The organism is Pseudanabaenaceae cyanobacterium SKYG29 (genome assembly GCA_025055675.1).
Taxonomy (GTDB): domain Bacteria; phylum Cyanobacteriota; class Cyanobacteriia; order Pseudanabaenales; family Pseudanabaenaceae; genus M5B4.
This window is the reverse complement of sequence record JANWWT010000001.1, coordinates 286,965-344,635: the sequence shown is the minus strand read 5'-3', so window position 1 is coordinate 344,635 and position 57,671 is coordinate 286,965. Positions and strand designations below refer to the sequence as shown.

General features: G+C 48.6%; 53 protein-coding genes (2 of these 53 cut by a window edge). 18 read left to right on the top strand and 35 right to left on the bottom strand.

Translation table 11 applies throughout. From position 1 onward, the window contains the following. From NZM01_01630 to NZM01_01595, 8 genes are all read right to left on the bottom strand, one after another. Window positions 1–464 carry the beginning of an orange carotenoid-binding protein gene (locus NZM01_01630; protein ID MCS6958734.1) on the bottom strand. It extends 496 nt beyond the left edge of the window, so the window shows 464 of its 960 coding nt (coding positions 1–464); the start codon lies at window positions 462–464; the stop codon falls past the left edge of the window. Window positions 465–573: 109 nt separating this feature from the next. Beyond that, the gene (locus NZM01_01625; GenBank protein MCS6958733.1) at window positions 574–1,032 is read right to left on the bottom strand and encodes a hypothetical protein; all 459 of its coding nucleotides are present in this window, start codon (window positions 1,030–1,032) and stop codon (window positions 574–576) included. 102 nt (window positions 1,033–1,134) lie between these two features. Next, window positions 1,135–1,968: a glycosyltransferase family 2 protein gene (locus NZM01_01620; protein ID MCS6958732.1), complete on the bottom strand. Its 834-nt coding sequence runs from the start codon at window positions 1,966–1,968 to the stop codon at window positions 1,135–1,137. Beyond that, entirely contained in the window at window positions 1,965–2,807 is an 843-nt protein-coding gene (gene rsmI, locus NZM01_01615) for a 16S rRNA (cytidine(1402)-2'-O)-methyltransferase (protein MCS6958731.1), read from the bottom strand. The genes NZM01_01620 and rsmI overlap by 4 nt, the downstream gene beginning before the upstream one ends. Then, window positions 2,798–3,121 (bottom strand): phasin family protein, encoded by a 324-nt coding sequence (locus tag NZM01_01610; GenBank protein ID MCS6958730.1) that lies wholly within the window; start codon window positions 3,119–3,121, stop codon window positions 2,798–2,800. The genes rsmI and NZM01_01610 overlap by 10 nt, the downstream gene beginning before the upstream one ends. 28 nt (window positions 3,122–3,149) lie before the next feature. Beyond that, on the bottom strand, window positions 3,150–3,857 hold the full coding sequence (locus NZM01_01605; protein ID MCS6958729.1) for a gamma-glutamyl-gamma-aminobutyrate hydrolase family protein: 708 nt from the start codon (window positions 3,855–3,857) through the stop codon (window positions 3,150–3,152). A 42-nt stretch (window positions 3,858–3,899) separates the two neighbouring features. Continuing rightward, window positions 3,900–4,871: an FAD-binding oxidoreductase gene (locus NZM01_01600; protein MCS6958728.1), complete on the bottom strand. Its 972-nt coding sequence runs from the start codon at window positions 4,869–4,871 to the stop codon at window positions 3,900–3,902. Then, window positions 4,868–6,772 (bottom strand): Rne/Rng family ribonuclease, encoded by a 1,905-nt coding sequence (locus NZM01_01595; GenBank protein MCS6958727.1) that lies wholly within the window; start codon window positions 6,770–6,772, stop codon window positions 4,868–4,870. Before NZM01_01595 ends, NZM01_01600 begins: the two co-directional genes overlap by 4 nt. A 253-nt stretch (window positions 6,773–7,025) precedes the next feature. On the opposite strand from NZM01_01595, the gene NZM01_01590 reads away from it, so the two are divergent. Continuing rightward, window positions 7,026–7,967 (top strand): MoxR family ATPase, encoded by a 942-nt coding sequence (locus NZM01_01590; protein MCS6958726.1) that lies wholly within the window; start codon window positions 7,026–7,028, stop codon window positions 7,965–7,967. Window positions 7,968–7,970: 3 nt separating this feature from the next. Here the strand turns inward: NZM01_01590 and NZM01_01585 are convergent, their stop codons facing one another. Both NZM01_01585 and NZM01_01580 read right to left on the bottom strand, forming a co-directional pair. Next, window positions 7,971–8,531 carry a nicotinate-nucleotide adenylyltransferase gene (locus NZM01_01585; protein MCS6958725.1) on the bottom strand — a complete coding sequence of 187 codons (561 nt, stop codon included), beginning with the start codon at window positions 8,529–8,531 and terminating at the stop codon, window positions 7,971–7,973. Window position 8,532: 1 nt separating this feature from the next. Continuing rightward, window positions 8,533–9,171: a hypothetical protein gene (locus NZM01_01580; protein ID MCS6958724.1), complete on the bottom strand. Its 639-nt coding sequence runs from the start codon at window positions 9,169–9,171 to the stop codon at window positions 8,533–8,535. A 38-nt stretch (window positions 9,172–9,209) separates the two neighbouring features. On the opposite strand from NZM01_01580, the gene aroQ reads away from it, so the two are divergent. From aroQ to NZM01_01555, 5 genes are all read left to right on the top strand, one after another. After that, window positions 9,210–9,653, top strand: coding sequence for a type II 3-dehydroquinate dehydratase (gene aroQ / locus NZM01_01575; GenBank protein MCS6958723.1), 444 nt, complete (start codon window positions 9,210–9,212; stop codon window positions 9,651–9,653). A gap of 8 nt (window positions 9,654–9,661) precedes the next feature. Then, a complete protein-coding gene (locus NZM01_01570; GenBank protein ID MCS6958722.1) occupies window positions 9,662–14,347 on the top strand; it encodes a tetratricopeptide repeat protein in 4,686 nt (1,561 codons plus the stop codon). A 44-nt stretch (window positions 14,348–14,391) separates the two neighbouring features. Continuing rightward, the gene (gene ribBA / locus NZM01_01565) at window positions 14,392–15,600 is read left to right on the top strand and encodes a bifunctional 3,4-dihydroxy-2-butanone-4-phosphate synthase/GTP cyclohydrolase II (GenBank protein MCS6958721.1); all 1,209 of its coding nucleotides are present in this window, start codon (window positions 14,392–14,394) and stop codon (window positions 15,598–15,600) included. A gap of 4 nt (window positions 15,601–15,604) precedes the next feature. Next, window positions 15,605–16,501, top strand: coding sequence for an alpha/beta hydrolase (locus NZM01_01560; GenBank protein ID MCS6958720.1), 897 nt, complete (start codon window positions 15,605–15,607; stop codon window positions 16,499–16,501). Window positions 16,502–16,828: 327 nt separating this feature from the next. Then, complete coding sequence (locus tag NZM01_01555; GenBank protein ID MCS6958719.1) at window positions 16,829–18,247, top strand: MFS transporter; 1,419 nt, start codon at window positions 16,829–16,831, stop codon at window positions 18,245–18,247. Here the strand turns inward: NZM01_01555 and NZM01_01550 are convergent. After that, window positions 18,219–19,370, bottom strand: a complete 1,152-nt coding sequence (locus NZM01_01550) for a DegT/DnrJ/EryC1/StrS family aminotransferase (protein ID MCS6958718.1) — start codon at window positions 19,368–19,370, stop codon at window positions 18,219–18,221. The genes NZM01_01555 and NZM01_01550 overlap by 29 nt on opposite strands. Window positions 19,371–19,372: 2 nt before the next feature. Next, entirely contained in the window at window positions 19,373–21,436 is a 2,064-nt protein-coding gene (gene glgX / locus NZM01_01545; GenBank protein ID MCS6958717.1) for a glycogen debranching protein GlgX, read from the bottom strand. A gap of 96 nt (window positions 21,437–21,532) precedes the next feature. On the opposite strand from glgX, the gene NZM01_01540 reads away from it, so the two are divergent. Beyond that, the gene (locus NZM01_01540; GenBank protein MCS6958716.1) at window positions 21,533–21,724 is read left to right on the top strand and encodes a hypothetical protein; all 192 of its coding nucleotides are present in this window, start codon (window positions 21,533–21,535) and stop codon (window positions 21,722–21,724) included. On the opposite strand, the gene NZM01_01535 is transcribed toward NZM01_01540, so the two are convergent. After that, window positions 21,721–22,887 carry an FIST C-terminal domain-containing protein gene (locus tag NZM01_01535; protein ID MCS6958715.1) on the bottom strand — a complete coding sequence of 389 codons (1,167 nt, stop codon included), beginning with the start codon at window positions 22,885–22,887 and terminating at the stop codon, window positions 21,721–21,723. The genes NZM01_01540 and NZM01_01535 overlap by 4 nt on opposite strands. A 105-nt stretch (window positions 22,888–22,992) precedes the next feature. On the opposite strand from NZM01_01535, the gene apcB reads away from it, so the two are divergent. Further along, window positions 22,993–23,490, top strand: a complete 498-nt coding sequence (gene apcB, locus NZM01_01530; protein MCS6958714.1) for an allophycocyanin subunit beta — start codon at window positions 22,993–22,995, stop codon at window positions 23,488–23,490. A gap of 30 nt (window positions 23,491–23,520) precedes the next feature. On the opposite strand, the gene NZM01_01525 is transcribed toward apcB, so the two are convergent. Genes NZM01_01525 through NZM01_01510 form a run of 4 tightly spaced genes read right to left on the bottom strand, consistent with a single transcriptional unit; the run spans window position 23,521 to window position 27,887 of the window. Continuing rightward, the gene (locus tag NZM01_01525; GenBank protein ID MCS6958713.1) at window positions 23,521–24,888 is read right to left on the bottom strand and encodes an NAD-dependent malic enzyme; all 1,368 of its coding nucleotides are present in this window, start codon (window positions 24,886–24,888) and stop codon (window positions 23,521–23,523) included. Further along, window positions 24,885–25,826 carry a MoxR family ATPase gene (locus tag NZM01_01520; protein ID MCS6958712.1) on the bottom strand — a complete coding sequence of 314 codons (942 nt, stop codon included), beginning with the start codon at window positions 25,824–25,826 and terminating at the stop codon, window positions 24,885–24,887. The genes NZM01_01525 and NZM01_01520 overlap by 4 nt, the downstream gene beginning before the upstream one ends. 25 nt (window positions 25,827–25,851) lie before the next feature. Next, the gene (locus tag NZM01_01515) at window positions 25,852–26,916 is read right to left on the bottom strand and encodes a glycosyltransferase family 4 protein (GenBank protein ID MCS6958711.1); all 1,065 of its coding nucleotides are present in this window, start codon (window positions 26,914–26,916) and stop codon (window positions 25,852–25,854) included. Window positions 26,917–26,918: 2 nt separating this feature from the next. Further along, window positions 26,919–27,887, bottom strand: coding sequence for an LCP family protein (locus NZM01_01510; GenBank protein MCS6958710.1), 969 nt, complete (start codon window positions 27,885–27,887; stop codon window positions 26,919–26,921). Window positions 27,888–27,932: 45 nt separating this feature from the next. On the opposite strand from NZM01_01510, the gene NZM01_01505 reads away from it, so the two are divergent. Next, window positions 27,933–28,886 carry an NDP-sugar synthase gene (locus tag NZM01_01505; protein ID MCS6958709.1) on the top strand — a complete coding sequence of 318 codons (954 nt, stop codon included), beginning with the start codon at window positions 27,933–27,935 and terminating at the stop codon, window positions 28,884–28,886. Beyond that, complete coding sequence (locus NZM01_01500; GenBank protein MCS6958708.1) at window positions 28,883–29,929, top strand: S-layer homology domain-containing protein; 1,047 nt, start codon at window positions 28,883–28,885, stop codon at window positions 29,927–29,929. The genes NZM01_01505 and NZM01_01500 overlap by 4 nt, the downstream gene beginning before the upstream one ends. Here the strand turns inward: NZM01_01500 and NZM01_01495 are convergent. Continuing rightward, the gene (locus NZM01_01495) at window positions 29,912–31,210 is read right to left on the bottom strand and encodes a glycosyltransferase family 2 protein (protein MCS6958707.1); all 1,299 of its coding nucleotides are present in this window, start codon (window positions 31,208–31,210) and stop codon (window positions 29,912–29,914) included. The genes NZM01_01500 and NZM01_01495 overlap by 18 nt on opposite strands. Before the next feature lie 255 nt (window positions 31,211–31,465). Here NZM01_01495 and tyrS point away from each other — a divergent pair, with 255 nt between their 5' ends. Further along, the gene (gene tyrS, locus NZM01_01490) at window positions 31,466–32,671 is read left to right on the top strand and encodes a tyrosine--tRNA ligase (protein ID MCS6958706.1); all 1,206 of its coding nucleotides are present in this window, start codon (window positions 31,466–31,468) and stop codon (window positions 32,669–32,671) included. On the opposite strand, the gene cysS is transcribed toward tyrS, so the two are convergent. From cysS to NZM01_01475, 3 genes are read right to left on the bottom strand one after another with little or no spacing between them, the layout of a single operon-like run. Beyond that, entirely contained in the window at window positions 32,668–34,176 is a 1,509-nt protein-coding gene (cysS, locus tag NZM01_01485) for a cysteine--tRNA ligase (GenBank protein MCS6958705.1), read from the bottom strand. The genes tyrS and cysS overlap by 4 nt on opposite strands. An 11-nt stretch (window positions 34,177–34,187) precedes the next feature. Further along, window positions 34,188–34,700 (bottom strand): (2Fe-2S) ferredoxin domain-containing protein, encoded by a 513-nt coding sequence (locus NZM01_01480; protein ID MCS6958704.1) that lies wholly within the window; start codon window positions 34,698–34,700, stop codon window positions 34,188–34,190. A 2-nt stretch (window positions 34,701–34,702) separates the two neighbouring features. Continuing rightward, window positions 34,703–35,086 (bottom strand): DUF3450 domain-containing protein, encoded by a 384-nt coding sequence (locus NZM01_01475; protein MCS6958703.1) that lies wholly within the window; start codon window positions 35,084–35,086, stop codon window positions 34,703–34,705. 49 nt (window positions 35,087–35,135) lie between these two features. Between NZM01_01475 and NZM01_01470 the strand changes: the two genes are divergently transcribed. The 3 genes from NZM01_01470 to purB are packed head-to-tail and all read left to right on the top strand — an operon-like array spanning window position 35,136 to window position 40,950. Continuing rightward, window positions 35,136–36,761, top strand: coding sequence for an ABC transporter ATP-binding protein (locus tag NZM01_01470; protein ID MCS6958702.1), 1,626 nt, complete (start codon window positions 35,136–35,138; stop codon window positions 36,759–36,761). Window positions 36,762–36,820: 59 nt separating this feature from the next. Continuing rightward, entirely contained in the window at window positions 36,821–39,631 is a 2,811-nt protein-coding gene (ileS, locus tag NZM01_01465; GenBank protein ID MCS6958701.1) for an isoleucine--tRNA ligase, read from the top strand. Between the two features lie 23 nt (window positions 39,632–39,654). Further along, the gene (purB, locus tag NZM01_01460; protein ID MCS6958700.1) at window positions 39,655–40,950 is read left to right on the top strand and encodes an adenylosuccinate lyase; all 1,296 of its coding nucleotides are present in this window, start codon (window positions 39,655–39,657) and stop codon (window positions 40,948–40,950) included. Here the strand turns inward: purB and cimA are convergent. After that, complete coding sequence (gene cimA / locus NZM01_01455; GenBank protein MCS6958699.1) at window positions 40,918–42,519, bottom strand: citramalate synthase; 1,602 nt, start codon at window positions 42,517–42,519, stop codon at window positions 40,918–40,920. The two genes, purB and cimA, sit on opposite strands and share 33 nt — an antisense overlap. 180 nt (window positions 42,520–42,699) lie before the next feature. On the opposite strand from cimA, the gene NZM01_01450 reads away from it, so the two are divergent. Genes NZM01_01450 through NZM01_01440 form a run of 3 tightly spaced genes read left to right on the top strand, consistent with a single transcriptional unit; the run spans window position 42,700 to window position 43,645 of the window. Further along, entirely contained in the window at window positions 42,700–42,897 is a 198-nt protein-coding gene (locus NZM01_01450) for a DUF2997 domain-containing protein (protein MCS6958698.1), read from the top strand. Window positions 42,898–42,915: 18 nt separating this feature from the next. Next, window positions 42,916–43,299, top strand: a complete 384-nt coding sequence (locus NZM01_01445; protein MCS6958697.1) for a DUF1257 domain-containing protein — start codon at window positions 42,916–42,918, stop codon at window positions 43,297–43,299. Continuing rightward, a complete protein-coding gene (locus tag NZM01_01440) occupies window positions 43,292–43,645 on the top strand; it encodes a ferredoxin (GenBank protein ID MCS6958696.1) in 354 nt (117 codons plus the stop codon). The genes NZM01_01445 and NZM01_01440 overlap by 8 nt, the downstream gene beginning before the upstream one ends. Here NZM01_01440 and NZM01_01435 read toward each other — a convergent pair. From NZM01_01435 to NZM01_01375, 13 genes are all read right to left on the bottom strand, one after another. Further along, window positions 43,642–44,463, bottom strand: coding sequence for a hypothetical protein (locus NZM01_01435; GenBank protein MCS6958695.1), 822 nt, complete (start codon window positions 44,461–44,463; stop codon window positions 43,642–43,644). The two genes, NZM01_01440 and NZM01_01435, sit on opposite strands and share 4 nt — an antisense overlap. Before the next feature lie 42 nt (window positions 44,464–44,505). Further along, complete coding sequence (locus tag NZM01_01430; protein ID MCS6958694.1) at window positions 44,506–45,324, bottom strand: nitrate ABC transporter ATP-binding protein; 819 nt, start codon at window positions 45,322–45,324, stop codon at window positions 44,506–44,508. 39 nt (window positions 45,325–45,363) lie between these two features. Beyond that, entirely contained in the window at window positions 45,364–47,346 is a 1,983-nt protein-coding gene (locus NZM01_01425) for a nitrate ABC transporter ATP-binding protein (protein ID MCS6958693.1), read from the bottom strand. 10 nt (window positions 47,347–47,356) lie between these two features. Next, window positions 47,357–48,193 (bottom strand): nitrate ABC transporter permease, encoded by an 837-nt coding sequence (gene ntrB / locus NZM01_01420; protein MCS6958692.1) that lies wholly within the window; start codon window positions 48,191–48,193, stop codon window positions 47,357–47,359. A 17-nt stretch (window positions 48,194–48,210) separates the two neighbouring features. After that, window positions 48,211–48,411, bottom strand: coding sequence for a hypothetical protein (locus tag NZM01_01415; protein MCS6958691.1), 201 nt, complete (start codon window positions 48,409–48,411; stop codon window positions 48,211–48,213). A 2-nt stretch (window positions 48,412–48,413) separates the two neighbouring features. Next, the gene (locus NZM01_01410) at window positions 48,414–49,763 is read right to left on the bottom strand and encodes an ABC transporter substrate-binding protein (GenBank protein ID MCS6958690.1); all 1,350 of its coding nucleotides are present in this window, start codon (window positions 49,761–49,763) and stop codon (window positions 48,414–48,416) included. Window positions 49,764–49,908: 145 nt separating this feature from the next. Then, complete coding sequence (gene crcB, locus NZM01_01405) at window positions 49,909–50,295, bottom strand: fluoride efflux transporter CrcB (protein MCS6958689.1); 387 nt, start codon at window positions 50,293–50,295, stop codon at window positions 49,909–49,911. Further along, window positions 50,285–50,671 (bottom strand): CrcB family protein, encoded by a 387-nt coding sequence (locus NZM01_01400; protein MCS6958688.1) that lies wholly within the window; start codon window positions 50,669–50,671, stop codon window positions 50,285–50,287. The genes crcB and NZM01_01400 overlap by 11 nt, the downstream gene beginning before the upstream one ends. A 2-nt stretch (window positions 50,672–50,673) precedes the next feature. Then, the gene (locus NZM01_01395; protein MCS6958687.1) at window positions 50,674–50,907 is read right to left on the bottom strand and encodes an HNH endonuclease; all 234 of its coding nucleotides are present in this window, start codon (window positions 50,905–50,907) and stop codon (window positions 50,674–50,676) included. Then, window positions 50,904–51,230 (bottom strand): hypothetical protein, encoded by a 327-nt coding sequence (locus NZM01_01390; GenBank protein ID MCS6958686.1) that lies wholly within the window; start codon window positions 51,228–51,230, stop codon window positions 50,904–50,906. The genes NZM01_01395 and NZM01_01390 overlap by 4 nt, the downstream gene beginning before the upstream one ends. A 65-nt stretch (window positions 51,231–51,295) precedes the next feature. Further along, entirely contained in the window at window positions 51,296–51,490 is a 195-nt protein-coding gene (locus NZM01_01385) for a hypothetical protein (protein ID MCS6958685.1), read from the bottom strand. A 146-nt stretch (window positions 51,491–51,636) separates the two neighbouring features. Continuing rightward, the gene (locus NZM01_01380; GenBank protein ID MCS6958684.1) at window positions 51,637–54,051 is read right to left on the bottom strand and encodes a dynamin family protein; all 2,415 of its coding nucleotides are present in this window, start codon (window positions 54,049–54,051) and stop codon (window positions 51,637–51,639) included. A 60-nt stretch (window positions 54,052–54,111) separates the two neighbouring features. Next, a complete protein-coding gene (locus tag NZM01_01375) occupies window positions 54,112–55,278 on the bottom strand; it encodes an LL-diaminopimelate aminotransferase (protein MCS6958683.1) in 1,167 nt (388 codons plus the stop codon). Window positions 55,279–55,495: 217 nt separating this feature from the next. Between NZM01_01375 and NZM01_01370 the strand changes: the two genes are divergently transcribed. Continuing rightward, on the top strand, window positions 55,496–57,671 hold the 5' portion of the coding sequence (locus tag NZM01_01370) for an ATP-dependent Clp protease ATP-binding subunit (GenBank protein ID MCS6958682.1). The gene runs 311 nt beyond the window's last position; 2,176 of the gene's 2,487 nt are visible here — the first part of the coding sequence; the start codon lies at window positions 55,496–55,498; its stop codon lies off the right edge, out of view.

Below are 57,671 nucleotides of genomic sequence, written 5' to 3'. Positions count from 1 at the left end.
CGTAGTACCGTGATCTGTTGACCAGGGTCAAGGGTTTTGATTGTTTCTAGCACTGCTCTAGCATTAGCAGATAGGCGATACCCCTCCGGAATAGGAGCGACAATTCCTTCCTCCATCCACTTACCCAGTTGATACCAGAAGGCTAACTTCAGATTGGGAGACCATACAGCATAGGTACGGCAGATAGGAGTGTCGGCACGGTTAGCTAAGTCTGCCATCACTTGGGTTTGTTGGGGAAAAGGCATATTACGAATTTGATTTAATACCGGTTCTGCTAGCGCCATACTGGCTGCCCCCGGTGCAGCTACAGTCATTGTCTTCCCCAATTCCAAGTAGGCGAACCAAATCAGTGCTAGTTGGTCTTCGGCGGATAGTTGATTAAATCGGGCAATCGTAGCAGGCACCGCGTCTGCCACCAGGGTTTGGGGAAATATATTCCGCGCTGTCTCGATCGTAAACGGCATAAACTTTCCTCTTGCACTACGTTTACGACTTCAGTGTAAAAGAGAGAAAATGAACAGACAATGCGCATTAAGAGATATTCAAGTGGTGGCTGTTTCACTGGGGCATATATCACTCTTCTTTGTAGTAGCTAGGTTTGTTGCCCGATCGATTGGCTTTACGCCAACCAAAAATCTTGTGCCCCAGGGTCAAATCACGACGAAAGACACTAGCAGACTTATCATAACCAGCTCTCACTGCGTCGGCATGGGCTTCTTCCAGGGAAAAATATTGCCGATTGGTAGGCTCCTCTTCCTCAGTAGGGGGCAGGGGTATGTCCTTTGTTTTACGTCTTTGGCGGGGTTTGTTTTCTATTTCTAGGGGAAGGGGGGCAGGGCTGATCAGAGTTTGACTGAGGCGGCGTTCTTCCAGGGCGAGGAGGATTTCATAGGACTTGACCGCTTCGTAGAGAACTTCAATCAGTTCTTTTACCTCTGTCAGGTTAAAAGTAGGCTTGATTACTTGCTGTTGTAACCAGGCAATGATGCTGGCTTGTAGGTTAATGGCTTCACTCTGTTGCAGTTTGTTCATTTGCTGTATTTATGTCTTTTATCTTTATCTTACCCTTGGTCTGGTAATTTTGCAAGATAAAGGAACTTCATTTTCTTTCCTTAGCCACCAGGATTGTCTCTACTAGGGATGACCAATGCCTAGTTCTCTTATGCTCTGTCGTAGATGGCAGATTTCTGTTTGCAGTTGTTTGACTTTTGCTTGCAGCTCTACAAACTGACTAAACCAGAGGTATTCTTTGTCAGCTATTACTCGTCCTAGGTGTTGCCTGTAGAGGTCTTCATGTTTTGTTACAATGTATTCGACTAAACGACGGTGATTGGCGGGAATTTTACAGGCTTGTACCATAGAGTCAGGCCGTGTACGATAGTCAAACCCCACCAGGGGCAAATGATGGAACTGGGCACCTGTTTTTGCCACCCTTAGCCAAAATTCCCAGTCTTCATAACCTAACCGATCGGGCATCTGCTCATCATAGCCTCCTACTGCCTGCCAGATACTTTTACGCAGGACGGCACAGGCATCAATGTAATTCCGCACCAGCAGATGACATAGATCAAACTCGGGTAATGACCAAATTAAATCCTCCTCGCCGAAGTAATGGACATCACTGTAAACCACGGCCACCTGGGGATTTTGCTCCAGGATGGGAATACTCTCAGTTAAATAGCAGGGTCTAATTTTGTTGTCACAGTCGAGGGGCAGCACATAGGGAGTCTGGGCTAAGTGAATGCCGGTATTGCGGGCGTGGGCTAGCCCTTGATTGGGTTGGTGATGAACTAAGTACCCAGCCTGGGTCAAATTGTCTAAAATTGCTAGGGTAGTGGCATCCCTGGAGCCATCATTGACGATGATTACCTCGTACAGAGCAGGGTCGCACTGCTTAACACTGTCGATGGCTTCCAACAGGAATAATCCATCATTGTAACAAGGAATAACGATCGTGACTTTGCTCATGATTTGTCTTCAATCTGCAGCGACCACTGATAGATTTGCCGTTTGGAGATTTTAGTTAGTTCCGCCAGATGACGGCTAGCTGCCGATCGGGACATTCCTTGCGCAATCAACTGTTGCAATTCTGCCATGATTTGGCTGGTGGTCCAGACTGTCTGCGGTGCCACACCCCCCAGGACGAGGGTAAATTCCCCTTTGGGGGGGAACTGCTGAAAATGGGCAAGGGCTGAGCCAAGTGTACCCCGATAAAATTCCTCAAATTGCTTCGTCAGTTCACGCGCCACGACGAGGGGGCGAGTCTCCCCCAGGATACGGACTAAATCGGCAAGGGTAGTCACCAGACGGTGGGGGGCTTCGTAGAGAATGACGGTACGGGTTTCTGTACACAATGCTTCTATCCTCGCCTGGCGCAGATGTTGCTCCAGGGGTAAGAACCCTTCAAACACAAACCGATCGGTGTCCAAACCAGAACCTACGAGGGCAGTAACCCCTGCTGTGACGCCTGGGATCGGCACCACCCTAAATCCTGCCTGTACACAAGCCCGCACTAAGGTTAAACCAGGGTCAGAAATGGTAGGCATCCCTGCATCCGTGACAAGGGCAAGGGAGTGATGTTGTAATTTTGCTAGCAGTTCTGGTAAGCGGGCTTGGCTGTTGTAGCTGTGAAAACTAATCTGGGGAGTGGCAATCTGGAAGTGCTGCAACAAAATAGCGGTATGCCTAGTGTCTTCCGCCGCAATCAAATCAACTTTTTGTAAAACCTCGATCGCCCGCAGGGTCATATCAGCCAAATTGCCAATAGGCGTACCCACAATATAGAGGGTCTGGGGTCTTACCTCCAACTGCGATTCTCCAACTCCCGTACTTGCCGTTCTAAACGATCGATTCTGCCCCGTAGTTCATCGATTTCGCTTTGCCGCGGTACACCTAAATCCTGCATTACATTCCTGATTTGCCGCTGGATCAAAATTTCCACATTCACCTGTTCATCTTTGATGCGTTTGGAAATCTCGTTGATTAAATCTGTTGCTTGTTGCGGGTCAATCTTGCCCTGCTTTACCCATTCATCTGTCAGCTCCCGTAATCGATCTATCAGTAAAGCCGTAGTCCCCACCCCCAACAGCAGCAGCTGTTTCAAAATATTGGCGCTATCCATAGTAATTCTTAGCCCTGTTTAGGCTACATTATACTCCTCTCCCTAACTGCCTACTAGCTTCGACAAACTCAACAAACAAAGCCATCTGATTCATCATCTCTGGATGCCACTGCACTGCTACTGCCCAGGGGTGAGAAGTATGCTCGATCGCCTCAATCACACCATCTTCGGCGGTTGCCACCACGCGCCACTGGGGGGGAGCGCTAGCGATCGCTTGGTGATGCCAAGAAGTAATTTGGACGCTCGTAGTTTGCAGCGTGCGGGCTAGGCGACTGTCGGAGGCAATTGTCACGCCATGCTCGGTAGAGCGGGAGGGTTCTTCTAATCTGTGTAGGACAGTTTCCCCATAGACATCGGGGATATGCACCACCAATTCCGCTCCCCCTGCTACGCCAATTACCTGTAAACCACGACAGACCCCCAATACAGGAATTTGCCGCTGCATTACCCGCTCGACTAACGCCAACTCAAATATATCCCGCTCCAAGTCCACACCGTAAATTTTGGGATGCCAGGCAGTGGGGGAACTTAAAAATTGGGGGTCAATATCTCCCCCTCCCGCTAAAATCAGCCCATCGAGTTGGTCAAGGAGGGCATCGATCTGGGACTCCCCTGGGGGCAGTAACATGGGCAACCCCCCCGCCTTGCGTACAACATCCACATAAGCCCCTGGTAAGTAAAAATCCCCTTCCTGATTGCGTCCGTAAATACTAATGCCAATGACTGGATAACTCATATCCCTGCTATCAGTTTCCCCCTTATTTTAACTTTTCTTAACTTAACTCTTGGTAGTGGAGTTGACTAACATGTCCCCGACTAGCTGGGCGGTAACAGGAGCTAGCAGTAAGCCGTTGCGGTAGTGCCCACTAGCTACGAGCCAATTTGGTCGGCAGAACTCTATCACAGGTGCCCCCCGCCCGATCGGTCGCGGTCGATAACCTGCCCACGTCCCTAGCACCTCACTGTGGGCGAATTGGGGAAAATACCTTCCTACTCGCTCCAGGAGGTAAGTCACATTCTCTGACCTAGGCAAAACCGTCGGCTCAAACTCCACCGTTGCCCCTATCCAGTAACGACCCTGACCAAGGGGGACTAAATTTACATCCCCCACCTCATCGACTATGTGCAGGGCAGGCAACTGAGGGTCTGCCGCTACTGTTACCGCGATCGCTTGTCCTCCCACAGGTTGCAAGGGTAGGCTGGTCAACTCCCGGGAGCCCAAACCGGCACAGACTACCACCCAATCAGCCTGCGGCTCCTCTCCTGGTTCTAACTTACGCCCCCAATAAAATTTCGCCCCCCTCAGGGCAGCAGCCTCCACCAAGGCATAGACAAGCTCTAAGGGATGAACAACCCGATCCCTGGGACTGAGGAAGCCCTGCCATTGCCCCAGGAAAATAGGCTCTAGGATATATCCTTGCTGGGCGCGCACTTGGGCTAGCTCTTGCCAGAGGTGACGATCGGTAGGTAGACAGACAATGCCCTGGTGAAGCAACACCCGTCTGCCTGTCAACCTTTCCAGCTCTGGTAACCAGGAGTCATAGAGTTCCAGGCTGGCTAAGCGCAGGCGGACAATTCTGCCAGTCGTTTTGGCGCTGGCTACGCCCAATAAAAACCCCAGGGCTGCCCCCGTTGCCCCCAAACCCGGCTGGGGAGTTGCTTCCCATACCTCCACCGCCATACCCAAACCAGTCAGATAAAAGGCAATGGCACTGCCAATGATGCCACTACCAATAATCACAACCTTCATTCTGGGGGCTGGGTGGAACTGGAGCGGCGACGGCGAGAAGCAGGAGGGGAAACCGGCAGTAGATTTTCCTCCCCGCCTTCCTTGGTCTCCTCCTTAGGTTTAATAGCAACAATCTCAATCTTAGGCACACCGTTGTCCTCTGCCTTGGGTTTGCTCGGCACTGCTTCCACTTTGGCTTCTTTCTCCTCTAACTTAACCAAGCTAGGGGTTTGTTCCTCCCCAGGAAGGGCAATCCGCACAATCATATTTTTGTTCTCCTTTCCCTCCCGATTGACAAGTACTAAGGGAGAAATACCCATGAACGAGTAGACCTGCTGTTGCTGGGGAGTCATAGTCACTGTGACAACTTCAGCAGGTTCAGGGGGTTCTGGTTTCACCCTAGGTTTAGCTGCTGGCGCTTTTTCTACTACTGTGGGCACTTCTGGTTCCCCCTCTTCCGCTGCTACCACCTTGAGGGCAGGGATACGGCGTTCAGAGACCTCAGGCCGGGCTTCTTCCCGTTTGGCACGGCGACGGCGAGGTAAGCGCTCCTGGTAATCGGGGTGGAACATGATGTTGCGATCGGTGCCCCCCACTAACTGCCGTTCCCGCTCATCGGGGAAGGGGTCAGAACTCTCCAGACTACTGCGTTGCTGCAAGGGTACAAGAGGCACTTCCTCCTGTTCGCTACCAGGCAGATGGGCTAAAATACCTAGACCGCTGCAGTGGGGACAGGGTTGTCCAAACATTTCATACAAACTCTGCCCTTGCCGTTTGCGCGTTAGCTCCACTAAACCTAATTCCGTCAGCTGGGCAATCTGGGGACGGGCTTTATCCGCATAGAGACTGCGATGGAAGTGTTCCAACAATTTCAGTTGGTCTTCCCGCGATTCCATATCAATGAAGTCGACAATAATCACACCGGCGATATTGCGTAACCGTAACTGACGGGCAATTTCTGTGGAAGCCTCAAAATTAGTCCACAGTACCGTCTCCCGCGAAGTCTTAGACGTGGTAAAGGAGCCAGAGTTGACATCAATGACTGTGAGAGCTTCCGTCGGTTCAATGATGATATAGCCCCCCGAAGGCAAGTCCACCCTGGGACGCAACGCCTCCCGAATCGCCGCATTGATGCGGTAATACTCCATGATGGAGGAGGATTCCTGGTGTAAATCGATCGCTAAACTAGGAGGAATTTTGCCATCTCCCCAGGTTTGCAATTGTTGTTTGACCCGCCGCAGACCATCGGCTGTATCGACAACAATCCGATTGACATCAGCGGAATATAAATCCCGTAACACCCTAGTGACAAAGTCCTGTTCCCGATCGAGTAAGCGGGGTGTTTTGGCATTTTGGTAGTCCTGTTGGATACTCTCCCACTGGCGTTGCAGGTTGTCTAGGTCTTCGATGATTAAATCTTCTCCCACGCCTTCCGCTTCCGTACGGATGAGTAACCCCATGCCTGGTGGTTTAATCAGAATACCAAGGGCGCGCAGGCGATTGCGTTCATTTTCTTTCAAAATGCGGCGAGACAGATTGACCCCCATGCCGAAGGGCAACAACACCACGTAACGTCCTGGGAGAGAGATATTTCCCGTCAAGCGCGGTCCCTTATTCCCCGTCGGTTCCTTCATCACCTGCACTAATACCTTTTGTTGTGGCATCAGCAACTCCGTGATGTTCGTACTATTGCGCTTTGTGCGCAGGGGTCCAAGGTCGGAGATATGGATAAATCCATTCTTTTCTGTACTACCGAGGTTGACAAAGGCAGCGTCGATGCTGGGCAGCACGTTCTCGATCGTGCCCACGAAAATATCCCCCACTTGGTGGGTACCTTTAGCAACTACAATTTCTTCAACTCGGTCTTCCGCAAAAACAGCAGCAATACGATGTTGCTCAGCAATAATAATTTGCTTGGGCATTCAGTTTCCTCAAAAGCTTGCACAAGTTGATAACCAGTCCCAGGTGGTAGGAAGCACTGTAACTAATCATGGCTCACAAGTCTAGTGAGCTACAGCCAGACCGTGAGTTGCCGAACGCAGAATAGCCAGAAAACCCTACCTTAGAGTCTGCACGGAAGAATACTGAGGGGCAAGACCTAATTTATGCCCTGGGTGGGTTGAGTTCCACTATAGCACACTTGTCTCATATACTGAAGAAAAGCACAATTTTTTTATGGACAGCGGGCAGAAAATTCGCGAACTGGTCAAGGCGCTGCAGCAAATTATTGTAGGCAAGGACGAGGCAATTCTCTTGATGCTCACAGCCCTGGTGGCAGGGGGGCATGCCCTACTAGAGGACGTACCAGGTGTGGGCAAAACCCTACTGGCTAAATCTCTGGCGGCTTTAATTGCGGGGAAGTTCCAACGGGTGCAGTGTACGCCTGACCTCTTGCCTACGGACATCACAGGGACAAATATTTGGAATCCCCAAACGGGTGCGTTTCAGTTTATGCCCGGTCCTGTGTTTGCCCATGTGCTTTTGGCGGATGAAATTAACCGCGCTACCCCCCGCACCCAATCTGCTCTCCTGGAAGTGATGGAGGAAAATCAGGTCACTGTTGATGGTGTCTCCCGCCCTGTCCCTAGCCCTTTTTTTACTATCGCCACGCAAAACCCCGTGGAATACCAAGGTACTTTCCCTCTCCCGGAAGCCCAACTCGATCGCTTCACTCTGTCTTTCAGTCTTGGTTATCCCAGCGCCGAGGAGGAGTTACAGATGCTGCAAAGACAACGAGGGGGGACAATGCACCAGGAAATCCCTCCTTGTATCACTACGGAGGAAGTATTGCAATTAAGACAGCAATGTCGCGGGGTGGCAGTCAGTCAGGCGGTGGCGGAATATATTGTCAATTTGGTGCGGGCAACGCGAGAGGACAATGAAATCAGTCTAGGGGTCAGTCCCAGGGGTACGGTAGCTTTGCAACGCTCTGCCCAAGCCTATGCTCTGCTGCGTTCTGCTCTCGGTTCTGGTGCAACAGGTGGTGATGTTTATGTGCTGCCGGATGATGTGAAGTTTCTAGCTCCCTATGTCCTTGGTCACCGCATTATCCCTGCCGGCAGACGCTCGCGCCGTGCCATCATCGATCGTTTACTGGGCACTGTGCCTGTCCCCTGAAAATCACTCGTATAAACCCCACCGATCGATATAGTCCAACACAGCGGGTAGCATGCCCGATCGGTCTTTGTGGTCTCGGAAACTAGAAGAGGATACCCCAGGTACTGCTAGGTCAGCGATGGTGATCTGGGGCGTGTGGGCAGCGATCGTTTGTAGCTGTGTCTCGGTGAGGGTATAGCCGCGGCGGGGGATGACGACAAGGGCGACCTGGGCTAACAATTCTTGGGCGCGATACCAGGAGGGCAACTGGGGCACAATATCAGCTCCTACTACCAGGGTAAAGTGAGCAGCAGGCCAGATTTGTTGTGCCATGTGCAGCGTCAGGAGAGTACGGGGGTGGCTAATTTCGGGATGCAGCTCCACATTGGCGCGGGGGAAGTCCGTAGCCTGAATCAGAACTCTGACCATTTCAATCCGATGGGTTAAGGGAGCACGATGGGACTTAAAGGGATTGTCCGATACCCACACCACCACCAAATCATAGTTATCACTCAACCAGCGCAGAATTGCCTGATGCCCGATCGTGGGGGGGTCAGCACTGGTACCAAACAGGGCAATTGCCATCCTATTCTTTGCGCACATCGCCGAAATCCCGCCCTGGCAAGCTGGCAAGGGACTCGTTAATCGCCCGATAGGCAGCCATGATATTCCGTTCCTCTCCCCCCAAAAACAAGCGACCTAAACTCCCCACCGCACTCACCTGTAAAATGTTAATCATAGCGGCTTTTTCCGCTTCGTTGGCAGCATAGGCGGCATAGGCAGCAGGTTCTACTTCTAATACATACAGCGTTTCCCCTGCTAAAATCATCTGACCCTTGCGCGAGCGGTTAATCAACTGGGCATGGTGGGGGTCAATGTTACGAATTACCTGACTGGAGAGAATACGGGGTTTGAGGCAGTCCTTTTGGTCCACACCGAGGGCATCGAGGATGGCTTTACCTGCCGTTTGGGTATCGCCTTGGTTACTGGAATGAATTTCTAGGAGTCCATACAAACGTTCTACCACTAACACCCCTGGGCGCACCCTAGTGGACTTCAAGGCAATATCCGTAACACGGTTGATCTCGATCCCTGGGGAAATCTCAATCCAGAGGGAAGCATCGCCTGGCAAGGGCAAAAAACCCACTGCCACTGTGCCAATGAACGCCGCGTGCTGGGGCTGTAAACGATCGAGGTAGACGTAACTGCGCAGTTCAACCCCCATGGTGGCAAAATCAGATTGACCCACTCAGTTTAGCACCGATGGAAATCCTCGTTTTACATGGACCGAATTTGAATTTGCTAGGGAGGCGGGAAACCACCATCTATGGCACCCTCACGCTAGCAGACATCGATAGTTTGTTGCAGGAAGATGCTAAAAAACTGGGGGTAGAGGTGACCTGTTACCAGTCCAACCATGAGGGGGAATTAGTGGACAAAATTCACAGTAGTATCGGCAAATACGCGGGAATTGTCATCAACGCCGGTGCCTATACCCACACCAGTATTGCGCTCAGGGACGCGATCGCAGGGGTAGATTTGCCGACCGTAGAAGTTCACCTCAGCAACATTCACAGACGGGAAGAATTTCGTCATCAATCCTACATAGCACCAGTGTGCATTGGGCAAATCTGCGGTTTTGGTGCCGACAGTTATCGTTTGGGGTTGCAGGCTTTGGTAAACTATCTACGCCAGAGGATTTGCTAGGGAGAGCTATGAACTTGACCAAGATCGAACAGGCATGGGTGGCATGGCAGGCAGGCAACACTACAGAAGCGATCAGTATATGTCAAGAAATTATCACCCGCAATCCCCAGGCAGCCAATGCTTGTTATCTCTTAGCCAAGTGTTATCGCCAGTTAGGGCAAGTCAAGGAAGCGCGGATTCACTATCAGAAATGTTTGGAGTTTTATCCGCAGCGCAGGGACATCAAACAGGAGTTAGATGAGCTGGAAGAAGAGGAGGAAGATGACATAGACCATTGGCAGATCGCTAATTCTCTAGTACAACAAAAACACTATGAGCAGGCAATCTATCACTATGAAAAACTCCGCCACCAGCCAGAATATACCTGGGATGCCCATTTTAACTTAGCCCTTATTTACCAGCATCTGGGGCAGATAGAAAAAGCGATCGAATTATACCGAACTGCTATACAAATCCAGCCCGATCGGGTCAACAGCTACATCAACTTGGGAGTTTTACTGAAGCAGCAGGGGCGTTATCCAGAGGCAATAGACATTTATCAAAGGGCAATCACCCTCTCTCCCCATGCGGGTTTGTACAGCAATTTAGCTAATATTTACCTGTTACTGGATGAGTTAGAGAAGGGCATAGAATGTTGTGACAAAGCGATCGCCCTTGACCCCGATTTACCCCATAGCTATGACATCAAGGGCGCTTGTTTAGAACAACAGGGCAAGCTGGAGGCAGCAATAGGAAATTATCGCTTAGCCATTGACAAAAAACCTGACTTTGCTAACGCCCATTTCAATTTAGCCCATGCGCTATTAAGTCTAGGACAGTGGGAAGAGGGGTGGCAAGAATATCTCTGGCGATTTAAGCGAGGGAATATACAAATACCAGCCTTTACTCAACCTTGGTGGGACGGTTCTTTCTTAGAGGGGCAGAAGATTTTACTGTGGTCAGAACAGGGCTTTGGTGATACTTTACAGTTTGTCCGCTATGTTTGGTATGTCCGAGAAAGGGGTGGGAAAGTCATTCTCTCTTGTCCCCCATCGTTAACTCGTCTTCTAGGGCTTGTCGAAGGAGTAGAACAGGTTGTCAGTGAAGGGGAAGCTCTCCCTGCATTTGCTGTGCATGCACCTTTATTAGACTTACCCCGTCTCTGCCAGACAACCCTGGAGAATGTGCCTACAGTAGTACCCTATTTGCGTTCTCCCAAGCAGAAGAAATTACCCCTAAGAGATATAACAGGGGATAAACTAAAGATAGGCATTGTCTGGCAAAGTGTCAATGCAAATGACCTGTCAGCCCAGAAGTTAAGAAGACATAAATCCGTTGATTTGGATCACTTTCTCACTTTACTAGACGATCGTTATCAGTTTTTCAGTTTACAAGTGGGTGTAGATGATATTTTATTACCACCCAACATAGTTGATCTGGCTCCCTTAATGGTAGATTTTGCTGACACTGCTGATTTTATAGAACAGTTGGATTTAGTCATAACGATCGATACTGCCGTTGCCCATCTGGCGGGGGGCTTGGGCAAACCTGTATGGGTATTGTTACCCTATGCCTGTGATTGGCGCTGGTTACAGGGACGAGAAGATTCTCCTTGGTATCCCACCATGCGTCTATTTCGCCAAGAAGCACCGAACAATTGGGCAGAAGTATTTGCCAGAGTCAAACTAGCTTTGTCGCATTTCTCTCCTATCAGTTTGCCAGATAAGGAAGCTATCTTTCAGCAGGGTAATATTTTCTTTCACCACAACCAACCAGAGAAAGCAGTATCCTGTTACCAACAGGCTATTTACCTAAATTATCCTACTATTCATCCTTACTTCAATATTGGTGTCGTCAAACGATCCCAAAGTCTACCAGAACAGGCTTGTGTATATTTTGATTTAGTAATAAACAAACAACCTAACTATGCCCCTGCCTATTTGACCTTAGCTAAGGCTTATATCGATCGGGAAATGCTAGATGATGCCTACAGGAGTATCCAGCAGTATTTGCAATTTATGCCCGATGCTGCTGAAGGTTATCACACATTGGGACTGATTTATTTCCGCCAGGGCAAGAACAAAGAAGCGATCGAGAATTATCGTATAGCTATCAATAAAAATCCCCAGGATGCCCTTACCCACTACAACCTAGCGATTTCTTTACTCCTGGAAGGTAACTACAAAGAAGGCTGGCAGGAATATGAATGGCGCATGAATGCCCAGGATGCCGTCATTAAGCTGCAACAACCGCGTTGGGATGGCAGTGACCTAGCTAACAAAACTATTTTACTATGGAGTGAAGGGGGATTCGGGGACACCATTCAATTTCTGCGTTACATACCATTTCTACAGCAACAGGGTGCAACAATTATCCTAGCTTGTCAACAGCAATTAGTCAAACTCTTACAGCAAGAACTACCCTATGCACGAGTGATACCGATCGAGTCCAAAGTTTCCCACTATCAATTTGACTATCACTTACCCCTAATGAGCTTGCCCCATGTTTTGCAACTAGAATACATTCCCACTCCTATCCCCTATATCAGTCGTTACCCACAACAGAAGAGAACACCGCAGAAAATTGGTATCGTGTGGGCAAGTGGTTATCGTTCTACCCCTAATTTGTATCGTTTGTATAAACAAAAAAGTTGTCCCATTGCCTACTTCATGCAACTATTAGATATTCCCCACATTTGGCTGTACAGCTTTCAAGTAGGGAGAGATGCAAAAGATATTCAACCTTTCTTACAAGATAGAGTCATAGATTTATCCGATCGGTTACAAGATTTTACTGACACTGTAAAACTCCTAAAAGAAATGGATTTGCTAATTACAGTTGACACGGGAATTGCGCATTTGGCGGGGGCGATGGGGATGCCTGTGTGGTTATTATTACCCTTTGCTGCTGATTGGCGGTGGCATAAAGACCGATCGGATTCTGATTGGTATCCCACTATGCGTTTATTTCGGCAGAAACAAATCAATGATTGGCAGAGTGTAATCGATGTTGTTAAGGCAGAGCTGGCTAAATTCTATCAAGGTAATATTGACACAGCAGAGGAATTACTGAGGGCGGGGAAGGAAGCCTACAGAGCAGGGGAATTAGACAGGGCACGCGCTCTATTTGAGCAAACGATCGTTCATAATCCCCAGTGTGGCAAAGCCTACTTCAATCTCGGAGTTATTCATAAAAAGAGTAATCGATGGGATGAAGCTCTAAGATGCTATCAAAGAGCACTAGAGTTGGGAGAAGACCCCGCTACTATCTATTTTCATGTAGGTAATTTGTATCTTGCGCAGCGGGAACTCGATCGAGCAGCAGAAGCCTACAAACTATCGCTGGATGCCAATCCCAATTTTGCCGACAGTTACGTCAATTTAATGGAAATAGCTAGTCGAAGGCAGGAATACGACCTTGCCACTGCCTATTGTCAAAAGCTATTAGAATTACAGCACAACTCAGCCAGATTTTATAACAATTGGGCTATATTACTGGCTAAGCAAAATCAGTATGAATTGGCGAAAGCAAAAGCTAAACAGGCACTAGCAATAGACCCCAATTTTGCCAATGCCTATGCCACTTTAGGACATATTGCTCACATAGAAGATGATCTGGTTTTAGCCCAGGTGTACTACGAAAAATCTCTGCACCTGCATCCAGGCTATGCACCCACTTACGCTTTACTAGGCAACTTGATGATGGAATACAACAATTACGATCGAGCAGAAGAATTGTACAATCGAGCTATAGAATTAGACTACAGTTTTCCCCATGCCCACTATGCTAAATCGGCTATTTTGCTGGCAAGAGGAGATTTTCTCAATGGTTGGCGGGAATATGAATGGCGTTGGCAACATGCTAACATTAAGCTGCCTAACTTTCCCTTTCCCCCATGGCAAGGTGAAGATTTAACTAACAAAAGCATACTGCTGCACGGTGAACAGGGTTTTGGGGACAAACTGCAGTTTATCCGCTTTGTATCTGTTTTACAACAATTGGGAGCAAATGTATTTTATTTATGCCCTCCCCCACTAGCAAGATTGTTTAGCACCATCCCTAACCTAGCCATCGTAGAGGACAGTACACCTATTGATCAACTGCCACCCCTAGATTACTTCATCCCTCTCTTGTCTATTCCCCACGTTTTACAGTTAACGATCGATCGCATTCCCAAGCAAGTGCCCTATTTCTATCCTGAATTTCAGCAGTTAGGAGATATACAAGAGCGGCAAGGATTGAAGGTGGGATTTGTTTGGGCCAGTGGTCGTCATTCCATTGAGTTGGGTGAGTTTTCTTACCAGCAAAAGTCTTGTCCCCTAGATTACTTCCTCCAACTTTTGTCCCTACCCAATCTGCACCTATTTAGCTTACAAATAGATGAATCAGCTTCTGAATTAGAACCACACTTAACCCATCCCTCTCTAGTGGATTGTCGCCCTTTAATTCGTGATTTTTATGACACAGCAGTAATCATGCAGCAGCTAGATTTAATCATTACCGTCGACACAGCGGTAGCCCATCTGGCAGGTGCTCTAGCAAAACCAGTCTGGGTGTTGTTACCCTTTGCTAGCGATTGGCGCTGGCTCATCGATCGGGCTGACTCTCCCTGGTATCCCACCATGAAATTATTTCGTCAACCCCAGCGCGGCGATTGGCAATCAGTTTGGCAACTCATACTAGCAGAAATGCGAAACCAGATATATACACTATGACCTCTTTTATCTTAATATTATTGTTAGACAATAACTAAGTAAGTATGACTTGGCAGTTTGACTCGATCGAAGCGGCATTGCAAGACCTACGGGGGGGGAAACTGATTGTTGTAGTGGACGATGAAAACAGAGAAAATGAGGGGGATTTAGTCGGAGCTGCTCAGTTTGCCACACCCGAAATGATTAACTTTATGGCAACCCATGCCAGGGGTTTAATTTGTTTGGCAATGACAGGGGAAAGACTCGACCAATTGGATTTACCTTTGATGGTGGAGCGCAATACAGATGAAAACCAGACAGCTTTCACAGTGAGTATTGATAGCCGTTTTACCACTACAGGAATTTCTGCAGAAGACCGATCGCGCACTATCCAGGCAGCCATTCATGCCGATACCAAACCAGAAGACCTAAGAAGACCGGGTCATGTTTTTCCTTTAAGGGCAAGGGAAGGAGGAGTGTTAAAACGGGCAGGTCACACTGAAGCAGCCGTCGATTTAGCACGTTTAGCAGGTCTTTATCCCGCTGGGGTGATCTGTGAGATTCAAAATGAAGACGGATCGATGGCGCGTCTACCGCAGTTAGTAGATTATTGCCAAAGATTTAATCTGAAGTTAATCAGTATTGCTGACCTCATTAGTTATCGTTTAGCCAACGAAAAACTCATATCCTTAGATGCTGTTGCCCATTTGCCCACTATATTTGGGGATTTCCAGGTCTATGCCTATCGCAATCTTTTAGACCAATCAGAACATCTAGCAATCGTCAAAGGAGATAGGAATAAGTTTCCTGAAATGGATGTGATGGTACGGGTACATTCTGAGTGTTTGACGGGGGATGCCTTGGGGTCATTGCGCTGTGATTGTCGGGGGCAGTTGCAGAGCGCCCTCAAAATGATTGAGCATGCAGGGGCAGGGGTAGTGGTATATTTGCGGCAGGAGGGGAGAGGGATTGGTTTAGTGAACAAAATTAAAGCTTATGCCCTGCAAGACCAGGGTTTGGACACGGTAGAAGCCAACGAAAAGCTAGGTTTTCCCCCTGACCTACGTTCCTACGGTATTGGTGCCCAGATTTTGCGCGACTTGGGGGTTAGAAGGATGCGGCTAATTACCAACAATCCCCGTAAAATTGCGGGCTTGAGGGGGTTTAACCTAGAAGTCGTCGATCGGGTACCATTGTTAATAGAAGCTAATGACCACAACCAACGCTACTTAAAAACAAAAGCAACAAAACTTGGTCACTTCTTAGCTAATTGATCCTATGTCTTTCTTGCTGTTTGTCCAACATGGAATGGGAGATACCAACCAACGCGCGTACTACTGCGGCAAGCTGCTAGGTGCACCTGCAGAATTCATCATTGCTCCCAATTTAGGCTGGTGGCATACTTGGTGGCGCATTGAACCTTTGATTGAAAAAGTCAGAGCTGAAGTGGAACGACAACGACAACGTTATCCTGATCTGCCTTGGCGGATTGTGGGGCATTCTATGGGGGGATTGATCTGGTTGGAATTGTTACATCGCCATCCCCAATGGCACGATCGGGTGGAGAGCTTAACCTTGGTTGGTTCCCCTGTGGGCGGTGCGGAACTCAGTCGCATACTTGATCCCCTCAGGTTGGGCATAGGAATCGCCAAGGATTTGGGTACCAACCGCCGCCCTATTGCAGAAGTAATTGCGCAAAAAATTCCTACCCTCAGTGTGGCGAGTGATTTAGGTGATGGTAGTGATAGCGTAGTCACGATCGGGTCAACACAATTCAAATATTGCCAATGGCTGTGTTTACCTGGTATTTTTCATATTGATTTGCGAACTGACATCAAGGTAATTCAAGCGATCAGAGATTTCTGGCAGAATCCCCAAATTACACTTCCTCCCGACAATTTACAACAAAAACTATTAGACTATTTTCGTGCTGTACCAGGTATAGTTGATGGCAGTTATCGGGATTTTCCTAGAGCCAGAATAGCCTACCGTACGGCTGAGGGATTGACTGTGAGGTTATGGCAGAATCCCCTAGGTGTTTTACACGTCTTTATAGGAGATGCAGAGGGGAAATGCTGTTTTGTAGGCTACACTGGCTGGTTGCACAGGGGAGAGCTAGAACGATCGATTGCTGCCTTACCTGAGCAGTTTGAGGAAATTTTACCTGTAGCTTGACCTAGTTGGGATATACTGAAAGAGGGTACGTGACCATAGGAGGACATACTATGACCCTGCAGGGAATTGGTATTCTATTATTGGTTATTTATGTTGTAGGAATTTGGCGGTTCCTCGCTGGTTTTAAGAACACTTTTTATTCTAGCAATGCCTTCTTTTTAGCAATTCTGTGGCCCCTGCTCTTTGTTTTTAGTGGCAGATTCAGAGAGGAGTTCTTTAAGGCATTAAAAGGCTCGTAGGTAAACATTCCCCTAGGTACGGAAACGGGGATAACGCTGCAGTAGGCTAGGTGATTCACAGTTCAGTAACATAGCGAAAGGAAACCATATGGATAACAAAAAGCCTCTTACACTATGGCAGAAGCTATCCTACGGCTTAGGGGATTTTGGTGCTGCTATTACAGTTAACATAGTTTCTTTCTACCTCTTATTTTTCCTGACCAATATCGCCAAATTATCACCAACTAGGGCAGGGCTGGTTTTATTAGTAGGTAAGTTGTGGGATGGTACTAATGATCCCATCATTGGTTGGTTGAGCGATAAAACTCGATCGGCTGTAGGTCGGCGGCTGCCCTGGATGATACACAGTGCTGTACCTTTGGGGATTAGTTTTTTCCTATTGTGGCTAGTTCCTTTTAAGGGAGAGAATTGGCTGTTTTCCTACTATGTGGTAGTTGCCCTGTTATTTAACACCTTTTACACTGCTGTTAACTTACCCTATGCTGCCCTTACAGCGGAATTAACCGACGACTATAACGAACGGACTGTGTTAACTGGGTTTCGCTTTAGCTTCTCTATTGGTGGCAGTATTCTCAGTTTAGTAGTTGCTTTAGTTGTATTCAAGCTATTGTGCAAATCATCGTCTAGCTGTCAGGAATCTTTCCCCTATACTGTGTTAGGTGGGATTATTGCTAGTCTTTGTGTAATTACTACTTTTGGTTGTATTGTTGGCATTAAACAGCGGGTAAAGGAGCAGAACAGAGGAGAAACAGAGATTAGGTCTGGGCAAATTTCTCTGCCGAAACAGATTATGTCTGTCTTGAGTAATGTACCATTTTTATATGTAGTTGGTATCTATTTCTGCTACTGGCTGGCGCTACAAATTACAGCGTCGATTATCCCCTTCTACGTAACAAGTTGGATGAGACTAGATAATGCTGACTTTACTCAGGTGATGTTGGCAGTACAGGGAACAGCCCTAGGGATGTTATTTGTGTGGAGTAGATTGAGCCAGCACTTTGGTAAACGGGGGGTAATTTTTATGGGAGTTCCCCTCTGGTTGATAGCACAGGTAGGCTTATACTTGTTGCAGCCAGGACAGGTAGTGTGGATGTATTTGTTAGCAATTTTAGCTGGCTGTGGCTTATCTACTGCTTATTTAATCCCCTGGTCGATGGTACCCGATGTCACTGATTTAGATGAGTTAAATACAGGGGAAAGGCGGGAGGGTATTTTCTATGCTTTTATGGTGTTGTTGCAAAAAATGGGCTTAGCAGTGGGCTTGTTTCTACTCGGACTAATGTTGGACGCAACGGGTTTTGTGCGTGGGCAACTTGTGCAACCAGAGAGTGCTTTGCAGGCAATTAGGCTAGCGATCGCTCCTATTCCCGCTACTTTACTGGTATTGACTCTAGTGCTTGCCTATTTCTATCCCCTCACCCAATCTGTTCACCACGAAATTAGATTGCAGTTGCAGGAACGCCGGAAAACACAAAACCTTACAGACAATTCCAACATTGTTTTATAGTATGGGCAATCTCTACAATTGTCTTGAGTTCTAGTTCAGGATAAATAGGTAGACTTAAAACTTCCTGTGCTAGTTGTTCCGCTATGGGAAAAGAGGGATACTGACCGCGATAGACAGGTAAAAGATGGAGGGGGACAGGGTAATAAATCATAGTGCCGATGCCTTCTTTGTGTAGCAGGTCAATCAGCCCCTGTCTTTTGCCAGACAAAACGCGAATTGTGTATTGATGAAAAACATGACCCTCACTAATAGAAGGGGTAATAATACCTTTGACTTCCTGCAAAATCTGAGTGTAGGTGTAGGCAATCTCCCGTCTCTTAGTATTCCACTTTTCAACATAAGGTAATTTCACCCGCAAAATCGCTGCCTGTAGGGTATCCAGACGGGAGTTATAGCCCAACATTTCGTTCTGATATTTGCTAATAGAACCATGCACCCGTAATTTCCTAGCTGTCTCAGCCACTTGCGCATCATTTGTCACTATCAATCCCCCATCCCCATAGGCACCTAAATTCTTCGTGGGAAAAAAAGAAAATGCTCCACAATCACCAATCGTGCCTGTGTATTTCCCCCAAATTTTACTGCGCAGCTCTAAATCACAGTTGCAGTTATTACAGCCTAAATACTTAGCACCAAAGGATTGAGCACAGTCTTCAATAACTTTCAGGTTGTATTCCTGGGCGATCGCAATTATGTCACTGAGATTAGCAGGACAGCCAAACAGATGGACAGGTAAAATGGCACGGGTTTTACTGGTAATAGCTGACCTAATTTGCTGGGTGTTAATATTAAAAGTAAGGGGGTCAACATCGACAAAAATAGGTACGGCACCAATATTACTAATTGCCTCCGCTGTGGCAAAAAAGCTAAAGGGAGTAGTAATCACTTCATCCCCAGGAACAATACCCACCGATCGTAAGCTAATCATCAAGGCATCTGTCCCAGAATTGGTAGTAATTGCATACTTTACACCTAAATACTCGCTTATTTCTTGTTCAAAAAACTGCACATCATTGCCGAGAATAAATTGCCCACTCTGTAAGACATTGGCAATTGCCCGATCGATTTCTGTAGCTAGTTGGCGATATTGTTCCTTCAGGTCAAAAATGGGAATGCGCATGATTATTATCTCGCTAGAGCCATTAAGACAATGGTACTTCTGGGCATCGCCCGATAGCGATCGGAGGCAACATAAGCAGCAGTCTCAGGGGGAGAAAAATCATCGGGACTGGGTAAATAGGTGTCCACAATTCTATGCCAATGCCAGTTAGGGGGTAAAGGTGGCAGGGCAAAATCCAGGGGTTCCCAATAGGCATTACAAATGACGTGGAGATATTCTTCCTGGGGTTTGGGATGATAGAGGGTAAAGGCTAGACTATGGGAGAAATAACCCCAGTCCGGCTCCTCCAATTCTACCCCATGCCAAACGATCGAGGGCTGATATTCATCGAAGCCAATATGCAAAAACTGTTCCACTGCCAAGATTGCTCGTTCCTGGGCAAATCTAATTAAGCTCTGGACAAATCGCAGTAAATGGGCTTCCTTTTCTACGCTATCCCAATTAAACCAACTGATTTCATTATTCTGGCAGTAGGCGTTATTGTTCCCTTTTTGGGTGCGGCGCACTTCGTCGCCCATCAAAATCATCGGTGTCCCCTGGGAGATAAATAAAATCGTAAAGAAATTTTTGATTTGCCGCAGACGCAGCTGATTTATTTCTGGGTCATCCGTTTCCCCTTCTACGCCACAGTTCCAGCTAAAGTTATCATTAGCTCCGTCTTTATTGTCTTCCAGATTGTTCCAGTTGTGTTTTTCGTTGTAAGACACCAAATCATTTAGGGTAAAACCATCGTGACAGGTAATAAAATGGATACTGCGATTGGGTTCGCGGTTCGGTTGGCGGTAAATATCAGGACTGGCAATGATGCGAGAGGCAAAATGCTCAACTATGCCATCATCCCCCTTGACAAACTTGCGGACATCATCGCGGTAGGGTCCATTCCACTCCGTAAAGCGCTCTCCCACGAAGGAACCCACTTGGTACAACCCCCCCGCATCCCAGGCTTCGGCAATTAATTTTACCCCCGCCAGGACTGGTTCAAACTCGATCGCCCACAGGATTGGCGGATTTTTAAGAATTTGCCCCGACTCGCCGCGGGAAAAGACAGAGGCTAGGTCAAAGCGGAAGCCATCTACATGCATTTCCGCTACCCAGTAGCGCAGACAGTCCAAGATTAGGCGTTGGACAATGCCGTGGTTAGTTTTTAGAGTGTTGCCGCAGCCACTGTAATTTTTGTAACCCATCCCCTGGGGGTCAAGAATGTAGTACACACTGTTTTCCAACCCCTTGAAGGAAAAAGTAGGACCGTGCTGGTCTCCCTCGGCAGTATGGTTAAAAACTACATCTAAAATTACCTCGATACCTGCCCGATGCAGTGCCTTCACCATGTCCTTAAATTCGTTAATTACACCGATCGGATCAGAGGCGGAACTATAACCACTGTAGGGGGCAAAGAAAGCTAAAGGACTATAGCCCCAGTAGTTAGTTAGACCGGGGCGGGCATCCTGGGGGTCGTAGTATTGTACAGGTAGGAGTTCCACAGCCGTAATGCCCAGGGACTGGAGGTAGGGAATTTTTTCAATCACACCGCGATAGGTACCCCGTAGATGGTCGGGCAAACCGGAACTGGGATGCTGGGTAAAGCCAGCCACGTGCATCTCGTAGATCACGGTTTTGGCAAAGGGACGGTGAATAGGTGTGTCCTCTTCCCAGTCGTAACCCCCTTGTCCTACCACTACGCTCTTGAGACACTGGGCGGCGTTGTCCCCCGGGCGCATAGCTGCTAAACGACTGTAGTGTTTTCCCATCGCCACTGCCTTGGTGTAGGGGTCTAACAAGACCTTGTTGCCGTCAAAGCGATGGCCTAGGTAGGGGGCATAGGGGCCAAATACCCGATAACCATAGAGTTGCCCTTCCTGCAGGTGTTTCACAAATACGTGCCAGTAGTGAAAAGTGCGGTTTTTTTGTGGATCAAGGTCAATCACCCGACTGGGGCGAGGGTCATCCACATCGTCAAACAGCAGTAACTCCACAGCATAGGCATTGCGGGAAAATAGGCAAAAATTGACCCCGTCCTCCCGCAGAGTTGCGCCCAAGGGGTAACTGGTTCCTGGTAGCACATCGGTCATAGGTATTTGCCCCATCACTCCCCATCAGGTTACCACAGTACCATTTCTAGGGTATGTTTATAGTAATCGCATTGCAGAATTTGCCAGGGAGTCAATATGGATTTTGGCTTTGTTTCTGACCTATGGGCTAATGTCGATGTCCCCACCCTGTTTGCCCAGCAGTTCCAGCAGGATGTCCTAGGAGATATTAAAAAAGGTTGGGATAGTTTTGTGGCTACTAAACAATACGTTTCTCTGATCATCGGCTTTACCCTGGGCTATCTCCTGCGCAGTGTGACAAACGGCTAAGGCTCGCGCAAAATCCCAAATACGGAGGTATAGCCATGGAGAAAGGTGGTGCCCCCCACCGGCCCAATTTCACCGCCACAGAAGAAACCAGCAAAGTCAATAGCCCCAAAGCGCTGCTGGAATAGTCCACTGTCAAAGTTGGGCTTCTGGTATAGTCCCTCCCCTCTGCCAGTGCAACTAAACATCAAAGCCCCCCTGGGGTTGGGGTAGGGGTACTGCTTAAGGGCGTTTTGTAAATCTTCCGCTGAGGTGTCGGCATCCCGTAAGTGCAGCTGTAGTCTTTGTCCCGGTCGAATCCGATCGCCTATGGCAATTGCCCCAGAACCAGGGTCAACTCCAATAATGTTACGGATAAGAAAATCTCCCTGCTTGACTTCTGTGCGAAATTCGTTCATCACGATCCCCACGAACAACGATCGCTGGGCTAAACGGCGGTCTCTGTCACTGAGGCGGTTGACTATCTGCTGCAGGACATCCAGGGCGGGACGATCGTTTAATTTGGTCACTATATTCCTTTCACAGGCTGTCACTTGGAGGAGGTCACCGATCGGGCGACAACCCTGGGCCACAATGGCATCCAGACGAATATCGCCCCAAAAAGCTGCTCCCACTGCTCCCCGGTTGTAGAGATAGCGCCCACAGAAGAGAGCATTACTGCCTTGCCCCCCGCCACTGGCTAAACCCCCTACTTTGACTGACTGGGGATAAGCAAAGTCTAAGCCCTGGAGGAAATCCGTAATCGGGAAGGAAAAGCCGTCCACGAGGAGCACAAACCCCGGCTGCTCTGTTCCACCAATACCAATCAGTTCCTGCCAGGCTTGGGGCGGGCTGTCTAAATCTGGTAACCGATCGGGATTAAGGTGGAATGTGCGCAGGAAAACACCTGGCAAATGTCCCACTAAGAGAGTGATCCCCGGCTCTAGTTCCAGTTCCTGACCATTACCAATCACCCCACTCCCCCCGCAACCTATTAAATGGGGGATAGGGAATTTTTCCTGTAGTAGCGGCAGTACCCTAGGAAACTCGCTGGCAAAGGCATGGGAGACAAACAAAAAGCCCAAATCCGCTGACAACTTGCCTAAGCCTCCCTTGACCTGCTCTACCACTTCCCCGATCGCTGCTTCTAGGGAAACCTTGCGGGAAATTCCAGTTACCCATTTCATCATGCTATCCCCCACTTTTGCGGTATAAGATTTAGAAAGGTCGCTGTGTCTCAGCATCCCATTTATTAAGACATATTAAACATAACCTGTTTGGAGCACTTTTTCATGCAAGACACCATAACAAGATTGATCAACAACTATGATGCCGCTGGGCGTTATTTGGATCGCAATGCTATTGACGATTTGAAAGCCTATTTTGCCACAGGGGCGGCGCGGTTGCGGGCAGCGAGTTTGATTACGGCTAATGCCGCTGGTCTAGTCCGCCAGGCTGGTTCCCGCCTCTTTGATGAAGTTCCCGACCTCATCCGTCCGGGAGGGAATGCCTACACTACTCGCCGTTATGCCGCCTGCCTGCGGGATATGGACTACTACCTGCGCTATGCTACCTACGCTCTGGTAGCGGGTGATAACTATGTCCTGGATGAACGAGTGTTGCAGGGCTTGCGGGAAACCTATAACTCTTTGGGTGTACCCATCGGTCCTACAGTGCGGGGTATCCAGATTTTGAAGGAACTGTGCATGGAGCTGGTAGGGGAAAGGGCGGAATGGCTGCAGTCTCCCTTTGACCATATGAGTCGTGGACTCAGTGAGATCAATATCTAAAACAAGCGGGGCATGCTTGCCCCCATCTGCCTAGGCGAGTTTTTGTATGGCACTGGCTACACTCTTTGCTACCCGATCGTCAAACACTGAAGGAATAATATAATCTGCTCGCAATTCGCTCTCACTGACTAGGCTGGCAATGGCTCTGGCTGCGGCTAGGTGCATCTCGGTTGTAATCCGTTTAACCCTGCCATCCAAGGCCCCCCGCAAAACTCCAGGAAAGGCTAACACATTGTTGATTTGATTGGGGTAGTCGCTTCTGCCCGTAGCCATCACTGCTACACAGTTGGTAACTAATTCGGGGGCAATTTCGGGAATAGGATTTGCCATGGCAAAAACGATCGGTTCTTTGTTCATACTCCTCACCATCTCTACCGTGAGGACGTTACCAATGCTTAAGCCTAAAAAGACATCCGCCCCCACTAAGGCATCTGCTAATGTGCCCGATCGGTCAACGGCAAATTCTGCCTTGGAAGCAGTTAAATTCTGTCTTGCCTGGGAGATGATCCCCTCCCGATCGCAGAGAATAATGTACTGTGCTCCCGCTGCCCGCAACAACCTACCCACAGCCACCCCCGCTGCCCCGGCGCCGTTGATCACAATCTGCACACTGTCTAGGGATTTACCGACTAATCGCAAAGCATTGGTGAGAGCCGCTAAGACTACAATCGCGGTACCATGTTGGTCATCGTGAAACACAGGAATATCTAGTTCCTCTTGTAATCGCTGTTCAATTTCAAAACAGCGGGGGGCGCTAATATCTTCCAAGTTAATACCGCCAAACACGGGTGCCAGCCATTTGACTGCTTGGATAATTTCTTCAGTGTCCTGGGTCGCTAAACAAATAGGGAAAGCGTCTAAACCACCAAACTGCTTAAACAACATTGCCTTCCCTTCCATCACGGGTAGAGCTGCCGCTGCGCCTAAATTGCCCAAGCCCAGCACCGCACTGCCATCGGTGACTATAGCGATCGTGTTGCCTTTAATTGTGTAACGATAGACAGCACTGGGGTCATCAGCAATGGCTTTGCTCACTCTGCCCACACCAGGAGTATAAACCATTGCTAGGTCTGCCTGGCGGGCAACCACTACCTTGGGGGTCACGGCAATTTTTCCCCCCTCATGGAGGGCAAAGGTACGGTCTTGCCAGCGCAATAGTTCCACCTCCGGCAGGCTTTTCACTACCTCCACTAATTCCAGAGCATGGCTTTCACTGCTAGCATTGACGACTATTTCCCGCTCAGAAACGGTTTGGGTTTGCTTAACTAGATCAATACGCCCTAGGTTACCTCCTCGCTCGCCTAGGGCATTGATCACGGTGGCTAGCGCACCCGGACGGTTGGGTAAACGCAGGTGTAGGCTGACACTGTAGCTGGGATTGGGATAGGAACTGTTCATCTCGGTACGGCAACTTGATTGAGTAAATTGGTCACGACACCATCTACCTGCAAACCATCCAACTGCGCTTCCGGCTTGAGTATAAGACGATGGCGTAACAAGGGCAATGCTACTCTCTTTATATCATCAGGGGTGACAAAATTTCGTCCTCCTAACCAAGCATGGGCTTTGGCTGCCTGTAACCACAGCACCAGGGCACGGGGAGATGCCCCTAAAGATAGATCGGGATGTTGTCTTGTGCGTTGCGATAAATCCAGTAAATAATCAAAGATCACTTCTTTCACTTCTACTTGTCTTACAAGGTGACGGGCTGCTAAAATTCCTTCTACTGTGACTAAACCACCAATGTTTTCTAGTCTTTCTTTCGTTCTATCCTGATGACTGTTAAGCAACATTTGCTTTTCCGCCGACCGATCGGGATATTCTACTAATAGTTTGAAGAGAAACCGATCGAGTTGGGCTTCTGGTAGGGGATAGGTGCCTTCAAATTCCAGGGAATTCTGGGTGGCAATGACCCAAAAGAGGGGAGATAGGGAGAGGGCTTCCCCATCTAGGGTGACTTGTTGTTCTTCCATCGCCTCAAGGAGAGCGGCTTGGGTTTTGGGTGGCGTACGGTTGATTTCATCTGCTAGCAAAATTTGCGTAAAGACAGGTCCGCGTTTGAGGACGAAGGTTCTACTACTTAAATCGAAGACATTTGTGCCTAAAATATCAGAAGGTAAAACATCGGGTGTCAATTGAATACGACGGAATTCTGCTTGCACCAAACGGGAAAGGACTTTTACTGTCATTGTTTTACCTGTCCCTGGTACCCCTTCTAAAATTACGTGTCCCCCCGCCAGCAAAGCAATCACTAATTGTTTTTGCAATTCCTCCTGTCCTACAATTACACTACCCAGGGTTGTTAACAGTTGTTGGAATTGATCCTGAATTTCCATAATGTAAGGGGGAGTACCTCTGTCATTATAAAACAGCGATTATAGCTTTGAACCAGGCTAAAAATCTTTCTCCCAGGGCTTCGAGGGAGTATTCTTTTTCTGCTTGGGCACGGCATTTCCCCCGCCGAATCCGATCGATTTTGCTGATGGCTTCTGCCAGGGCTTCTATGTTGTCTGGCTCTACTAGGTAACCTGTTTCGTTGTGACGAATAATCTCTACAGGTCCACCGCGGGCATAGCTAATGACTGGTACACCACAGGCGAGGGCTTCAATGGCAACGTTGCCAAAGGCTTCTACCCACTTGGGAGTCATAATCAGGGCGCGGGCTTTGCCAATTCTGGCTTGTAATTCATCGGTGTTGAAAAAGCCTTGATAGTGTAGACGGGCTTGGGGATATTGGGCATGACATGCCTGCCAGTATTGTTCTTCCTGCATCTTGCCAAAAACCTGTACTTCTATACCTAATTGGGCACTGACGGCAGCAACATCTTCTAACCCTTTTTCAGGGGCAATTCTGCCAATCCAGACGTAAAAATCAGCGGGGGATTCCACGTATTCATAGCGGTCTAAATCAATGCCACTCCCCAGGATTTCTACTTCTAATTGGGGGTCGCCAAAACTCTGGGCTTGGACATAGGTGTACATCCCCAAACGCCGGGGAAATTGCCTGCCTGTTTTGCAAATGATGTAATCAAGGGCATCACTAACTGAACCCATACTGACAAAATGTATAAGGGGTGTCCTAAAAAAAGGGGTGAGATAAAAGGGTAACCAGTCGTAGGCAAAACTGACAATCAGGTCGTAGCGGTCTTGCATTTGGTAGGCATAGTGCAGCATCTCGGCTACCACCGAATCACTGGGGAATTGAATGGGGTCATTTCTATCACTGTTCTGGGCAAAGCTGTGTAATGCCCCCGGCAAAGCCACGATCGGTATGTTCTGGGCGACGGAACCGCTAGGGGCAACTAAATGCACAGTATGACCCCTGTGTAACAAATAGTCACAGACGTTGCGGATGGTCAGTTCGACTCCCCCCCCTATACCACTGCCAAAGGCGCCAACAGATGTGGAAATAAATAGTAATCTCATACCTATTCCCTGAGAAATTGGGGCACGATCGTTGCATCTATTGTGTCTAAATCTGGCTGCCAGTAGCTCACATCATTTTCTAGGAGGGGTTGTCCCGGGAGGGTGAGGGTAGTGATTTGGGAGGGTGGCAAACTTAAACTAAAAGCGCTGAGGGCAATCATTTCTTCGGCGGTCAGATTAGTGTCAATGTGGTCTTTCATGGTCTCGATGAGGGATTTCAGGCGAAGGATTGTCCAGGGCTGTCCCAGTTTTTTTTGCACGGACTGGAGTAGCATCTGTTGGCGTTGGATTCTGCCTATGTCAGCGTTGGTATCGCCGCGAAACCGACTAAAGGCTTCTGCCTCCTTACCGTTGAGGGTCTGCTTCCCTGGCTGGAGATCAATCAACAATCCTTGGGTCTTGTCTTCGTAGTACATCCGTTCGGGTACATCAATTTCTACTCCCCCGATCGCGTCAATCACTGCCCTCAGTCCCCCCGTATCAATGCGCACATAACGATCGATTCTGACCTGGGGCAGGAGTTCTTGCAGAGTGGTTTGCACCGCTTCTACCCCACCATAGACATTGGCGGCATTGATTTTGGCTGTCCCTACCCCCTCGATCTGCACCTGGGTGTCCCGCGGAATGGACAGGAGAGTAATCTTGCCCTGGGGGTCAAATCTGATGAGCATGATCGTATCAGTGCGCCCACTAAATTTTGCCCCACTTTGCCCTACGCCCCGATCGACTCCTAAAATCAGGACTTGGTAGGTAGTGGTGAGGTTTTTGCCCAGTGCCTCTAACCAGACTTCCTTGACATTTCTGCCCTGCAGCAGTCCTTGCCAATCAATGGCGGTAACCGGTACATACTTGGCAGTGAGGGCACCCAGGCTAATGGCTATTCCCATGGCGCCCAGTAGGAAAATATTGCCCCAGCGGTGGGGACGGCGCAGCAACTTTGGTGCCAACTTGGTACGGCTATCAGTGACCACGGGGTACTCATCTATAATGCTCCATAAGACTATACCCCCAAATGGATGGCACAGGCTGTGATTATTGCGGGGGGCAAGGGCACCCGCCTGCGACCTCTCACCTATGGTTGTCCCAAACCAATGTTACCCCTCCTCGATCGTCCTTTCTTGCAGTGGCTGGTGGAACGGTGCGTGGCAGCGGGGGTGACGGATATTTTAGTCAATGTCCACTACCAGGCGCTCCAGGTACGCGAATTTCTAGGGGATGGTAAGCAGTGGGGAGCACAGATTCGCTACATTGAGGAGGTCACACCCCTGGATACAGCGGGGGCAATCACCCTGGCACGACCCTATTTCACGGGTGAACCCCTACTGGTATTCAATGCGGATATTTTGACGGATTTGGATTTGCGGGCACTACTAGCGTTTCATCACCAACATCAGAACGCTGTCACCCTCACCTTAACCAGGGTGGAGGATATTACTCCCTACGGCTTGGTGGAATTAGATAGTAACAGTTGTGTCCTAGCATTTCGGGAAAAACCAACGCCTGCCCAAGCAGAATTGTACCTAGCCCAGGGGATCAATACCATCAACGCCGGAACTTACGTGATTCAGCCCGACTTGTTTGCCCTCTATCCTCTGGGAGAGCCTCTCAGTTTTGAACGGGTGTTTTTCCCCGACATACTCGATCGGGGTTATCGGATGATGGGGTTTGTGTGGGAGGGGTACTGGCTGGATGTGGGGACACCCCAGAAGTTTTATCAAGCCCAATTGGATATTCTCCAGGGGAAGGTGAAATTTACCTGGCGCGCTCAGATGCGTAGCCCTGGCATCTGGGTAGGGGAAAATACTAACATCAGCGATCGGGCAATCCTGCATCCCCCCTGCTACATCGGCGATAATTCCTATGTAGGGGAAAAGGCAGTGATCCCCCCAGGCACGATCGTGGGTGCTAATAGTTGGCTCAACAATTGTTTGGCCGCTGGTGTCTATCCCCCAGGAACCCTGGTGTTATGAAGAAGTTGGCTCTGCTCAGTGTCCTTTGCCTGCTAGTTGGTTGTGCCAATACCCCGATCGGGGACAGCCTCAGTCGAGCCATTGCTCCCCAGCAACTAGCACCAGTTGTGACTTTGCCCCCTGGCTTTCCTCTGCCTGTCTATCCCCCAGGGCGGTTGACTGTAGCTAGTGGCAATGAGGAGGAAGGTCGGCTAGTTTTTAATGTCAGCAACGGCACGGAAGCCCTCCAGTTCTACCAAAAATTTTTTACCCAACAGGAATGGGATAACCTCAGTCAGACACCTCAACAAATCGTTGCCTTTAACCGCCGGTACCTAGTGACAGTCACCAATCAGGAGCAAACCCTCAGTTTGTATTACCTAAAACTACAAACCCCCATTGCCCCACCTACAGCTCCCCCTGTCTCTCCTCCCCCAACCACCCCACCCCCTGCTCCAACAAATCCCCCTAATCCCTACCTGGCTGACCTGCAAAAACTGGGAGTTATCCCCTCCGACTTGAACATGAACGCCACGATTTCTCGCCGGGAGTATGCACGCTGGTTAGTGACCACCCACAACCGTTTTTTCAGCGACCCCACCCAGCAAATTCGCCTGACTCCCCCCGATCGGGAACTGCCAATTTTCACTGATGTCCCCCAAAGTGACCCCGATTTTAGCTTTATTCAAGGTCTGGCTAATGCAGGCATTATCGATCGCAATACCAGCGAATTTCAACCCGATCGCCCCCTCACCCGCGAAGTGTTGCTACAGTGGAAAGTGCTCTTAGATGTCCGCCGTCCTATACCCCCTGCCAGCTCCAATGCCGTGCAAAATGCCTGGAATTTCCAAGATAGCGATCGGATTAGCCCCCCTGCCCTGGGTGCGGTTTTACAGGACAGCCGTGCTGGCGAACTGAGCAACATCCGCCGTAGTTTTGGCTTTACTACTCTTTTACAGCCAGGCAAACATGTCTCCCGCTTAGAAGCAGCTCTTTCTCTCTGGTACTTTGGCGACGGGGAAAAGGGAATTTCTGCTAAGGAAGTGCTAAGCGCTGTGCCCTAGGTGAACAGTCTTCACCCACTTCAATTTTTTCGGACGGACAGCCATGCGCAATGTAACGCTGATCATTACAGGCAACCAGTGGAGTAGATAAACAGTACCCAGGACAGTTTCTCCCAGCGCCCGCCACCAGGGAGTCTTGTAAGCCCGCCGTAGACCCAAGAACATAGCAATGAAGGACAAGAGGAAAGACAGAGCCACCAAAGGTAGGAGCAGAGGGAAACGTCCCCACCCCAGGGAAAACAGGGTATCGGGCACCGAGGCTGTTGGCAAAAGATACTGAACTAGGAAAAACAACCAGAGGTCAAAGGCTTTACTACCCCGCAGCCGCCATAGATAGGGGAAATAGTCCAGATAGCGCTGATACCCCCCCTCTGCCCAGCGATTGCGTTGATGCCACAGCTGCTTGATTGTAATCACCCCTTCCTCCTCCACCGCGGGATGAAGCACACAGGCAATGTCCCAGCCGTTCAAATGCAGGCGAAATGTCAAATCCAAATCATCAGTAATTGTGTACTCATTCCAGGCACCACACTGCAACAGTGCCGATCGTCTGACAAACTGCCCGTTGCCCCGTAGCTCACCAATTCCACCAATGCCAGCTCGCCGTTCCTGCAACCACAAATCCATCGCCATCTCCGCTGCTTGCCCTCTGGTGAGGAAATTGACCGATCGGTTAAAAATACTTTTCCGCAGTTGCACTGCACCAATGTTAGGCTGAGCAAACAGACCGATAATTTGTTGTAGAGCATCAGGCGTAATTTGGGCATCGGCATCGAATACACCAATGATTTCCCCGTTTGTCAGGGGCAAAACTTGATTCAGCGCCCCCGACTTACCGCCAAAACTATTTGGTGCTCGGTTAAGCACCTTTAATTGTGGTAAAGACTCCTGCAGTTGTTGCAAAATCTCTCCTGTCCGATCGGTGCTGGCATCATTGACCACCCATACTTCCAGGGGAGTATAGTCAATCTGGGTTAGCTGCTCTACCAGACGCTCAATCACTGTTTCCTCGTTCTTGGCTGCTACCAGGAGAGAAACACTAGGTTGATAATTATTAGGAATAGCCCCCGCCCGTCGTAAGCGACAGAAAATCAACCGCAGCGCCTGTATAAAAATGACAATGCCCAAGCCCCACACACATTGCCGTCCCAAGGGTACACTGTGCAGTACGCCCACACAGCCGTAAACCACACACAAGCTGATAGCCGCCTTGATCCTGCGTCGTTCGCCTGGCGTATGGGTGACATATTCTCGCTCGATCGGTTGGCTCAGCATTGTCATTTACCTCATGCTAAAATGATGAAGCTCCGCGGCTCTGGAGTTAAATTTAGCATATTGCTATACTCTGCTAGTCTAAAACCACTGACTTCTTCTGAGCAACACCCCAGGGATAGACACACTTTCCCTGGGATTTAACTACACCAGAAGCAAGATTAAGTAGCTGAAACCCCGCTACCGTCAGGTTTACGGCAGGTGGCAAGTATGATAATGTAATCGACTAGTTTGCAAACCAAAGACAAGTGATGCAGTGTATTTATGCTAAGTGTAGGGGAAATTGATAGACTTTTACAACACGGAGTGGCAGAGATTTTTCCTAGCAGTGGCACCCAGGAATTAAGGGATCGTCTTGCCCATCCCGATCGTCCTTTACGCGTCAAGTTAGGAATTGACCCAACAAGACCAGATTTACATCTAGGGCATGCGGTGGTACTCAACAAGATGCGGCAATTTCAGAATGCAGGTCACACAGCAGTTTTGATTATTGGTGATTTTACTGCCCAGATTGGCGACCCCACAGGCAAGTCAGAAATGCGTCCGCGGTTGAGCAAAGAAGAGGTGGAATATAACGCTAAGACTTATTTTGAACAGGCAAGTAGGATTTTGGATTTTACTACTCCAGGCAGGTTAGAAGTCAGATTTAACAGCGAGTGGTTAGCCAGTCTTGACCTGTCGGTTGTGATTAATCTTTTAGCGAGTATGACAGTAGGACAGATGCTAGCGAAAGAAGATTTTGGGGAAAGATATAGACAGGGTACACCTATTTATCTCCATGAATTTCTTTATCCTTTGTTACAGGGGTATGATTCTGTTGTTGTGCAGTCGGACATTGAATTGGGGGGAACAGACCAGAAATTTAACATTTTAGTGGGTAGAGATTTGCAGACTAAGAATGGTCAGGGGGGGCAGTTTGGGCTGCTGTTGCCTTTGTTAGTGGGGTTAGATGGGGAAAAGAAGATGTCCAAATCGGCAGATAACTATGTCGGTTTGACGGAAGACCCCCTCTCTATGTATTCCAAGTTGGAGAAAGTCCCCGATCACTTGGTGGACAGCTACTTTGAGTTATTGACAGATATTGACCCCCACACTCTTCCCCCTGACCCCAGGCAGAAACAAAAACGCTTGGCATTGGAAATTGTCAGTATCTACCACGGACGCGATCGGGCTTTGCAGGCACAGCAGGATGCGGAAAAAATTGTCCTACAAGGTAGCACAGCTAATTTAGAGTCTGTACCTGAGTTTTCTCTGGGAGACCTCAAATTCCCTATGCCTCTGTTCTACCTTTTGAAAGCTACGGGTTTATGTAAGAGCAACAATGAAGCTCACAATCAAATAGGTAACGGTGCAGTTAGAATAGACGGAGAGAAAATGACTGACCCCCACTATACCTGGCAAACACCAGAGGAATTAGCTAATAAAGTTCTGCAGGTAGGAAGGAAGAAGTTCCTAAAGCTAGTACCCTAGTCTTTGTATTTCCACTTCGTCACTCCCCCGGGTAGGTCGATCAGCTCAATTCCCTTCTCCCGTAGCTCATTTCTAATTCGATCAGCTTCCTGATAATTTTTCTGTTTTTTCGCTTCTCTGCGCTGGGCAATCAATTGTTCGATCGTTTCTTCTGTAATTCCTAGCTGTTTGTGCTTATCAATCGGCTCAACGAAGCTGGCCGAAGTCGGTTGCTGGGGTGGTATGTAGTCTCTGATCTGAGGGGGCGGTGCCAGACCAAGGACATCACAGAGAGTATAAAACGTCTGCCAAATTGATTTCAGCTCCTTCTGGTCATAGTGCGGTTGGCTACCATGGGTGACTAGGTTTCTCTCTTTCTTCAAGGTCTTAGCCAAGTCAAAGACAACAGATAGTGCCATTGGTGTGTTGAAGTCATCATCCATAGCCGATTGAAATTCTGCTAAGTAAGTCTGATTAAGTGGTTGGTCTTCTTCGTCCACTAACGTAGGAAAATCATCGGCAAAGGTTAGCCCCCCTGCCAACAACTGCCAGGACTTACTCGCACTAGCTATCGCTTCTTCCGTGAAATCGATCGGTTGTCTGTAGTGGGCCTGCAAGATGAACAACCGCAAAGCCATGGGATGATAGTATTCCAGCAGGGAGCGGATAGTTTTGAAGTTGCCTAGGGATTTGGACATCTTTTCGCCACTGATGTTGACAAAACCGTTGTGCATCCAGTATTTAGCCAGGGGAGCACCTGTAGCTGCCTCCGATTGAGCAATTTCGTTTTCGTGGTGGGGAAATTGTAAGTCTGCTCCCCCTGCGTGAATATCGATCGTTTCTCCTAAACAGCTCTTTACCATAGCTGAGCACTCGATATGCCAGCCCGGTCTACCTTTGCCCCAGGGAGACTCCCAAAAAGGTTCACCAGGTTTAGCTAATTTCCAGAGGGCGAAATCGAAGGGGTAACGTTTCAGAGGCTCATCCTCCACTCTGCCACTAGCACCAGCTTGCATACTGTCCAATGTGCGATGGGATAACTTGCCATAGCTAGGGAATTTCTGGACTGCATAATAGACATCTCCACCAGCTTCGTAGGCAATGTCTTTTTCTATAAGAGACTGAATCAGCTCGATCATCTGGGGTATATGTTCTGTGGCACGGGGATAACGATCGGCAGGCTTTATGTTTAACTTTGCCATGTCCTCGTTGTAGGCTTGGATGTAACGATCGGTTATCTCTGTAAAATCCACGGCTCGTGAGCCTCGCCGAACGACTCCTTCTGTCTGTGCTCGCTTAATAATTTTGTCATCTATGTCAGTAATGTTTTGCACATAGCAGACCTGATAACCGGAAAACTCCAAGTACCTCCTTACAACATCCCAAACTACATAGGCACGGGCATGACCAAGATGGCAAAAGTCATACACCGTTACCCCGCAGACATACATCTTCACCTTCCCCGGCTCTAGGGGGACAAATTCCTCCTTCTGCCTTGTCAGACTATTGAATAAACGTAGACTCACTGCTTGCCTCTCTACTGTAAACTTTCGTTGATAAGGTTGACGATCGGTGTGACATCTTGCACATTAGTAAATGACTGCTTAAGGGGCATAACTGTTGCATTGGGACCAGTTTTACATCGTTTCATACAGCCGGTCGGCTTGATTGTCACTGCAGTCCCTAGCTGTCTTTGCAGTTCTCCTATCAATTGATTGCTGCCCTTGCATTCCTGACACACTAATACTTTGATAGCTACCTTTGTTTTCCTGTCTTCCGTGTCAGCTGTAGTAGTTTGCTGTTTGTCAATCTCGATCGCTTTCCTCTTTGTGATCCCCTTCTTCCAATCAAAACATTCCGTGACAGTGGTAACCACATCATCACCCACCTGCAAGGTCTTGTAGTAGTGCAGTCGCTCTTCCTTGGGAATTTTAATAATGTATTCACCCTTGTCTGTTAGTAAGCGAAAGTATTTCAGTTTGTAACCATCGAGGGTTGTGAACCCCAAAAACTTCCCCTGATAAGTAACTGTGGTTGTCTCTGCCTTCATTTCTACATCCCTCTTACGATCGCCAATACGACGCCTGCAATAATTGCTACACAAGCACCCACAATCAGACTGGAGGCTAAATTCACTAGTTTGTCTGAGCCCTTCTGGTATGTTTCTATACGCTCGTTCCACCTCCTTACTTCATTAATCAATTCCCCTAGGTCAGTTTCTACACGGGTTAGTCTATCTTCCACGCGCGTCAAGCGTTCTTCCTGCACTCGTAATTCCGCCCGCTGAGTTTCTAACTCCTGGCGTTGGGAACTAACTTCTGCAGTTAGTTGGTCAACTCTCGTAGTTAGATTGTCAACTCTTGCTGTCAATTGGTCGACCGTGCGAACCAACCGATCGAGGGTATCTATAATCCTCTGCTCTGTTTCAGGGGTCATAATTGGCTACAATAACATAGTCAAATCCTATCACATTTTAGCCAGCTCTATGCTTCTAGACGTACAAAATCTTGCCATTGCCTTTGATGGCAAAACAGTTGTCCAGGATTTGTCTTTCAGCCTCGATCGGGGGGAATCCCTGGGAATTGTGGGGGAATCGGGGTCTGGTAAGTCCGCAACAGCACTAGCAATTATGGGACTGCTGCCAGCTAATGGAAAAGTAGTGGCAGGTAGCATAGAGTTGGATGGGACCAATCTTTTGACCGCCAAGGAAAACTATCGGGGCAAGAGAATCGGGATGATCTTTCAAGAGCCAATGAGTTCTCTCAATCCCCTATTTACTTGTGGTTATCAGATTAGAGAGGCAATTTTACAGCACCAAAATGTAACTGCTAGACAGGCAGAAGAGCAGGTAATTTCTCTCTTACAAGAAGTGCAGTTGCCTGCTAGTTTTGCTAAACGTTATCCTCACCAGATTTCTGGTGGTCAAGTACAGCGAGTGATGATTGCCATGGCTTTGGCGGGTAATCCTGACCTCTTGATTGCCGATGAACCCACTACTGCCTTGGATGTGACTGTGCAAGCAACGATCTTGGAATTGCTGAATAATCTACGCCGTTCCCGATCGATGTCTTTGATCTTCATTAGCCATGACCTGGGTGTGGTGAAACAAGTGAGTGATAAATTGGTGGTTATGTACCGCGGTCGTTGTGTAGAGAGTGGCACAACCCAAGAAGTGTTTAATAAACCTCGCCATCCTTACACTAGGGGTCTGCTCGCCTGTCGTCCCCGTCCCCATCTGCGTCTTCTGTATTTACCAACTGTGCAGGACTATATGACAGAAACAGCCGACGGCAAAATTATTCCCAAAATACCCGATAATCCTTTGCTCGGTGTGCCTGCGCCTGCCTATGAGATGCCAGCAGGAATTGCTCCCCTCCTGCAGGTGGAAGGACTGAGTGTTAGTTACATAAAACAAACCTATGCTCTGGAAGATGTGGGCTTTGAGGTTTTCCCTGGGGAAACTCTGGGGATTGTAGGGGAATCAGGCAGCGGTAAGACAACTCTAGCAAGGGCGATCGTCGGTCTTATTTCTCCCCAACGGGGCAAGATCATTTTTCAAAATCAGCTACTAGGTAAATCCAGACCCCGATCGGTAAGAAGACAGATGCAGATGGTCTTTCAAGACCCGGTGGGTTCCCTCAATCCCAAAATGACGATCGGGGCTGCCCTGGAAGAACCCTTAATCATCCATGGTGTTTATCGCACAAGGGAGGAAAGAAGAGGAGCAGTAGTTGAATTATTACGCAAGGTAGGACTAGATGCAGACGCTATGTCCCGCTATCCCCATGCCTTTTCAGGGGGACAGAAACAACGGATTTCCATCGCCAGGGCTTTGATTCTCCGCCCAAGCTTGGTCATTGCTGATGAGGCTGTTTCGGCGCTGGATGTATCAGTGCAAGCCCAAGTCCTGAATCTGTTAAAGTCTCTGCAAAAAGAATTCCAGCTCACCTATATTTTCATCTCCCATGATTTGAGTGTGGTGAAATTCATGAGCGATCGGATGGTGGTTATGTGCGGCGGCAGGATTGTAGAACAGGGCTTAGCTGACCAAATCTATCAACAACCCCAAGCGGAATATACCCGCCAGCTACTCCGATCGATTCCTGCCTAAAGAATGGCAATCTCCTGTACAATCAGACATAATTCCTTAACAGTGGCCAAAGACTACCCATGACTACTACCCACGACTACAAAGATACGGTTAATTTGCCTCAGACAGAATTCCCCATGCGGGCTAATGCCGTGGAGCGGGAGCCCCAAATTCAACAGTTCTGGCAAGAACATCGTATCTATGAAAGTCTGGCTAGCTCCAACCCAGGGGAAAAGTTTGTCCTCCATGACGGACCGCCCTACGCTAATGGTAGTCTGCACATGGGTCATGCTCTCAATAAGATTTTGAAAGATATTATCAATCGCTATCATATCTTGCGAAGGCGTAAGGTCAACTATGTCTTGGGTTGGGATTGTCATGGGCTACCGATCGAGTTGAAGGTTTTGCAAAATATCAAGCCAGAGGAGAGAAAGAAATTAACTCCCCTACAGATCAGACAAAAAGCGAAGGAATTTGCCTTAAGTACGGTGGCAGAGCAGGCGGCAGGCTTTAAGCGCTGGGGGGTGTGGGGGGATTACGAAAATCCCTATCTCACCTTGACTCCTGAGTATGAGGCTGCCCAAATTGGTGTGTTCGGGGCGATGGTGCTCAAGGGCTATATCTATCGGGGTTTGAAGCCTGTCTATTGGTCGCCTAGTTCACAGACGGCTTTGGCGGAAGCGGAGTTGGAATACCCTGAAGGTCACACTTCCCCCAGTATCTATGTGGCTTTTCCTGTGGTGAAGGATGAACGGGGGCTGTTACCGACAGATAAACCTGCCTATGCTGTTATTTGGACGACTACTCCCTGGACAATTCCTGCCAATTTGGCTATCTCTGTCAATCCTAGTCTTTCTTACAGTTTGGTGGCGGAGGGGGAGCGCTATCTCATCCTGGCCACGGACTTGTTGACCAGTTTGCAACAGAAGTTAGAACGGTCTTTAGCGGTTGTCTGCCAGTTTGTAGGGAAGGATTTGGAGGGAATAATTTGTCGGCATCCCCTGTTTGACCGATCGAGTCCCATTATCTGCGGTAATCACGTGACGGCGGAGTCGGGGACGGGTTTGGTGCATACAGCCCCTGGGCATGGGCAGGATGACTTTGTGGTGGGGAACAAGTATCACTTGGGGGTGCTGTCGCCGGTGGATGACTATGGGGTGTTTACGGCGGAGGCAGGGCAGTTTGCGGGTTTGGCGGTGTTGGGGGATGGTAACCGAGCGGTGATTGCTGCTCTGCAGGAGAAGGGAGTTTTATTGAAAGAAGAACCCTATGTGCACAAGTATCCCTATGACTGGCGGACGAAAAAACCAGTAATCCTAAGAGCCACAAAACAGTGGTTTGCTTCTGTGGATGGGTTTAGGGAGCAGGCATTAAGAGCAATCAAAGGAGTGAAATGGATTCCTCCTGTAGGTGAAAACCGCATTACGGCTATGGTGCAGGAGCGATCGGATTGGTGTATTTCCCGCCAGCGGGCTTGGGGTGTGCCCATTCCTGTCTTTTATGACAAGGAGACGGAAGAGTATCTGTTAAATGAAGAGACGATCGCTCATATTCAAAACATCTTTCGGGAGCGGGGGTCGGATGCCTGGTGGGAACTCTCGGTAGCCGAGTTGCTGCCTGAGAAATACAGAAAAGATGCCGATCGCTATCGCAAGGGGACGGACACCATGGATGTGTGGTTTGATTCGGGGTCTTCCTGGGCGGCGGTGGCAAAACAAAGACCGGAGTTGAGTTATCCTGCTGATTTGTATTTGGAAGGTTCTGACCAACATCGGGGCTGGTTTCAGTCTTCTTTGTTGACTTCTGTGGCGGTGCACGACCAGGCTCCCTACAAGGCTGTCCTCACCCATGGGTTCGTCTTGGATGAAAAGGGACAAAAGATGAGTAAGTCCTTGGGCAATGTGATTGACCCTATGGTCATCATTAACGGTGGTAAGGATAAGAAGCAAGAGCCTGCCTACGGTGCGGATGTCCTGCGTTTGTGGGTAGCTAGTGTGGATTACACTAGTGATGTACCGATCGGTAAAACTATTCTTGCCCAGATTGCGGATGTCAGTCGCAAGATTAGGAATACGGCACGGTTTTTGCTATCTAATCTCTATGATTTTCAACCGCAGCAAGATAGTGTGAAGTATGAGGAGCTGGAGGAAATCGATCGGTATCTCCTCCATGTCATCTATACAGTAGGACAAGAAATCACCCATGCCTTCGACAGTTTTCAGTTTTATCGCTTCTTCCAGACGATGCAGAATTTCTGTACGGTGGATTTATCTAGTTTCTATCTGGATGTGGCAAAGGACCGTTTGTATATTCGTGCGCCCAAGTCCCGTCTGCGTCGTGCTTGTCAAACTGTCCTAGCAGCAGCCCTGGAATTAGTGACAAAGGGAATTGCCCCTGTCCTATGTCATACCGCAGAAGATATTTGGCAGTATTATCCTTACCCTACTCCCACTAAGTCTGTCTTTCAAAGTGGTTGGTATGAGTTTCCGTCTGCCTGGTGTAATCCAGAGTTAAACGATCGGTGGACAAAGCTGCTCCATGTGCGGGGAGAGGTGAACAAGGTTTTGGAGGTGGCGCGCAATGAAAAGATGATTGGCTCTTCTTTGGAAGCAAAGGTGCTCCTGCAGGTACAGGATGAGGGATTGAAAGCAATTCTATCTAGCGTGGCAGAGGATTTGCGTTATCTGTTCATTACTTCCCAGGTGTATTTGGTGGAGGAAATGCCCCCTGTTCCCCATCAGTTGACCACAGAGGAGTTGACGATCGGTGTGGATCACGCGGAAGGGCAAAAGTGCGCCCGCTGCTGGAACTATTCTGTAAAGGTTGGTACGTTCCCTGAACATCCCACTCTCTGTGAACGCTGTGTGGAAGCCCTAGAGGCGCTACAATAGTAGGGTTGCGTTCCTAAACGGTGTTGATCGATCGTTATACTCTCCCTGCCATGGGGCAAATCTGGACAGAGTCCTACAAGTTCCAGACCTGGCTGGATGTGGAAATTGCTGTGTGTGAAGCGCAGGCGGAATTGGGCTATATCCCCCCCCAAGCGGTAGAGGAGATCAAGGCAAAGGCGAAGTTCGACCCCGATCGGATTGCAGCAATTGAAGCGGAGGTGCGCCACGATGTGATTGCCTTTTTAACGAACGTCAACGAGTATGTGGGGGACGCAGGCAGATATATTCACCTGGGGTTGACAAGCTCTGATGTCCTGGATACGGCTTTATCTTTGCAACTCACCCGCAGCTTGCAGTTGATTCTGGAGTTGGTGGAAAAGTTAATTCAAACTATCCGCTACCAAGCCCAACAACATCGCTACACCATCATGGCGGGCAGGACCCACGGGGTACAGGCAGAACCGATCACGTTTGGATTCAAATTGGCAGGCTGGCTAGCAGAGGTAATGCGGCAACGGGAACGCTTGGTCAATCTGAGCAAGATGATTGCCGTGGGGAAAATTTCCGGTGCAGTGGGGACCTACGCCAATGTGGACCCCCAGGTGGAAGCGATCGCCTGTCGCAAGTTGGGGTTGACTCCTGATTGTGCCTCTACCCAGGTGATCTCCCGCGATCGGCATGCGGAATTTGTGCAGGTGATGGCTTTGTTGGGTGCCACTATCGAACGCTTTGCCACGGAAATTCGCCATCTGCAACGTACTGATGTACTGGAAGTAGAGGAATATTTTGCTCCTGGTCAAAAGGGTTCGTCGGCGATGCCCCACAAACGGAATCCCGTCCGATCGGAGCGGCTGACAGGCATGGCGCGGATGCTCAGGGGCTATGCCCTCACAGCAGTGGAAAATGTGGCGCTGTGGCATGAACGGGATATATCTCACTCTGCCCCCGAACGGGTCATGTTGCCCGATTGCTGCATCCTCATTCACTTCATGCTCACGGAAATCATTGACCTCATCCAGAATCTGCAGGTCTATCCCGCCAACATGGAGCGCAATTTGTTTTGCTATGGGGGAGTGGTCTTCAGTCAACAGGTGTTACTAGCACTGGTGCAAAAGGGGATGAGCCGAGAGGACAGCTATCGCCTGGTGCAGAAGTATGCCCACCAAGCCTGGAACAATCCTGCAGGCAATTTCCGTGCCCTCATCAGTGCTGACCCGATCGTGCAGCAATACCTCACCCCCGCAGAACTGGACCACTGCTTTGACCCCACCGCTCACCTCAAGCACCTAGACACCATTTACCAGCGGCTGGGCATCTGAGAATTTTAACAAGCCGTACTCCAGGGATTCCACCAGGGCAATGCTGGAAGCAGCAATGATGTTGCAGGAGACTCCCACCGTCGTCCACCGATCGTTGCCATTACTGGATTCAATCAACACCCGTGTTTTTGCCCTTGTTCCGTCATTGCTGTTGAGGATACGCACCTTGTAGTCCGTGAGGTGAAACCGATCGATTTGGGGGTAAAACGCCACTAAAGCCTTCCGCAGGGCAGTATCGAGGGCAGAGACAGGACCATTCCCTTCCGCCGCTGTGAGGTGCTCTTCCCCCTTGACCACTACTTTCACTGTAGCCAGGGCTGTCAACTGACCGTTATGTTCCCCGTGACAATGGACATGGAAGTCCTCTAGGTAGAAGAAGTGGGGCCGACGATCGAGGGCTGAGCGCATCAACAACTCAAAACTGGCCTCCGCTGCCTCAAATTGGTAGCCCATCTGTTCTAGCTCCTTCATCTTGCGCAGGATCACCCGACAGGCCTCATCCCCCCGATCGAGGTCAAGACCAAAGGCGCGCGCCTTCGCCAACACATTACTCAACCCCGCCTGCTCCGAAATGACAATACGGCGATGATTCCCCACCGCTGCTGGTGGAATGTGTTCATAGGTGAGGGGATTGCGCTCCACAGCACTGACATGGACTCCTCCCTTATGGGCAAAGGCTGATAGACCTACAAAGGGTGCATGTTCATTGGGAGCTAAATTGGCAATTTCGCTGATCTCCCTTGCCGTGCTAGTCAACCCCATCATCTGCTCAGGCGTGATGCATTCATACCCCAACTTCAACTGCAAGATGGGCATTACCGAACACAAATTGGCATTGCCACAGCGCTCCCCATAGCCGTTGATTGTCCCCTGCACCATCCGACAGCCCGCCATAACCGCCCCGATCGTATTTGCCACCGCCACATCACAATCATTGTGGGTGTGAATACCAAGGGGAGTGCCAATCTCTAGGGAGTCGAGGAATTGCTGCACTTGGGAAACGATCGTGGTCACCTCCTGGGGCAACGTCCCGCCATTGGTATCACAGAGTACCAGCCATTCCGCTCCACTCACCGCCGCCGTTTTCAAAGTTGCCAGGGCATAGTCGGGATTGCGTTTGTAGCCATCAAACCAATGTTCCGCATCGTAAATCACCCTGCGTCCCTGACTGCGCAAAAAACCGATCGTGTCCCCAATCATTGCTAAATTTTCTTCCAGGGTGGTGCGCAACCCCTCCGTCACATGTAAATCCCAAGACTTGCCAAAAATCGTTATCCACTCCGTCTGAGCTGCCAAAATAGGGACAAACATGGGGTCACTGCTAGCTTGGCCACCGGCCCTACGGGTAGCACAAAAAGCGACCAGCCGACTGTGGCGTAACCCCTCCCCCCGCAAACGCTGGAAAAACTCCTCATCCTTGGGATTAGCCCCAGGCCACCCCCCCTCAATAAAATCAACCCCTAAGCGATCGAGGAGACGAGCAATTTTTAACTTGTCTTCCACCGACAGAGCTAACCCCTCCGTCTGCGCCCCATCCCGCAAAGTTGTATCGTAAATGGTAATTTTCATGGCAACCAGACAACCTCACCACCCATTCTATCGCTCTTCCCTTAGACTAACCTAGAGTTATCCCACAGGCAAAAATAGAGCTGTATCAATGCTTAGGGCAAATTACTAAGATTTGTAAATTTCTTGACGGCACAGGGATTATTAAGAGAAACTACTAAGTAATTGAGCACTTACTAGAACATGGAGACTCTGGAATTCATTATTCATCCTGACGGCAGGGTGGAAGAGAGGGTAACAGGCATTGTTGGCTCTACCTGCGAGGCGGTCACCGCTGCCATCGAGGAGAAGCTAGGGTCTGTTATCGCCAGAGAGTTAACGTCTGAGCATTTTGCCCAGCAAGTCACCTTAACAGAAGTGCAAACAGTTAGTCAATGGTAGCAAGACAGGAAATTGCCTATGTCCCACTTCACACACATTAAGACGCAGATTCGTCACTTAGAACCGCTACAGCAAGCCCTCACTGACCTAGGCATCCAATGGAAGCAAGGGGAGACAGTGCGCGGCTATCAAGGTACGACCGATCGGGCGGAAGTCGTCATTCCCCAGGCAAACGGTTATGATATTGGCTTTCGCTGGAACGGCAAGGAATATGCCTTGGTTGCTGACCTGCAGTATTGGCAACAGCCTTGGACAGTGGAAAGTTTCCTGCAAAAAGTTACCCAGCGCTACGCTCTGCAAACTGTGAAAAGCGAAGCCCTCAAGCAAGGGTTTACTCTGACGGAACAACAGAACCTGGAAACGGGGGCAGTGCGGGTAGTCCTGCAACGCTGGCATGGATAGAACGGGCTTTGAACCAGAACTGGGTGGTGCTCTGCGGCAAAAATACGTCTATGTCGATGAGTCCACCTGTATTGGCTGTGGTCACTGTGCCTACGTTGCGCGCAATACCTTCTTTCTGGAAGAAGACTACGGCAGGGCAAGGGTGATCAACCAGACGGGAGATAACGTGGCTTTGATTCAAGAAGCGATCGATACTTGCCCTGTAGACTGTATTGCCTGGGTGAATGAGCGGGAGCTAGCTCTCCTAGAAGAACGGCGTAAACACCAGGTCATTCCTAACATTGGTTTGGTAGGAGATAATGCCAGACGGGGGCACAGGGCAACCTGGAATGTAGACCTGCTCTAGGGATTACAAAACGGACAAAATTGGGGGTCAGCCTGAGCTGGGGTGACTCTTTCTTCCTTGGTATAGGAACAGGAAAGACAGCCATACACAATGGCAGCAGTTTGCTGGGTAGGTGTGCCACACCAGGCACAGGGTAGACCAGGACGGTGTTCGACAACGTCAAAACCAGGGCAGTTACAGGCGGGGCAGTGAGATTGTAATTTGCGGACTAGCTTTTCGGTGGCTTGGGCAATATTCTGCATCCGCGTAGGGTTAAACATCGCCCGCATATCAGTTTCTATATGTACTTTTGTCTGCTGCTGCCAAACTTCAGTAACAACTCTTTTCAATACCTCCCAATCAGTGATGCCTTTGGTGATCCGATCGGCAATGACCACTAGTCCATGCTCAGGAAAGCCTACCTTTTCGGCAAATTCCTCCACCTCTCGCCAAGTTTTTGCCTGGCAGTGATTAAAATTTGTGTTAGTAGAAACTTCTTCCGCCCAAATATAGATGTCCTGTCGTCGATCGTAGAGTACCACTACCTCCCGATTACAGGCAAGCAGGGGAATAGCAGGGTGGGGGAAAAAGCTGCCCTCACTGGCAATCGCTAGGGGATGGTCACAGAGGTCTAAAACCGATCTGGCTTTTAATTTAGCGGTTTCCAGCTGGTTGTGGGGGCGGGGGATGTCGCGGGTAAAGGTGCCAAACCGATCGGTGTCAAAATTGGCGATCGTACAGCATTGAATCCCGATTTCAGCTAGCAGCGGAGCAATTACCTTTTCCTTGTGGTGCATGGTGGCCACAACAGCGGTCTGTCCTTGCCAGTTGCTGGTCATTTCCCCCTTTAAGATGCTGGTCAGGTCTGTTATTATACCTGGCTATTCAGCATGGGCAAAGCGATTGTATAGGAAGTCCAAAATGTAGTTTCTCAAACTGTAGTAGGTGGGGTCTTCCATAATTTGGGTACGATCGCGAGGACGGGCAAAGGGAATAGTGACAATCTCCCCAATGGTGGCAGCGGGTCCGTTGGTCATCATTACTAGGCGATCGGCGAGAAACAGAGCTTCATCAATGTCGTGAGTAATCATCAACACTGTACAGTCCTGTTCTTGCCAGATTTGCAGGAGTTCCTCTTGTAACTCTTCTTTAGTGATGGCATCAAGAGCACCAAAGGGTTCATCTAAAATCAGCACCTGGGGACGGATAGCGAGAGCACGGGCAATTGCTACCCTTTGTTTCATACCACCAGAAATCTGGCTAGGCTTTTTCTCCATTGCCTCCAGCAGACCCACCATGGCTAGGTGATGGCGAACGATCTCTTCTTTTTCTACTAACGATCGGTTTTTATAGACTTCATCTACGGCTAAAAAGACATTTTCATAGACTGTCAACCAGGGCAGCAGGGCATAGTTTTGAAACACAACCATCCGATCGGGACCTGGTTTGGTCACCCGTTTTCCTTCTACACGCACTTCCCCTGTGGTGGGTTGCACAAAGCCTGAGACCATCCCCAACAAAGTTGATTTGCCACAACCAGAGTGACCAATGACACAGATGAATTCTCCCTGGGCGATGGATAGGTTTATATCTTTCAACACCACGTAATCCCCTTTGGGGGTGGGATAGACTTTACTGACATCGGTAAAGGTGACGAAAGACTGTTGGGGGTCGAGGCCTGGGGGGGCAGCAACATCCATAGTTACAGTTTGCATCATTTTTCTTCCTGCCATGAATAACTACACAGTTAAGGGAATTTCAGCAATGGTGAAATCACGCTTGATTGCTAGGCTGTTGAGATAACTCAAGGGGTCATCAGTAGTAAAAGTAGAACCATCGAATAGTTGAATGGGACCGCGACTGTAGGAAATGTCTGCTAGCCCCAGTTCCCTGGCAGCCGTACTAAAAACATCCACACGGCAAATTTTCTCCATCACTTCCACCCAATTTCTGGGAAAGGGAACAATTCCCCACCTTGCCATCTGGGCTATGTGCCAGAGTTGTTCTGTACGACTAGGACGATTGACACTAGTGCCAAAAAACTGATGGTGGGCGTATTGCCGTAGGGGTTTGTCCAAACTACAAGCTGCTTGATTGGGATTACTCAGGTGAATGTATTGGCTGGGCATACCCACATATTCGCGGCGGGCTAGGATTTGTTCAATTTCGGTGGCATTGTTGGGGTCAGCGCAATATTTGCCTGCTTCCAAGAGTGCCTTCACTAGGGCGATATGGGTGTTGGGATAAGCTTTTGCCCATTCCTCCCGTACTCCCAAAACCTTGCCAGGGTGACCATTCCAAATCTCCAGGTCAGTGGCAACAACAAAGCCAATCCCTTCCATGGTGGCACGGAAATTCCAGGGTTCGCCCACACAAAAGCCATCAATACTGCCAGCTTTCAAATCCACAATCATCTGAGCAGGGGGGATATTTTTCAACACCACATCCCGATCGGGGTCGATGCCGCCGCTAGCTAACCAATACCTAAGTAAGAGATTGTGCATGGAAGAAGGATGAACAACTCCCATGCGATGAACTTGCGGGTTCTCCTGCAGATAAGTGTGGAATTCCTGCAAGGAATAAATGCCTTGGTCGTAGAAGGATTTACCCAGGGTGATAGCATTGCCATTGCGCGTCATAGTCAGAGCTGTAACCACTTGGGTCAATTTCCCTGCTCCCCCCAAAGTTAACCAAGCTGGCATCCCAGAGGGCATCTGAGCCGCATCTAGGTAGCCTTCCACCATGCCATCGACAATCCCCCGCCAACTGGTCTCTCGCACTAGATTGACCTCATCCAAGCCATGTTTAGCAAAAAAGCCTTTTTCTTTCGCCACGGCTAGAGGGGCACAGGCAGTAAGAGGCACAAAGCCAATTTCCAGGTTAACCTTTTCCAGTCCGTGACGCGATAATACTGCTACTCTGCGGGCATTGAGTTTTTTCACCCGTTTTTGTTGATTTAGGAAGTAGAACATTTCACTGCGCAGGGCATAGTAACTGGGGTGATTGACTACCTCCAAGCGCTTGCGGGGACGGGGAATATCCACTTCCAAAATCTGCCCAATTTTAGACCCAGGTCCATTGGTGAGCATGACAATCCGATCGGAGAGGAGCACCGCTTCATCCACGTCGTGGGTGACCATCACGGCTGTAATTTGGTTCTCTTCACAGATGCGTAGGAGTTGTTCTTGCAAATTCCCCCTCGTCAAGGCATCCAGAGCGCCAAAAGGTTCATCGAGTAACAGCAACTTCGGTCGGACTGCCAATGCCCGCGCGATCGCTACTCTTTGTTTCATTCCCCCTGATAGATGGGCAGGGATTTTATCTGCCGCATGCTCCAGACCCACTAACTGAATGTGATGGCGAATAATCTCTTCCTTTTCTTTCTTGCTCAACCCCGCATGGACTTCATCTACTGCCAGAGCAACGTTTTCCCACACTGTTAACCAGGGCAAGAGGGAGTAATTTTGGAAGACCACCATCTTGTCCGGTCCAGGACTGCGCACTGTCTGACCTTCCAGCAAAACCACACCCTCGGACGGACGATCGAGACCCGCTATCATGTTCAGCAAAGTGGACTTACCACAGCCCGAGTGCCCAATGAGGGAAATAAATTCACCTCTCCTAATCTCCAAATCAATCCCTTTAAGGGCGAGATACTCATTGCCACCACTGAGGGGAAAACGTTTAACAATCCCTTCTGCTTTTACCAAGGTTTGCACCATCTTTTATCTCCTATTTTTCTGGAACAATCAATTTTTGTAAGAAGGACACCAACCGATCGAGGATTAACCCCACAGCCCCGATGTAAATCACTGCCACAATGATCTCACTGACATAGTTTTGCTGATAGGCATCCCAAATGAAGAAACCAATGCCCACAATCCCCGACATCACAATTTCAGCAGCAATAATCGCGAGCCAAGCTAACCCGATCGCTATTCTCAGTCCTGTAAAGATATAGGGCAGAGCGGCAGGGAAGAGAATCTTGGTGAAAAACTTGTAATTAGACAGTCTCAACACCCGTTTAACATTGATGTAATCCTGGGGAATTTGTCTCACTCCCTCTGCGGTATTGATTAGGATAGGCCACACTGCTGTGATAAAGATAACAAAAATTGCTGCCGGTTGGTTATTTTGCAAAGCTACAAGGGCGATCGGTACCCACGCCAACGGAGCAATCATGCGTAAAAACTGGAAGATAGGATCAAGGGCTTTGCTGACTAACGGTTGCAGACCAACCAGAATTCCCATGCTGATGCCCACGATCGCTGCCAGAGAATACCCCTTCGCTACTCTAGTCAGACTGGCCAGTGTTTGTAAAGCTAAGCCCTTGTCCAAGCCACCGCGGTCATAGAAAGGATACAGAATCAGAGTCCTAGCCCGTTCATCTAGCCAGATATTGATGGGACCAGGCAGTCTGGTTAAGCCAGAAGAAGAAAATAACTGCCAAACTATGAGAAAGCCAAGAATGCCAACCATGGGGGGGACAATATTACCAGCGTTTTTGCGCCAGAAAGTAGCAAGAAAATTGCCATTATTGGCGGAACCGCGATACTGTGTTGTTGCCATAACTTACTCCTATAAAACTAATACAAAAAAGAAAACGACTCCAAACTTTGCCAAGGGGCTAGGGGGACTAAATTCTGCTGAGCGTAATAGTTCCACAACAAAACTACTAAAGGCAGAAAGAAAGAACAAATAGGTAAATCTGTAGACGGCAATCGGCGTAACCTGCGACTTTTGCGATCGAGGTAGAAGAATTCCGCCTGGGTTCTACTCCGCCCCATGGCTATACCCTTTTGATCGCTAGACTTTTTAGGTAGGCTTCAGGGTCAGCGGGATCAAAAACTTTACCGTCAAAGAGTTTTTCTACACCCCTGGAATCACTCGTGGGTATGTCGGTCACTCCCAGTTCCTTAGCTGCCTCTACCCACAAGTCGGCGCGATTGACCCGATCGATTAGGGCTTTCGCCATGGCAAAATCTTTGATCTTGCCACCATGGAAATTCCATCTAATTGTCTCTGTCAAAAACCATAACTCATGGCTCTTGTAGGGATAAGAAACACTACCTAACCCATCCTTCCAGAAAAGTGGGCCCGCTTTGAAATCATCGATCTTTGGTTGATCATCTCCCATGTCATACTTACCTTGCAAAGGTGGCGTGAGCACATCCGCGGGGACATTGAAGAAATTCCTAGCTGCGAGAATTTGGACAGCTTCTGGGCGATTGTTAGGGTCATCCAACCATTGTTGTGCTTCCATCACGGCTTTGAGAATGGCTTTGGTAGCCTTAGGATGCTTGTCCACCCAGTCAGCACGGATGGCTAAATATTCCTCTGGATGGAATTCCCAGATTTGTTCCGTTAGAGCTGCCATGAAGCCAATCTTATCTGAAACTATGCGGTAGGGCCAGGGGTCACCTGTACTAAAGGCATCCATCGTGCCATTGCGCATTCCCTGTACTGTTTCTGCCGCTGGTACCGTCAATAACTCAATATCTTTATCGGGGTCAACACCACCTGCAGCAAACCAATAACGAATCCATATCTCTTGGTTAGCGTTGGGAAACGTATGGGCTGCCTTAAATTTACGACCATTAGTTTTAGCATAGCCTTTGATATAATCTGCCGCCTTACTGACATCTAGGTTTAGCCCCTTCCCTTTGTGGATACCCGCTACGGCAATTCCATTTCCTTGGGTACTGGTCTGCAACAGGACATACATCGGTACTTTGTTGCCATTAGTGATAATCCCCTCAGTGATCAAATGGGGCATAGGTATCTGCCACTGACCACCATCGATCCCGCCCCCCGCAGAACCGAGAACGACATTATCCCGCGCCGCTGCCCAACTGGCTTGCTTAGCCACTTCCACTTCCGTCATGCCATGCTTGGCAAAGAAACCCTTTTCCTGGGCAATGATCAGAGGGGCTGCCTCCAAAATAGGAATGTACCCCAACTTAATCTTAGTAGTCTCCGGTGGTTCACCAACTGGACCTCCCCCTGCTGCTGTTGTTGTAGGCGTAGCAGTAGGAGCATTGGTGGTAGGCGGATTCCCCGGACAACCCTTCAACAAGATTGACCCGATCGCTGTGGTAGCAAAAGTGCCAATAAATCGCCTACGCGAAGTGCTCGACATAACACTCAACTCCCTTCAGTTATGAATTTGCGCCCAATCCTTATAGACTTCCATCTATTCAGGCTAAGCTAAGCATATAATGCAGTCTATGAAGTTGTAAATATCAGGTACCCTCAATGTTTCTTATGAGTGTGTTCAGGTTTACTTATGAGAGAAGTTGAGCTAGGGCGATGCCCAACTCCACACTTAGCAGTCCTCCCAAGGGTGTGCCTAGTCCATAGAGGAAAACTTTTCGCCACTTGCCAGTTTGGCTGAGGTAAAAAAGGTCAAGGATATAGGTGGAAAAGGTAGTGTAGGAGCCGACAAAGCCCGCAATCGTTATTTCGTTTAACCACTGGTTGGTTGGTAGAGAAGGCAGGAGAGGGGCAAGAAAGCCCATCAGGAATGCACCAGAAATATTAATTAAAAGAGTACCTAGGGGAAAATCAAAATTTACCTTTTCTGCTACAAATAGAGTGAGATAGTAACGACTCAAGGCACCAGGAATTGCTCCTATAACCACCCAAAGGGGTAAAAATTCGTTAGTTGTCATCAATTTGTTTTTGCAGTTTGTTGCGGATATAGTTGCCTAGATTGAACCCCTGGTGCAAGCTCAGGTAGCCCAGTATCAAGCTCCCTCCCCAGTAGAGTAAATCTTGGGAAAAATCCCGTGCCAATAACAATTTGACACTGTCCAATTCATAGCTAGAAAAGGTTGTATAGGAGCCAAGAAAACCAGGGATGAGGGTCAATCTTAAATCCAAACGCCCCATAGTAAGAGGCACTAGTAGTCCCAGACAAAAGCAGCCAGTGGTGTTAACAATTAGGGTATTCCAGGGCACATGCCCGATCGTTTTCAGCAGGTAATAACGACAGAGGGAACCACTGATCGCGCCCAGGGCAATAGCTACTACAGGGCGGTTAAGCATAACTAATATTCTGTCCAGTAGCGCCGAAACCGTGGGTCATACCGATCGTTTTTACGAGCATTACAGCTGAGACAGAGAGTTTGTAAATTACTTATGTCATTAGTGCCACCTTTAGCTAGAGGAATGATGTGGTCGATAGTTAAATCTTTAGTTGCACCACAACTGCAACAGCGATAGTTATCTCTTTGGAAAACATATTGCCTCACTGCCTCAGGAATAGGCACTCTAGGGGTCATAGGGAATCACGCAACTCATCTAGGGGAGATTCAGGTTCATCAGGTTCAAACCACATATTGATCTTAATCTTACCTCTGACCCAGCCCCGTGGATCTCCTGGAATCAATTTTTCGCAGCAAATTCCTAGCTCCTTTATAATTAAATACTTATTGTAATTAATTGTGTTCCAAATCTTCCAAGTTATGGATTTTCCTTCAAATATGTAACTTTGCCAGTAATAATCAATTTGATTCACCATATTCAAGTAGTTTTCTTTCCCGACTTCACCGTATTCTTCTGGATTTACTAAACGAATCAGAGCTTGTGGTTCTAATCCTTCCATGCTACACCTCTGACTGGGTCTCCGTTATTTTAACATGTATCTTACAGTTCCTCCAATAACTCCGGTCATAGAGACTGGCGAATATCTTCTAGAGGAGAATCTGGTTCATCAGGTTCAAATTCAATTACTACTTTTGCTTTAATCTTCCCTTGCCGCCACCCCGGATCTCCAATCCGCAAAACTTCACACACTAAACCTAAACCCATGACATACTCTCGGAAGTCATCAGGCAAATAATATTCAATAATTCGTTTAGACATTTTCTTAAACTCAAAGATAGTATCAATTTCATCACTTAGCATTCTGCTTATGCTCCTATTGTAGTCTTGTTTGTTAAAATTCGGCAGATTGATATTCACAGACTGATCCAAGAGTTTGAAGCGCACCAAATCTGTAGGCTGTAGATTCATTCCTCACCTCCCGTAGAAGTTTCAGTGGACTCAAACTCATCTAGAGAAATTAGTGGTAGCTGTTTCCGATCGAGTTGCAGGGCTTGTAGGCAGGCATTTATCCCACTCACCGCTGCATTGTAAGTGTCAACCTTTGCTAGTATTTCCTGTTGTAACTTACGATTAGCCTCTAGTTTTTCTTGAACTTCTTTATCCAGGGTCTGTTCTAAATAACTCCTAGCCCGATCGTAATAATTTAGTATTTGGTGGGGGTACTCTTGGGCATGCTTAAGGATGTGATCATTGAGGGTTTGATTGATTGTTTGCCTATAGGTTCTTTTAATCGTGTCCCCAACTTTCTGCTCAAAATCCATCTTTAGAAGTTGCTTAATAGCTGGTTCAGCCTCAATCATACTATCGAAGTCAAAACTGCGACAGGACTGCTGTAAAACCGATCGTAGTTGCCATACAGTAGCTGTATATATCTCTGGTCGCTCTCTTACGTACCGATCGCATTCCGTCTTTGCCTCATTTTCAATAGCAATTTCTACCCTCTGTTGCAACTGCCTTAGCTCTGCTTCTATACCCCCGTCATTACCCAGCAAGCGATAAATTTCTTTGTAATAGTCCTGTTTCTGAACAGCATCAATTAACTGGTCAAAAAAGTTAGCAACAACCCGGCGGGAATACTCTACCAAAACTACCTCTAGTTCATTAGCTAAGTAATAGAAAGCCTCCACTAAAATACCCATGACAGGCACAGTGGAATTGCGGGGATGACTAGCTTGGGCACGGCGATGGACATCGGCTACAGAAAAGTTAGCTAATAACTCATCTAAACGCGCCACCATAGCCGCTTGCAGTGCACGGTAATCTTTTTCGTAGCTGGTATTTAACTCGCTAGCAACAGCTTTATTTAGCTCCTCTTGTAAGTGTTTGCTATAGGCTAGACCGATCGATTGTAACTGCTGACCGATTTTACCCAGCTCCTGGGACTTCATTGTTTCTGCTTCCTGGGGCTGGCTTGTCACTCCTTGGTATTGTTCTAAACAGTGCTTTTGTAACGCAATGCAGAGAGGCTGCAAGTCGTCAGCTAAATTGATAAACAGTAACGGTCTTTTTTCCTCCCTTAAATAACGAATAACTGCTTCCCTAAATTGCTCTATACCACTGTCCCAGATTAGTTGCTGTAACAAAGGTGTACCCCATTCCTGCAAAATCCTGACATAATTTTCATTGCCAGTCTCATAGCTGCGTACATCCACCCGAAACGAACTAGGTAGTTTGCCAGAATTGGCACAGTAATTCAAAAAAGCATAAACAAATTGGGGCGTTTCTTCTTTGCCCCCTTCCCCCTTCACACTTTCTGCAAATACCGAATCTAAACCAAACCGATCGTGATAGCTAGTATTTTGCACAAGCTTACCGTAGAACCCTAATAAGCCACTAGTGGTGTAGACCCTAGGTAAGTTACGGAAATCACTGTTGATTAAGCGCTCCAATCTCTGCCTTAGTTGAGTGTTATACCAAGTTTCATCAACACGATTAAAGACATAGAAGACCCGATCGCGGATATTAGGATTTGCCTTGGTTTTTTCTAGTAATTCCGTTTCCGGTGCGGTTAGCTCCCCTGCAGAAGCAGATTTAAGGACACAGACAACTGCTGATACATCGGGGTCTTCAATTTTTCTAAATGTTATCTGGGTATCTTCCTTGACAGGGGCATCAATACCAGGAGTGTCAATAATTACATTCCCATCTTCTAACATGGGGTCATGACAGTAATACTCTATCTTTTTGAGCACAGAACTGTTGACACCACGGCGCGCGTAGTTAGCTGCTTCCTGTAAACTAGAAAAGTTCAGTTTATCCATGGCAAAAATAGAATTGCTCTCGGGTTGTATGCGCTCCCGATTGGCTAGATAACCCTTGATTAAAAGTTGTAAGGCATTAGCTCGTTTCGCTTTCTCTGATTGATTTTCTCCCCCCGCCTGCCTGATAATTTCCTTCGCTTCTAGTTGTAATCTTTCTAAACTGTCATCACTGTGCAGATTTACCCCCCCTGGTATACCCAATTCTTGACATAGAGCTTCTACTAAGTTCTTGATCTCTTTTTCGCTTAAAAATGTCAAAACTACCCGTTCCCGATCGGGGCTTTCGGCATAGGCAATCCGACATTCTGTACCTGTGGCATGCCCTTCAGCACTGTAGAGTAACTCCCGCCCCAACAGAGCGTTGATGAGCATAGACTTGCCTGCACTGAAAGCACCAGCAAACACCACCTCAAAACTAGTACTAGTAATTTTGCGCAAAGAAGCCTGCACCATGGTTGTGTCTGTATGACGCAGTGTCGGCTCTTGTTTGAGTAAGTCCAGTATTTTTTGCGTGTTGTCGGCAAGCTTGGCACAGGCAGGAATGAGTAATTGCACCATAAGTAGCTCGATCGGGGGGGGACAACACAAATCTAACAGAGTCAGTTAGCAAAAGCAATATTAATAGAGTGAGAAAACTGGTAACCGATCGATAACTTCTTGTAGTGTTTCTATGGGGTGAACGAGGGCAAAGCGGACAAATCCTTCCCCCTGTTTACCAAAGCCTGCACCGGGAGATAGAGCAATTCCCTGTTCCCAAATTAATTGCCGACAGAATTCCATAGAATTGGCATGGGGAATTTTCGCCCATAGATACATAGTAGCCTTGGGTTTTTGTACTTGCCAGCCAATCCGTTGCAGAGCATCCACCATAAAATCCCGCCGTTTTTGCAACTCCAATACTGATTGCTTAACTACAATTTCATCACTGGTAAGGGCAGTAATTGCTCCCCGTAAGATACCTTGGTACTGATTAAAATCGACTACAGCTTTAATCTGTCTTAAGGCACTGATTAACTGGGAATTACCAATAGCAAATCCCACCCGAAATCCCCCCATATTGTAGGACTTAGAGAGGGTGAAAAACTCGATCGTTACTGATTTATCGGGGTCGGCTTGCAACATAGCAGGGGCAACATAGCCATCGAAGACAATATCCATGTAGGGGAAATCATGAATTAACCACAGTCCGTATCTCTGGCAAAACTCAACGGCAGAGCGAAAGAAATCCATATCCGCAATGGCGGTGGTAGGATTATGGGGGTAACTCAAAATCATCAGCTTTGCCTGCTGTAAAACCGAGGGGGGAATTGCTCCTAGGTCGGGTAAAAAATTGAACTCCGATCGGAGAGGCATCCCCCAGGGCACACCACCAGCCAAATACACTCCACCGTAGTGAGACGGATAACCAGGGTCAAGCACCAAGGCATAGTCACCAGGATTCAAAAGAGCCAGGGGCAAATGGGCTGTCCCTTCCTGGGAGCCAATGAGGGGAAGTACTTCCGTTTCAGGGTCAACTTGGATACCAAATCTCTGCTCAAACCACTGCGCCACTGCCTCCCGAAAATATTTGGTCTGCCCAAACAAGACATAGCCATGGGTGCTAGTATCCTGCAAAGCCGCAGCGATCGCTGCCAGAATAACAGGATGGGTGGGCAAGTCCGCTGAACCCAGGGAGAGGTCAATTAAAGGCTTTCCCTGTCGTAGTCTCTCTTGTTTAACTTGGTCGATCGTGGCAAATACGTTTCCCCCTAAAAAAGCCAGCCGATCGGCAAACAATTTCGCCATAAGAAATCCATCGGTTGCAGTGCGATTTCAGTATAAATCCTTACGTTTTTTTGGTAGCACAAAAAAATACCTACTTCCCAGCAGAAGTTAAGAATAGGGAACAGTCCAGACCAACAAAATTAAAATTTACTTTAGGCAGAGGGGTTTCCCGAACTCCACCAAGTATAAGATAGCTATGTTACCATTACTTTAACGCAGCAGGTTATGGAAAAACGCCATGTTTGAACGCTTTACAGAAAAGGCTATCAAGGTCATCATGCTGGCTCAGGAAGAAGCGCGCCGGCTGGGGCACAATTTTGTGGGCACGGAGCAGATTCTCTTGGGCTTGATTGGAGAAGGTACTGGCGTTGCTGCCAAAGTCCTGAAATCTATGGGGGTCAACCTCAAGGATGCCAGAATTGAAGTAGAAAAAATTATCGGGCGCGGTTCTGGATTTGTCGCGGTAGAGATTCCCTTCACTCCGAGAGCAAAACGAGTGTTAGAGTTATCCCTGGAAGAAGCGCGGCAACTTGGGCACAACTACATCGGTACGGAACATCTCCTGTTAGGTCTAATTCGGGAAGGGGAAGGTGTAGCAGCCAGAGTCCTGGAGAATTTGGGCGTAGATTTGGGCAAAGTCCGCACGCAGGTCATCAGAATGCTAGGTGAAACGGCAGAAGTATCTGTGGGTGGCAATAGCGGCAGGACGAAGACCCCTACACTGGACGAATTTGGTTCTAATCTCACCCAACTGGCGGCGGAGGGCAAGCTAGACCCCGTGGTGGGACGGGAAAAGGAAATTGAACGGGTGATCCAAATTCTCGGTCGTCGTACCAAAAATAACCCTGTCCTCATTGGGGAACCAGGGGTAGGTAAAACTGCCATTGCTGAGGGTTTAGCTCAACGCATTGCCAACAAAGATGTCCCCGATATTTTGGAAGACAAGCGGGTAGTTACCCTCGATATTGGGCTGCTGGTAGCAGGTACAAAGTACAGAGGGGAATTTGAAGAACGCCTTAAAAAGATCATGGATGAGATCCGATCGGCGGGTAATGTCATCCTGGTCATCGACGAAGTGCACACCCTGATCGGGGCGGGGGCAGCGGAAGGAGCGATCGATGCGGCTAATATCCTCAAACCTGCTCTAGCCCGTGGTGAATTGCAGTGCATTGGGGCTACTACCCTAGATGAATACCGCAAGCATATTGAACGGGATGCAGCCTTGGAGCGGCGCTTCCAACCTGTTATGGTGGGTGAGCCTTCGGTAGAAGAAACGATCGAGATTCTCTTTGGTCTGCGGGAGCGCTACGAACAGCACCACAAATTAAAGATTTCTGACGCCGCCCTCGTGGCAGCTGCCCAACTGTCCGATCGGTATATCTCTGACCGTTATCTGCCTGACAAGGCGATCGACTTGATTGATGAGGCTAGTTCCCGTGTTCGTCTAATCAACTCCCAGCTCCCGCCAGCAGCCAAGGAACTAGACAAGGAACTGCGCAAGGTGATGAAAGAGAAAGATGAGGCGGTAAGGGCGCAGGATTTTGAGCGGGCAGGTGCTCTCAGGGATAGAGAGATTGAAATCAAGCAACAGATTCGGGCGATTACCCAAGCCAAGAAGGCAGAGGCAGCCCAATCTGATGTGGTGCCTGTGGTAACAGAAGAGGATATTGCCTACATTGTCAGCTCCTGGACAGGTATCCATGTCAACAAACTGACCGAGTCAGAGTCTGCAATGCTCCTGCAGATGGAAGACACACTCCACAAGCGGGTAATTGGGCAAGACGAGGCAGTGAGGGCAATCTCCCGTGCCATTCGCCGTGCGAGGGTTGGTTTGAAGAATCCTAACCGTCCGATCGCTAGCTTCATCTTCTCTGGTCCGACGGGTGTAGGTAAGACGGAACTAACTAAGGCGTTGGCTGCCTACTTCTTTGGCTCAGAGGAAGCCATGATTCGTCTAGATATGTCCGAGTACATGGAGCGCCATACAGTGTCTAAGCTGATTGGTTCTCCTCCTGGTTATGTGGGCTATAACGAAGGCGGGCAGTTAACAGAGGCTGTCAGACGCAGACCTTATACGGTCGTTCTCTTTGATGAGATTGAAAAAGCGCACCCTGATGTCTTTAACTTGCTCTTGCAAATCCTAGAAGATGGACGTTTGACGGACTCCAAGGGAAGAACGATCGATTTCAAGAACACTTTGATTGTCATGACTTCCAATATTGGCTCTAAGGTGATTGAGAAGGGTGGTGGTGGTCTAGGCTTTGAGTTCTCGGAAAACGAGGAAGAGTCTCACTACAACCGTATCCGCTCTCTGGTCAACGAGGAGCTGAAGAACTACTTCCGTCCTGAATTCCTCAACCGTGTGGATGAGATCATTGTCTTCCGTCAACTGACGGTAGATGAAGTTAAGCAGA

Bases quoted from the DNA above. Each gene is read 5' to 3' on its own strand.
- NZM01_01450 (MCS6958698.1), top strand. From the start codon at position 42,700: ATGGAGACTCTGGAATTCATTATTCATCCTGACGGCAGGGTGGAAGAG.
- NZM01_01380 (MCS6958684.1), bottom strand. From the start codon at position 54,051: ATGGTGCAATTACTCATTCCTGCCTGTGCCAAGCTTGCCGACAACACG.
- ntrB (MCS6958692.1), bottom strand. From the start codon at position 48,193: ATGGCAACAACACAGTATCGCGGTTCCGCCAATAATGGCAATTTTCTT.
- NZM01_01480 (MCS6958704.1), bottom strand. From the start codon at position 34,700: ATGAAGGCAGAGACAACCACAGTTACTTATCAGGGGAAGTTTTTGGGG.
- NZM01_01395 (MCS6958687.1), bottom strand. From the start codon at position 50,907: ATGACCCCTAGAGTGCCTATTCCTGAGGCAGTGAGGCAATATGTTTTC.
- NZM01_01600 (MCS6958728.1), bottom strand. From the start codon at position 4,871: ATGAAGGTTGTGATTATTGGTAGTGGCATCATTGGCAGTGCCATTGCC.
- NZM01_01620 (MCS6958732.1), bottom strand. From the start codon at position 1,968: ATGAGCAAAGTCACGATCGTTATTCCTTGTTACAATGATGGATTATTC.
- NZM01_01440 (MCS6958696.1), top strand. From the start codon at position 43,292: ATGGATAGAACGGGCTTTGAACCAGAACTGGGTGGTGCTCTGCGGCAA.
- glgX (MCS6958717.1), bottom strand. From the start codon at position 21,436: ATGACCGATGTGCTACCAGGAACCAGTTACCCCTTGGGCGCAACTCTG.
- NZM01_01430 (MCS6958694.1), bottom strand. From the start codon at position 45,324: ATGGATGTTGCTGCCCCCCCAGGCCTCGACCCCCAACAGTCTTTCGTC.
- NZM01_01425 (MCS6958693.1), bottom strand. From the start codon at position 47,346: ATGGTGCAAACCTTGGTAAAAGCAGAAGGGATTGTTAAACGTTTTCCC.
- NZM01_01385 (MCS6958685.1), bottom strand. From the start codon at position 51,490: ATGTCTAAACGAATTATTGAATATTATTTGCCTGATGACTTCCGAGAG.
- NZM01_01605 (MCS6958729.1), bottom strand. From the start codon at position 3,857: ATGAGTTATCCAGTCATTGGCATTAGTATTTACGGACGCAATCAGGAA.
- NZM01_01400 (MCS6958688.1), bottom strand. From the start codon at position 50,671: ATGCTTAACCGCCCTGTAGTAGCTATTGCCCTGGGCGCGATCAGTGGT.
- ribBA (MCS6958721.1), top strand. From the start codon at position 14,392: ATGACTTGGCAGTTTGACTCGATCGAAGCGGCATTGCAAGACCTACGG.
- NZM01_01535 (MCS6958715.1), bottom strand. From the start codon at position 22,887: ATGAAATGGGTAACTGGAATTTCCCGCAAGGTTTCCCTAGAAGCAGCG.
- NZM01_01595 (MCS6958727.1), bottom strand. From the start codon at position 6,772: ATGCCCAAGCAAATTATTATTGCTGAGCAACATCGTATTGCTGCTGTT.
- NZM01_01520 (MCS6958712.1), bottom strand. From the start codon at position 25,826: ATGGAAATTCAGGATCAATTCCAACAACTGTTAACAACCCTGGGTAGT.
- NZM01_01585 (MCS6958725.1), bottom strand. From the start codon at position 8,531: ATGGCAATTGCCCTGTTTGGTACCAGTGCTGACCCCCCCACGATCGGG.
- ileS (MCS6958701.1), top strand. From the start codon at position 36,821: ATGACTACTACCCACGACTACAAAGATACGGTTAATTTGCCTCAGACA.
- cimA (MCS6958699.1), bottom strand. From the start codon at position 42,519: ATGAAAATTACCATTTACGATACAACTTTGCGGGATGGGGCGCAGACG.
- NZM01_01555 (MCS6958719.1), top strand. From the start codon at position 16,829: ATGGATAACAAAAAGCCTCTTACACTATGGCAGAAGCTATCCTACGGC.
- NZM01_01610 (MCS6958730.1), bottom strand. From the start codon at position 3,121: ATGGATAGCGCCAATATTTTGAAACAGCTGCTGCTGTTGGGGGTGGGG.
- NZM01_01590 (MCS6958726.1), top strand. From the start codon at position 7,026: ATGGACAGCGGGCAGAAAATTCGCGAACTGGTCAAGGCGCTGCAGCAA.
- NZM01_01410 (MCS6958690.1), bottom strand. From the start codon at position 49,763: ATGTCGAGCACTTCGCGTAGGCGATTTATTGGCACTTTTGCTACCACA.
- NZM01_01560 (MCS6958720.1), top strand. From the start codon at position 15,605: ATGTCTTTCTTGCTGTTTGTCCAACATGGAATGGGAGATACCAACCAA.
- NZM01_01580 (MCS6958724.1), bottom strand. From the start codon at position 9,171: ATGGGGGTTGAACTGCGCAGTTACGTCTACCTCGATCGTTTACAGCCC.
- NZM01_01570 (MCS6958722.1), top strand. From the start codon at position 9,662: ATGAACTTGACCAAGATCGAACAGGCATGGGTGGCATGGCAGGCAGGC.
- NZM01_01625 (MCS6958733.1), bottom strand. From the start codon at position 1,032: ATGAACAAACTGCAACAGAGTGAAGCCATTAACCTACAAGCCAGCATC.
- NZM01_01525 (MCS6958713.1), bottom strand. From the start codon at position 24,888: ATGAACAGTTCCTATCCCAATCCCAGCTACAGTGTCAGCCTACACCTG.
- NZM01_01500 (MCS6958708.1), top strand. From the start codon at position 28,883: ATGAAGAAGTTGGCTCTGCTCAGTGTCCTTTGCCTGCTAGTTGGTTGT.
- NZM01_01515 (MCS6958711.1), bottom strand. From the start codon at position 26,916: ATGAGATTACTATTTATTTCCACATCTGTTGGCGCCTTTGGCAGTGGT.
- NZM01_01470 (MCS6958702.1), top strand. From the start codon at position 35,136: ATGCTTCTAGACGTACAAAATCTTGCCATTGCCTTTGATGGCAAAACA.
- NZM01_01415 (MCS6958691.1), bottom strand. From the start codon at position 48,411: ATGGGGCGGAGTAGAACCCAGGCGGAATTCTTCTACCTCGATCGCAAA.
- tyrS (MCS6958706.1), top strand. From the start codon at position 31,466: ATGCTAAGTGTAGGGGAAATTGATAGACTTTTACAACACGGAGTGGCA.
- NZM01_01390 (MCS6958686.1), bottom strand. From the start codon at position 51,230: ATGGAAGGATTAGAACCACAAGCTCTGATTCGTTTAGTAAATCCAGAA.
- crcB (MCS6958689.1), bottom strand. From the start codon at position 50,295: ATGACAACTAACGAATTTTTACCCCTTTGGGTGGTTATAGGAGCAATT.
- NZM01_01435 (MCS6958695.1), bottom strand. From the start codon at position 44,463: ATGACCAGCAACTGGCAAGGACAGACCGCTGTTGTGGCCACCATGCAC.
- NZM01_01475 (MCS6958703.1), bottom strand. From the start codon at position 35,086: ATGACCCCTGAAACAGAGCAGAGGATTATAGATACCCTCGATCGGTTG.
- apcB (MCS6958714.1), top strand. From the start codon at position 22,993: ATGCAAGACACCATAACAAGATTGATCAACAACTATGATGCCGCTGGG.
- NZM01_01540 (MCS6958716.1), top strand. From the start codon at position 21,533: ATGGATTTTGGCTTTGTTTCTGACCTATGGGCTAATGTCGATGTCCCC.
- NZM01_01375 (MCS6958683.1), bottom strand. From the start codon at position 55,278: ATGGCGAAATTGTTTGCCGATCGGCTGGCTTTTTTAGGGGGAAACGTA.
- NZM01_01495 (MCS6958707.1), bottom strand. From the start codon at position 31,210: ATGACAATGCTGAGCCAACCGATCGAGCGAGAATATGTCACCCATACG.
- NZM01_01505 (MCS6958709.1), top strand. From the start codon at position 27,933: ATGGCACAGGCTGTGATTATTGCGGGGGGCAAGGGCACCCGCCTGCGA.
- NZM01_01445 (MCS6958697.1), top strand. From the start codon at position 42,916: ATGTCCCACTTCACACACATTAAGACGCAGATTCGTCACTTAGAACCG.
- aroQ (MCS6958723.1), top strand. From the start codon at position 9,210: ATGGAAATCCTCGTTTTACATGGACCGAATTTGAATTTGCTAGGGAGG.